Genomic DNA, 56317 nt, shown 5'->3' on the forward strand with positions numbered 1-56317 from the left:
CGACGCGTGATGTCGGCGGTGACGATGTCGTTGCTCATGGCGGCGCGATCATGGCTGGAAAAGGAAAACCGATCATATATCAGCAAGTTGTGTGATGACAGCGCGAACATGCCGCCTTTCGAGGTGTTCGCGGTCGGTGCGGCGCCCTTGAAATATACCTTGAGCCCCCCCTTCCCAACCGCCACGGCAGGCCTAGAATGGCGGCGTGGTCGCGGTCCCCAATAACGCTGTTGCCCCCCCTCCCGAGCCAACATGTCCAAAGCCAATCCCTGCCTTGAGTGCGGCGCCTGCTGCGCGCATTTCCGTGTGTCCTTCTATTGGGGCGAATGTCAGTCTGCGGGCGGCCTGGTGCCTGACGAGCAGGTCATTCAGGTCACCCACAATCGGGTGGCGATGCTCGGCACCGACGCCAAGCCCACGCGCTGCGTTGCCCTCGCCGGCGAGGTGGGCAAGGTCGGAATCGGTTGTACGATGTATGCCCAGCGCTCCAGTACCTGCCGCGAGTTCGATGCTTCCTGGGAACACGGCGAACATAACCCGGCGTGCGACAAGGCGCGTGCGGCTCATGGCTTGCCGCCGCTGCCGGAGCCGGTCATGAACCTCCTCGCCAGCTAGCCGATTCAAGCGCTGCGCTCCGAGTCGATGGCGGCCGGATGCCGTGCGCTTTTGGCCATCGACGGGATTCGGCGTTTAGCAGATAATCGGCCATCATTACGCTATCTCGCCCCATCTCTGTACCAGGAGTTCTTGCATGGCCGCGCTGAACACGCAAACCGTTGACGCTTTCAAATCCCAGCAAAATGCCATTGTCGAGCAGTGGCTCGCAGGCCTTGAAGCCAGCGGAGCGACGCGCAACATCAAGGAAGCCGACCTTCGGCAGCAGAGCAGCGAGCTGCTCAGCCAGTTGATCATCGCCCTGGAAACCAGTCAGACCCACAACATCGCCGGCAGCCAATGGGCCGATGTCCGTCAGGTACTGGAGAAACTGTCCCACAGCCGCGCGCTGCTGGGCCACGACTCGCACCAGACCGCGCACTTCATCTTTGCCCTCAAGCGCCCGCTGTTCGCCGTGCTGCAGGCAGCGTACGCCAGCCATCCGGCCGAGCTTGCCGAGCAGGTGCTGCTGGTCTCGGACCTGCTCGACGGGCTGGGCATGCACACCATCCGCACTTTCCAGAAGTCGCGCGAGATGGTCATCAAGCGTCAGCAGGAAGAACTGCTCGAACTCTCCACCCCCGTCGTCAAGCTGTGGGAAGGGGTACTGGCCCTGCCGATGATCGGCACGCTGGACTCGCAGCGTACCCAGGTGGTGATGGAATCGCTGTTGCAGCGCATCGTCGACACCGGCTCGGAAATAGCCATCATTGATATCACCGGGGTGCCGACGGTCGACACCCTGGTGGCCCAGCATCTGCTCAAGACAGTCACCGCCATTCGCCTGATGGGTGCCGATTGCATCATCAGTGGTGTTCGCCCGCAGATCGCGCAGACCATCGTCCATCTGGGCCTTGACCTGCAAGGCGTGGTCACCAAGGCCAATCTGGCAGACGCCCTGGCCCTGGCCCTGCGCCGCCTGAACCTGACCGTCAGCAAGGCGGTTTGAGCCCATGGAACGCATCCCTATATTGCAGATGGGCGCGTACCTGCTGGTGACCATCCAGGTCGACATGCACGATCAACTGGCGCTGGCGCTGCAGGATGACCTGTCGGAAAAGATCAGCAAGACTTCGGCCCGAGGTGTGTTGATCGATATCTCCGCGCTGGACATGGTCGATTCGTTCATTGGCCGGATGATCGGCACCATCTCCGGCCTGTCGCGGATCATGGACGCCGAAACCGTGCTGGTCGGCATGCAGCCCGCCGTGGCGATCACGCTGGTCGAGCTGGGCATGAACCTGCCGGGCGTGAGCACCGCGCTGAACGTGGAGCGCGGCATGCGCCTGCTGCAGGCACGGGTGAACGGCTCATGAACGTCGAGAGCAGCGGCAGTCAACCGGTGCGCCTCGAACAGGACGTGGTGCTGGCCCGCCAGACCGCGCGCAAGCTGGCCCAAGACTGCGGCATGCGCCTGATCGACCTGACCAAACTGGTGACGGCGGTCAGCGAGCTGGCGCGCAACACGGTGGTCTATGGCGGTGGCGGCGACATGGACTGGCAGATTCTCGACGACGGCGTGCGCAAAGGCGTGCGCCTGACGTTTCGCGACGAAGGCCCGGGCATTCCCGATCTGAAACTGGCGCTGACCGACGGCTGGACCTCGGGCAACGGGCTTGGCCTGGGCCTGACCGGTGCACGTCGCCTGGTCGAGGAATTCGAACTGGACACCGCGCCTGGCCAGGGCACCCGCGTGACGATCACCCGATGGACCTGACCTTGCGCAGTGTCATCACCCAAGTGATCGCACTGCAGGACCCCAGCCAGCTCGGCGAAGCCCGCCGTGCCGCGCAGAAGATGGCGCAGGCGCAGGGCCTGGACGAAACCGACTGCGGCCGCGTCGCGCTGCTGGCCACCGAGCTGGCCAGCAATATCCTCAAGCATGCCGGCCACGGCGAGCTGCACCTGCGTGCCCTGCCCCATCCAACTTCACCGGGTGTGGAGCTGCTGGCAGTGGACCGCGGCACTGGTTTCGAGCTGCACGAGTGCATGGCCGACGGCTATTCCACGCGCGGCACTCAAGGCATCGGCCTCGGCGCGCTGGCGCGGCAGTCGGAAGTGTTCGATGCGTACAGCGACGTCCGCGGTTCAGTAGTGCTGGCACGCCTGTACCGCAAGCGCGACAAGCTCGCCGACCTGCGCCTGGGCGTCACCCAGCGCTCGCTGCACGACGACCCGGCGTGTGGCGATGCCTGGCAGGTAACGTTCGCCGGCGAGGGTATCAGCGCCGTGGTGGTCGATGGTCTCGGTCATGGCGAAGAGGCCGAAAAGGCCGCACGTGCAGGCTGCCAGACGTTCGGGCAGGCACCGTTCGCACGGCCCGAACATGTGCTCGACGACATGCACCAGGCCATGAACGGCACACGCGGTGGCGCAGTGGCCGTTGCCCAGTTCGAATACCACGCCGGGCAACTGCGTTTCGCCGGCATCGGCAACATCGGCGCCACGCTGCTATCGCCGGGCAAGAGCCGCGGACTGGCGTCCCATCCGGGCATCGTCGGCGGACAGTTCCGTCGCGCGCAAGCCTTCACGTTCGACGAGGCGAACGAGCAGTTGCTCGTTCTGTACAGCGACGGGTTGCAGTCGCGCTGGAACATGGCCGACTACCCGGGTCTGGTCCACCTTCACCCCGCCATCATTGCGTCGGTGCTGTACCGCGACTTCTGTCGCGGCCGCGACGACATCACCGTATTGGTCATCGCTCTGGAGCCACCCCATGTCTGAACCCCTCGATCTGGATGCCGAGGCCAGTGCGGCATTGATCGCCCAACTGCGTGCCGAGGCCCAGGCCTTGCGTGACGAACTGGATGAAACCAACCAGGGCGTGCTGGCACTGTATGGCGAACTCGACGGCCAGGCTGAGGAACTGCGCCAGGCTTCGGACCTAAAGAGCCGCTTCCTGTCCTACATGAGCCACGAATTCCGCACCCCGCTGGGCTCGATCCTGAGCATTACCGGCCTGCTTGCCGATGAACTGGACGGCCCCTTGGCGCCGGAGCAGCAGAAGCAGGTGAGTTTCATCACTCACGCCGCCCAGGAACTCAGCGACATGGTCGACGACCTGCTCGACCTGGCCAAGATCGAGGCAGGTCGGATCAGCATATCGCCGGCATGGTTCGACATGTTCGATCTGTTCTCGGCGTTGCGCGGCATGTTTCGGCCGATCGTCAACGCCAGCGCGGTGGACCTCATCTTCGAAGAGCCTGTTGGCTTGCCACGCCTCTATACCGATGACAAGAAGCTCGCGCAGATCCTGCGCAACTTCATTTCCAATTCTTTGAAGTTCACCCTGGCAGGTGAGGTGCGGGTGTCGGCCAGGCTGGAATCGCCATCGCAGATCCGCTTCGCCGTGAGCGATACCGGTATCGGCATTCCTGCCGAGCTGCACGGTACGTTGTTCGAGGACTTTGCCCAGATCGACTCGCCGGTGCAGAAACGCCTGCGTGGCACCGGCTTGGGCCTGTCGCTGTGCAAGCGCTTCGCCGAGTTGCTGGGCGGCACGGTTGGCGTGCAAAGCAGCCCGGGGGTGGGCTCGACATTCTTTGTGATCATTCCGTTGGCCATTGCGCCGGAGCCTGGCCATGACACCTGAAGTGCGGGTACTCATCGTCGACGACAACAGCGCCACTCGCTACGCGCTGCGGCGCCGATTGGAACGCCACGGCATCGTCATTCTGGAAGCCGGCACCGGCGGCGATGGCTTGGCGCTGATCGCCAGCGAGCAACTGGACGCGTTGATTCTCGACGTCAACCTGCCGGACATGAGCGGTTTCGACATCGTCGGACTGCTGCGCGCCAAGCCGGCCACCGCCCTGCTGCCGATCATCCATGTGTCGGCGGCTTCCATTCAGACCGGCGACATCATCACGGGTCTGGAAGCCGGAGCCGATGCGTACCTCATCCATCCAGTGGACGCCGACGTGCTGTTGGCCACCCTGCGCACTCTGCTGCGCGTGCGTGACACCGAGAACGCGCTGCGCGAAAGCGAGGCACGCTTTCGCGAGATTTTCGCCAACATCGCCGCGCCCATCGCGGTGATCGACGAGCAGCTGCAGGTGATCGAGTGCAATCATGCGTTCTCGCAACTACTGCCTACCCCGGTGTCCCTCACCAGCCTGCAAGCGCAACTGGCGGCCGGGCAGGAAAGCGTGCTGGACGACCTGCAGGTGCGCTTGAGCAAAGGCGAACGCTGGCGTGGCAACCTGACCATCAGAGTCGACGATCAACTGCGTGAAACCGAATGGCAGGTCTCGCCCTATCGCGCGCCCGGGCACAGCCTGGTGTTCATCGAGGACGTGACCGAACACCGGCAGCGCGAGCGTCAGCAGCAGATCCAGTTGGCCGACGCACAGACATTGCTGGCGCAGGAAGTGGCCGAGCGCGCGCGCACCGAGACGCAACTGTTGCAAGTGCAGAAAATGGACGCCCTGGGCAAGCTCACCGGGGGTATTGCGCATGACTTCAACAACCTGCTGACCGGCATCATCACGGCGCTGGAACTGATCAAGAAGCGGGTCGAGCCCTCCGCTGTGCAAGGTGCCACCGGCAGCGTCGACAAAGCCGTGTCACGCTATGCCGATGCGGCGCTGCAGTCGGCAACCAATGCGGCCGCCCTCACCCATCGCATGCTGGCCTTCGCCCGCCAGCAGCCGCTCGATACGCGGCCGATCGCGATCAACCAGCATGTGCATTCGCTGGAAGACCTGTTGCGCCGCACCATCGGTGAACGGATCACCCTGAGCCTGGACCTGACCGACAGCGCAGCCATCGCCATGGTCGATCCGATCCAATTCGAGAATGCGGTGCTCAACCTGGTGATCAATGCCCGCGACGCGCTGCCCGAAGGCGGCAACATTCGTCTGTCGACCTTCGCGGCCTATTCGCGGGGCGACACACGCCTGGCCGATGGCGACTACGTGGTGCTGTCGGTGCGTGACGACGGTACCGGGATCGATCACAGCATCATCGACAAGGTCTTCGACCCGTTCTTCACCACCAAGGCCGTCGGCAAGGGTACGGGGTTGGGTCTGTCGACGATCTACGGATTTGCCCGGCAGTCCGGTGGCGATGTACGGATCCGCAGCCTGCTTGGCCACGGCACCGAGGTGACCCTGATGCTGCCGGCTGGCCTGGCGCTGCTGCCGCAGCCCAGCGAGCCGGTACAGCTGGAAAACCGCGGTAATGGTGAGCATCTGCTGGTGGTGGAAGACATGGCGTCGGTACGGATGTTCGTGGTCGAGGCGCTGATCGACGCAGGTTACCGCTGCACCGAGGTGGACAGTGCGCTGGATGCATTGGACCTATTGCGCGATGACCCGTCGATCCAGCTGCTGTTGACCGATGTAGGGCTACCGCAAATGAACGGCCGCGTTCTCGCCGACGCCGCCCGCGCCTTGCGTCCAGAGTTGCCTGTGCTGTTCATGACCGGCTATGCGGAAAACGCTTTGGACCTGCAGACCTTCCTTGCCGAAGGTATGGACATGGTCATCAAGCCCTTCCGCATGGGCGACCTGGTCGGCCGCATCGGCCACCTCCTCGAACGCGATCCCCTGTAGCAGCGGCGCGAGCCGCGTCGGCGGTGTCCGCGTTCCGTCTGACCCACCACACCACCCCCGGACGCGGCTTGCGCCGCTGCTACAGGGGTTCTCGGTGCCTGTAGCAGCGGCGCGGGCCGCGTCGGCGGTNGATCGCTGATCACAGCCATATCGCGTCCCACAAAGGATAATCGCCAACCTTCTGAACCAGCCCGGCGCGGACCGGGTTCATGATGATGTAGCGGGCTGCGCTTCTGAGATCCTCTTCGCGGCGCAGGGCACGGTCGTAATACCCTTTCTGCCAGAGTCGACCACAGGCGCCGTTGCGGCGATTGATGGCCAGGCTGCTGCGCGCTTTCATCCGGCAAACGATCGTAGCCAGATCACCCTTGCGCAATTGAAACAACCAGTGCAGATGATCCGGCATCACCACCCACGCCAACGACTCTACATCCCCTGCGTCATGCAAGGCGCGCAACTGAGCAACCAGCGACCGGGCGCTCTGTAAGCAGGAAAAAACCGGAGCCCGATCAGCCGTCACACAGGTGATCGAGTAAACCCGGCCTACCTCGCTGAAGCGCCCCTTGCGCAATACACAGGCTTTCCTGCACGCCGACATTCCCTGTCCACCGAAAAGCCTTCAACGTAGAAAACAGATGAGCCCAGGGCAAGCGCACAATCATTGCCGAATCTGACCAGGCTTTTAGAACCCGGAGCCGGCCTTGTCCAGGCAAGCATCGACCTCGGCATCAGTGGGATAACGCAGGATCTCCAGCGAGTCAGACGTCCAGCTCACCAGGCCCAGCTCCGCAAACTCGCCGAGCCAGCCCTCCATCGGCCATTGCGCCCAGCGCCGGTGAAAGCGCTGAGCATTGGCCACGATCGCCGAAAAATGGTTGAGCGGCGGACGCCAGGTGGGGTGGTATTGATGGAAGGCCAGGGCCGCTGCCACTCGTAGCTCCACGCCATGGTGACGTGCGCTGAACGCGAAATCGGTGTCTTCGGCGCCGTAGCCCAGGTACCCCTCGTCGAAGCCACCGATGCGTTCGAATACCTCACGGGTGCAAGCGAAATTCAGCGACCAGAACAGGTGATGCGCAAGCAGCGAACCCGGCTTCCCGCGGTATTGGCTGAGCGGATGGGCAACGCCGTCGCGCATCAACGTGGCTTGAGTCCAGTCTTCCATCCGGGCGGTACTGGGCAAGTAACGGACCTCGCCCAGGTGCAGGGCTTCAGGCCTTTCACGCAGCGCGGCCGCGTAATCGGACAGCAGGCTCTGGCTGGGGATGCAGTCCACGTCGAGGAACACCCAATGCTCGCCCCCGCATTGGCGCACGGCATTGCGCGCTTTCGCCAGCGGCAAGCCATGAGACGCATCATCGACCACGAGGCAGTGGATGGGAAAGCACTCACTGTGCAAATCACGCGCCGGCTGATTCATGAACACCACCCAGAACGCCTCGGGCATCAGGTTGCCCTGCTCCAGTCCACGGATGACATTGTCCAGCTGTCGCTCGCGGCCATGCACCAGTGTGATCACACTCACCATGTCACGTTCACCTCGTCAGAACCCACTCACCTTGCACAACCCCGGCAACCGCGCCGGCTCGCCGTAACCGCTGCCCGCCGGTGCACACCGGCTGACGCGCACCGATCCGCTCCAGGCAATGCGCCGGCCGCGGGCCTCCACCTGTTCGATCAGATGCCGCTCGTCATGACCCAAGCTCGCATTCAGCCCTCCGGCATCCGTGTAGGCCAAGGTGCTCATACCGAGATTGGCCATATGCACGTTCGAGCGCCGTTCATCCATGGTCACCGAGCGCCGCCGCCGACCCTGTACGAAGCGGCTGGCACCCGGCTCGGCATCCACCCGCCCGCACACAGCGTCGACTCCGTAGGCCAGCTGCGCGGCCAGCCAGTCATCAGGCACCCGCACATCCGCTTCCGTCCAGGCCAGCCATCGTGCGCCAGCCTGTACCAGGTGTGCGGCGCCTGCGGCTCTCGCCGCTACCTTGTTGGCGGCATTGGTGTCGATCAGCCGTACCGGATAGCGCTGGGCGATATCGCGCGACCTGTCGCTGCAGGCGTCGAGCACCACGACGATGCGTACCAGTTCGGTACACAGCGTGCCGTGCTCGGCAGCCAACATGACCGATCGCAGGCATCGGTCGAGACTGGCGTGCTCGTTTTGCACAGGAATGATGACGCCGATCATGCTGAACCTCTTGAAGAGACGAAATCGTCGAGACCATGCTGGCCATTGACCAGCAATCGACTCGAAGATGAACGAGAGGTTTCAGATAAACGATGAAACGTGCAGATTCATTCAAGACCGATCTTGAGCAATTCCCCATCATCGTCGTCGGTCAACACATACAAATAGCCATCCGGGCCTTGGCGCACGTCGCGGATCCGCTCGCCGCGGTCACCCAGCAGACGTTCCTCGTGAACCACCTTGTCACCCTCGAACTGCAGGCGAATCAGGTCTTCGGAGGCTAACGCACCGATGAACAGATTGTGGTTCCAGCGCTTGAACCTGTCGTTGTCATAGAACGCCATGCCGCTGATGGCCGGTGACTTTTCCCACACATGATACGGATCGGTGATCCCCGGCCCGGTCTTGCCGCGGGCCTCGGGAATCGGCTCTCCGGAGTAATTGATCCCGTGGGTGTAGAGCGGCCATCCGTAATTGGCGCCGCGCTCGATGATGTTCAGCTCGTCACCGCCACGGGCGCCGTGCTCATGGGTCCAGAGGGTGCCGGTCCAGGGGTTCAGCGCAGCGCCTTGCTGGTTGCGATGCCCGAATGACCAGATTTCCGGACGCACGCTCTTCTGCCCCACGAACGGGTTGTCCTTGGGCACCTTGCCGTCGGCGAAGATGCGCACGACCTTGCCCTGCAACTTGTCCAGGTCCTGAGAGGTGGCACGCTCGTTGTTCTCGCCCAGGGCGATGAACAGGTAGCCGTCGCGGTCGAAGACCAGACGGGAACCGAAGTGATTGCCGACCGACAGCTTCGGCTCCTGGCGGAAAATCGTGGTGAAGTTTTCCAGATGAGTCAGGTCTTCGGACAACCGTCCACGACCCACGGCGGTGCCGCCCTTGCCATCCTGGCCCTGTTCGGCATACGACAGGTACACCATGCGGTCGGCCTTGAAGTCGGGTGACAGCACCACGTCGAGCAACCCGCCTTGATTCTTCTCCCATACCTGCGGTACCCCGCTGATGGGTGAAGAGATTTTGCCCTCGGCGCTGACCACGCGCAGATCACCCGGTTTTTCAGTGACCAGCATGCCCTTGTTGTCCGGCAGGAAGGCCAAACCCCAAGGGTATTTGAGGCCTTCGGCCACGGTTGTCACGGTAATCTGGCCCAGTTCGCTCGGGTAAGTGGTCACCGTTGCCGCCGAAGCGGCCAGTCCGTACAGCGCAAGGCCGGCGCAAGCCGAGGCCAAAAGGGTTTTCTGCAGCATGGGCTTATCCTTCAGCAAGAATGGAGTGATCAACGCGTGCCAGGGGCGGTGCGGGGTTGTTGGGTGCCGTTGGCCGGGCGGCGCAGGTTTTCACCGTTGCCGATGCCGCGGTTTTCGAGCGTCGGCGGCCGCGGATTGTCGGTACGCGGCGTCGGCTGGCGCAGTTGCGGATTGGGCGCGGTAGTGCCCTGGCGGCTGTTCGGATTGATCCGTCGAGTGGGGCTGTTGTAGGGATTGGACGTATCGTTGGCGGCTACGGTGATTGGCTGACGCGGTTGCTCGGTGGTGATCGACACGTGGGCCATCGCCGAATGAGACAGCATCGTGCCAAACATCAGGGACGCCAGTAGGGACAACTTCATGGGTATCTCGCCCTCGATCACAGTGGATTCAGGGATTTGAGGATGAATTGTCCCTGACGTTCGCCGCGGCATGGCCCGGCGAGCTTGTCGAGGTGATTCACCATGTTTCAAATATCGACCTGCACCACTCAAGGCTGGGTCAGGCCGAGCCTCTCGTGCCACTGCGCAAGCGACTCGTCCGGGTACTGTTGAAACTGCCGGTCGTGCTTGCCGGGCTGCACCTCGACCCAGCTCGCCTTGGAATCGAGCAGCAGGTGGGTGTGTTCGGGCGGCACCGGCAACTCGCTGTCGATGGCACTGGCGAATGGATGCACCAACTCCGGCCAGGCCGGATCGAACAACCACAAGGCGCTGCCGCACAGATGGCAGAAATGCCGCTCGGCAGTACTGGGGTGAGTGCCGCTGCCGCTCTCGTCGGGCAACCTGGCATGGTAGACGGTGATATGACTGCGACCCTGCACATTGAGACTGGCCGCCTCGCCGCCCAGGTTTATGGCATAACCGCCGCCGCCCTGGGTCTTGCGGCAGATCGAACAGTAGCACCGCTGATAGGGGTAAGGATGGGCGCTGTGCAGGCTGAAAGTGACGGCACCGCAGTGACAGGATCCGTGCAGTTGCATGGCTGAACTCCGTATCGAGTGGCGATCAATGGGCGGTTGATGAACGTTCAGCGTAGACCCTGCACGGGCCGTTCAGTTTCGCAGGTAGCGCCCGCTGGCCGCGACGAACAGGAGCAGCACGATCAACACGCCCAGGGCAATCGACAGGCTGCTGGCGTGGGCCACGAAGCCGATGAAAGCCGGGCCTACCAGGATGCCCGCATACCCCAGGGACGTCATGGCAGGAATGGCGGCGCTCTGCGGCATGGTGGTCTGGCGCCCGACCGCGGTGAACAGCACCGGGACGATGTTCGAGCAGCCTGCGCCGATCAAGGCATAGCCCAGCAATGCCGCCGGCCACGCCGGAACGGCCAGCGACAAGGCCAGACCGATTGCCGCGCAGAGCCCCCCGTACAACGTGACCCGGGCGCCACCGAAACGCGAGACGATGGCATCGCCGGTCAGGCGGCCGATCGTCATGGTCGTGGCGAAGGCAGCGTAGCCAAGCCCTGCGTAGGCAGGTTGCATGTCGCGCTCGGAAACCAGGAATACAGCACTCCAGTCGAGCATGGCCCCCTCGGTGAGAAAGACGATGAAACACAGCGCCCCGAGGAACAGCACGATCCCACGTGGCACGGCGAACAGCGGGCCGTCGCTTTCATTGCCATAGGGCAGTAGATGCGGCGCCGCCTTGAATACCGCAACAAGGGTGAGCGCTACCACGCAGGCCACCGCCAGCAGCGGCGTCAGGCCGAGCGCAAGCAAAGCGGTCATGCCGCCCGCTCCGAGGATGCCACCCACACTGAACAAACCGTGGAAGCCGGACATCATCGGCCGGCCACTGGCCTTCTCGACCAGCACCGCCTGGATGTTCATGGCGCAGTCGATGGCACCCATTCCGGCGCCGAACACCAGGATTGCGGCAATCAACAGCGGCAGGGTCGCCACGCTGGCCAGCAGCGGCAATGTCAGGCAGATGAGCAAGGCTGCACCGACGATGACGCGTCGGCAGCCCCAGCGCGCGCAGAAATAACCCGCCAATGGCATGGCCAGGATGGAACCTGCGCCCAGCCCAAGCAGCAGCAGGCCCAGGCTGCCGTCGCTGAGTTGCGCCCGCGCCTTGGCCAGCGGCACCAGCGGCGCCCAGGCGGCCATGGCGAAGCCGGCGATGAAGAAAGCGATACGGGTGGAAAACTGCTCTTGCCGACCCGGCGCGGCGGTGGCGAAGGTGCTGCTCGACGACATGATCAAAGCCTTGGATAAAGAGTTTCATGCAGCCGCGCGCACCGCTCGAGCGACAGGCGACTACCTTGAATGCAAGATGAACAATCGCGACAAATGCCGTGGATCGGCGAACTTGCCGGTAAAAATTCACTCAACGACTGGTGTACCGATCAATAGAGCGACCCGCATTGTGTTCAGTTCCCCGGCGAAAATCCTCCTCCCCCTGCTGTTCCTGCTGCTGACTTCCACCCTGCAGGCCGCTGAAGCCCCGGCGGCCGATGCGCCTGTCGAAGAACCAGCACCGCTGGTGCAAGGCGGCTTGCTGGGTGCCATCAGTACCGGCATCGACGACGTGCAGAAGAAGCTCGATCTCGACGAACATCTGCTCGACACCTGGCGCCTGCGCACCGACCGCGCCGCCAGCGAGGTCGATAAGCTGATCAATCGACACGCCCACTCGGCACTCGACCTGGCAACGGATTTCATTCTGCTGTCGGTGTGTTGGATGGCAGCGTTTCTGCTCGCGCATTTTCTCGGGCGCTTCATCGTTGCCCGCAGCGGCCACCGTCGTTTCGTCCGCGAGCGTCCGCGCCTGCACAACCTGTTGGGCTACATCCTGCCGTTCACCTTGCCGGCTATCATTGCCCTGCCAGTGACGCTGTATGCCAGTCACTCGCTGGACGCATCCATCGCCAGAGCCATCGGCATGTCGCTGGCCTACGCCACCAGCAGCGGCATTTTCTCCACCTCGGTGATCATGTGCGTGATCACGTTGTTCGACAGCGGTCACAAGCGCGCTGCGGTCACGGTGCTGCGTCGCTATGCGCCGCGCCCGCTGTTCATGATCGGCTTTCTGGCGGCCCTGAGCGACGCCCTCACCAGCCCGCAGATCGCTCGCCAGCTGGGCACCAACTTCACCGCCAGCCTGGCGGTGGTCGCGGGCCTGTTCGCCACCTTGTCCTTCGCGGTGCTGGTGGTGCGCATGCGTCGGCCGGTGGCCCATCTGATCCGCAATCGGCCACTGGCGCAGCGCCTGCAGCACCGCGGAGTGCAAGAGTCGCTGCGGCTGTTTTCGGCGCTGTGGTACCTGCCCATCCTGCTGATGATTCTGGTCTCGGCGGTGCATCTGATCGGCGCCGGCGAGGAAAGCCAGAAAGCCTTGCAGAACGCCCTGCTCACCACGGTGCTGCTGATCGCTACGGTGTTCCTCAGCACTGTCATGCAACACCTGTTCAAACCCGCCGCTGCCGCCACTGCCGCACCCCGCCTGCGCCCCTATAAAGAGCTACTGCGCAACCTGGGCCACGCCGTGGTGCGCATCGTCATGGCCATCGCCTTCATCGAACTGCTCGGACGCATCTGGGGCGTGTCGATGCTCGAATTCGCCGCCAGCAACAGCATGGGCCGGGCGATCAGCGATTCGCTGAGCAGCATCGGCTTGATCCTGCTGGTCACCTGGCTGTTGTGGGTGGTCCTGGACACAGCCATTCAGGAGGCACTGAAGCCCTCGGTCGGCAAACGCGCCTCGCGCCAGCCGAGCACGCGGGTGCTGACCATCCTGCCAATGCTGCGCAACGCCATCAAGATCATCCTGCTGGTGATCTGCACCATCACCACCATGGCCAACCTGGGCATCAACGTCGCGCCGCTTCTGGCCGGTGCCGGGGTAGTCGGCCTGGCCATCGGCTTTGGTTCGCAGCAACTGGTGCAGGATGTGATCACCGGCCTGTTCATCCTCATCGAAGACACCATCGCCATCGGCGACTGGGTGGTACTCGACTCCGGCCACGCCGGCACGGTGGAGAGCCTGACCATCCGCACCCTGCGCCTGCGCGACGGCAAGGGCTTCGTGCATTCGGTGCCGTTCGGCCAGATCAAGGCAGTCACCAACCAATCCCGGCAATTCGCCTACGCGTTCTTCTCGGTGCAGTTCACCTACGACAGCGACATCGACACCGCCCTGGACCTGATCAAGCAGGCGGGGCAATCCATCGTCGAGGACGTGATGCTCAAGCACAACCTGCAGGGTCCGTTGCAGGTGTTCGGGGTGGACAAGATGGACCTCAATGGCATCGTCCTGACCTCGCAATTCCGCACTGTGTCCGGCGGTCAGTACGGCGTGGGCCGGGCATTCAACGAGCGCCTGAAGAAGCTGGTCGACCAGCATGACAACGTGCGTTTCGCCCAGTACTACCCTGCCCTCGGCCTGCCCGCCCCGACTCCGGCCTGATCTACCCGCCGCAAAAAACCTTGGCACCGGCGTTCACAGGGTGGGTGAACGCGGGTGCCGAGGTGTGCGTCGATGGTGAGGGAGCGGGCGGATCAGCTACCGGCGCCGCCGTGGGCTTCTTCGAAGAAGTAGTCTTTCCAGCTGTCTGCCTTGTTCTTCAGCACACCCAGCTCATGCAGCCGCTCGGCGTATATGAAGGTGCGTTGCGGCACCACCGTAAAGTCGATCTCCGGGTCCTGGACGATCTTTTCCACGAACGCCTCGCTCAAGGTCGATTTCTCCACGCGAATATAGGTCTTGGCTGCGGCAACCTTGTCGGCCTTGACGATCTGTGCGGCTTCCACCAATGCGTCATAGAACGCCTTGTAGGTCTTTGGGTTGTCGTCGTGGAATTTCTGCGTGGTGTACAGCACATTGAAGGTGGCCGGGCCGCCGAGGACGTCGTAGCTGCTGAGCACCTTGTGCACCTTGGGGTTTTCCAGGGCCTGGTACTGGAACGGCGGACTGGAAAAATGCGCGCTGATTTCCGAACCGCCGGCCATCAGCGCCGAGGTGGCGTCCGGGTGGGGAATGCTCACCGAAATGTTGTCGAATTTCTTGAATTCCTTGTCGCCATAGAGTTTGGCCGTCTCCAACTGCAAAGTGCGCGACTGGAAGCCAACCCCTGCGGCGGGCACCGCGATGCGGTCCTTGTCGGTGAAGTCCTGCAAGGTCTTGACGTCAGGATTGTTACTGAGCAGGTAGTTGGGCATCGAGCCCAGCGACGCGATGGCCTTGACGTTCTGCCGACCCTTGGTGCGGTCCCAGACGGTAAGCATCGGCGGCACGCCGGCCGACACCACATCCAACGCACCGGCGAGCAATGCCTCGTTCATCGCGGTGGCTCCGGAAATGCTGTTCCAGTCCACTTCGATGTCCACGCCTTGCTGCTTGCCGTGTTTCTCGATCAGCTGCTGGTCACGCACGACATCGAGGATCAGGTAGCCGATGCCGAACTGCTGGGCGATGCTGATCTTGCCTTCGGCGCTGGCGCCGCTGGCCAGCAGTGCGCCGGCCAGGCCGCAGGCCAGGGATAGCTTGCTTGCAAATACCATGATGAAGTCTCAGGACTTAAGGAAATGGACTCAGCGCTGCATGCCCCAGCGCTTGATGGTGAGGCGTTCGAACGTGTTGAACAGCAGGTTTTCCACCAGCAGGCCTATCAGAATCACCGCAGCCAGGCCGGCGAACACCTTGTCGGTGTACAGCTCGTTGCGATTTTGAAAGATGTACCAGCCCAGGCCGCCCTTGCCTGACGAGGCGCCGAACACCAGTTCAGCGGCGATCAACGTGCGCCAGGCGAACGCCCAGCCGATCTTCAAGCCTGCCAGGATCGACGGCAGTGCGGCCGGAATGAGGATGTACCAGACGAATCGCAGGCCACGCAGGCCGTAGTTGCGGCCCGCCATGCGCTGGGTTTCTGAGACGCCGAGAAAGCCGGCGTAGGTGTTCAGCGCCAGCGCCCACAGCACTGAATGCACCAGCACGAAAATCAGGCTGTTTTCGCCCAGGCCGAACCACAGCAGTGACAACGGCAGCAAGGCAATGGCCGGCAGCGGGTTGAACATTGCCGTCAAGGTGCTGAGCAGGTCGCGCCCCAGCTGGGTCGACACTGCCAGTGTGGTCAAGCCGAAGGCCAGGACGATGCCGATCAGGTAGCCCTTGATCAGTACCGTCAGTGAAATCCATACCTTGCTCAACAGTTCGCCACTGGCCACACCGTCGATGAAGGCATGGGCGGTCTGCATGAAGCTGGGCAGCAGCAAGTCGTTGTTCTGCCAACGGGCGGCCAGTTCCCAGATAACCGCCAGGGCGAGCAGGATCACGCCCTTGCGCACCCAGGCCTGTTGCCAGATCCGCTGCGCCAAGGAGATGTCGCGCACCAGTTCGGCTTGAGTGAACGGCTCCAGGACGACTTCGTACTCCTGGCGTGCGGGTGGGGGAAGGCTCATGTCGTTGCTCCGAATGCGGCGAGATCAGTAGGCGATGCGCAGGCGCTGGAAATCCACCGGACGGTCCAGCTCAGGCGCTTCGCCCTCGTCGAACAGCAGGCGATGGATGCGCTGGGCGCTGGCCTGGAAATCGACGCCGCCCAGGCTGCTCAGGTCGAACTGGTGGCTGTTGATTTCCGCCCGCACCCGGCCCGGGTGCGGCGACAGCAGCAGGATGCGGTTGCCCACCACCAATGCTTCTTCGATGGAGTGGGTGACGAAGAGCAAGGTGAAGCGCACTTCCTGCCACAGTTCCAGCAGTTCTTCCTGCATCTTGCGTCGCGTCAGTGCGTCGAGCGCCGCGAACGGTTCGTCCATCAGCAGGATCTTCGGCTGCATGGCCAGCGCGCGAGCGATGGCGACCCGCGCCTTCATGCCGCCAGACAACGTATGCGGGTAGGCATCGGCGAAAGCACTGAGGCCGACCTTCTCCAGGTAGTGACGGGCGCGCTCGTTGGCTTCGGCGCGTTTCAAGGTGCGCGACGCCAGCAGCGGGAACATTACGTTCTCGATCACGGTTTTCCAGGCGGGCAGTTGGTCAAACTCCTGGAACACCACGATACGGTCCGGGCCTGGCTCTTCTATGCGCTCACCGGCGAGGCGAATCTGCCCTTCGCTGGGCTTGATGAAGCCTGCCACGGCTTTGAGCAGCGTGGATTTACCGCACCCGGAGGGACCCAGCAGGACGAAGCGATCGGCACGGTCCACTTCGAAGCTGACCTGATGCGTTGCGCGCACCACCCGTTCGGGGGTGCGGTATTCGAGGCTGACGTTGTCCACCTGCAGCAGGGTCTCGGCAGTCGGCCGTTGCCCGGGTACACCTGCGATATCAGCGCTGGCCGTGTGGCCTGGCAGTGCAGCGTTCATGCAAGACTCCCTATCAAAACGGCGCATCGCCCTGGATGGTGGTGCGGTACAACTTGCGCCGCAGGTGGTCCGGGCAGCCGGCCGCGAGGTGTACCAACGAGCGGTTGTCCCAGAACACCATGTCGTGTGGCTGCCACTGATGACGGTACACATGCTCATCGCGCACGCTGTGGGCATAGAGCTGTTGCAACAGGTCGCGGCTTTCATCTTCGGGCAGGCCCACGATGTGCGTGGTGAAGCCTTCGCTGACGAACAAAGCCTTGCGCCCGTTCTCTGGATGGTTGCGAACCACCGGATGGGTCACGGTGACCACCTGGGCCAGCTGTTCGGCACTCAGGGTCGGCCGCCAGTTGGCGGCATTCTTGCCCTCGCTGTAGCGCGCGGTATAGGAATGCACGGCGTGCTTGCCCTCAACGGCCTGGCGCAGTGCTGCGGGAAGAGTGTCCCAAGCCCTGTGCATGTCGGCGAACAAGGTGTCACCGCCTTCGCTGGGTAATTCCTGCGCATGCAGCATGGAGCCCAGGCTCGGCAGTTCTTTATAGGACAGGTCCGAATGCCAGTATTTGCCGGCGTCACCCAGCCCGACCGGCTGGCCGTTCTCGACAATGTTGGAAACGATGAGGATCTCTGGGTGCCCTGCGAGCAGGAACTGCTTGAGCACATGGATTTGCAGCACACCGAAACGACGGCTGAAGTCGATCTGTTGCTCAGGGGTGATGCGCTGATCGCGAAACACCACGACATGATGGTCGAGATGGGCGCGGTGAATGCGGGTGAAGTCTTCGTCACTCAACGCCAGGCGCAGGTCCAGGCCGACGATTTCGGCACCGACATGGCCGGCCAGCGGGCGAACATCGAAGGCTTGACGTGAGGTTTCAGGAAGAACGGCGGCCATGTTGTGCTCCGACTCTGGCTATTGAGTACGAGGGGATGGCCAGACTGTAGAGCTATAAGAATAGAATTTTAAATATCGTTATCGCATAACGATATCGCTGTCGGGACTTTCCGATTGTGGAGTCGCGTCGGATGTCTCTGATCCGCTTGAAGTTTTTTTTAAACGCCCTGAAGAAAACAACAGGATTGGCTGTCAGAAACCCGCTATTGACCCTGCGCTATTGCGAAACGTCTTACAGTCAAATACTGTACGCACGTACAGCCAATAAGGAATTCTGTCGTGACCACTGCCACCCCTGCCGCGCCGAGCGCCTATGAGCGTCTTGGCGTGCGCGTCCAGAAGATCATCAATTCGCCCACCGCGCAGAAGTCTCGCGCCGCCCTCATATTCCGCCTCGAGCACGAAAGCGAGGACGATTGGGCACAAATGCTCGAGGAAATCGCCGAGAACGACAACGTCACCCTCGCCCACCGCGACGACGGTGGCGTGCAGATTTTCTGGGTCGTGCCGAAGGAAGATTGATTCGATGATGGTCCGCAGTTTTTTCATCAGCTTGATGTTGTTCAGCTTTACCGCGTATGCCGATGCCCCACGCACGTTCAGCGAAGCCAAGAAAGTCGCCTGGAAGCTGTACGCTCCGCAGTCCACCGAGTTTTACTGCGGCTGCAAGTACACCGGCAATCGGGTCAACCTTGCGGCGTGCGGCTATGTACCGCGCAAGAACGCCAACCGCGCTGCGCGCATCGAATGGGAGCATATCGTGCCGGCCTGGCAGATCGGCCACCAGCGCCAATGCTGGCAGAACGGCGGGCGCAAGAACTGCACCCGCAACGACAAGGTCTACCAGACCGCCGAAGCCGATCTGCACAACCTGGTACCGAGCATTGGCGAGGTGAATGGCGACCGCAGCAACTTCAGCTTCGGCTGGCTGCCCGAACAACGCGGGCAGTACGGTTCATGCCTGACCCAGGTCGACTTCAAGGCCAAGAAGGTCATGCCACGGCCTTCGATCCGCGGGATGATCGCGCGCACCTATATGTACATGAGCAAGCAGTACGGATTGCGCCTGTCGCGCCAGGACACCCAGCTGTACCAGGCCTGGGACAAGACCTACCCGGTGCAGGTCTGGGAGCGCCAGCGCAACCAGCAGGTGGCGTGCGTGATGGGCCACGGCAACGCCTTCGTCGGGCCGGTAGACCTCAAGGCCTGCGGCTGAAGCCAGAGAACCCTGGTGCAACCGCGCTTCAGGGCTTGTCGGCCTCGCTGAACGGCATCACCACCGATTCGATACCGCGCGAGCCCATGAGGCGAGCGCGCTCCTTGTCGGCTTCGGCCCGGCTGTCGAACGGGCCAAGGTAGACCAGGGTCTGGCCATCACGCTGGACGAAGCTGGCAACGAAGCCGTTTTCCACCAGACGCGCCGCCATGTCAGTCACCGAGCCCATGTTGCGACCCGAAACGATACGCACCTCCCAACGCTGCCCTGGCTGTTCGGCTACATCGACGGGCGCCAGCAGTTCCTCGGCGCTGCCGCACACTTCGCGCACGCGAGGGTCGTTGCCATCGTTGTCGATGACCACTTCGAACCGGTCGCCATGGGGGACGGCCGCGTAGCTGCGGTAGGGTCCGTACACGCCCTGGGCGTTCTTGCCCTTCACCTGGCCACAGTAGTTGCCTTGATCGGTGGTGCGAACATTGGTGAAGCGCGCCGTCTTGGGGTTCTCCAACAGCTGCGACACCGCCTCATGGGCTTTTTCGAACGCGGTACCGCAACCGGCCAACGTCAGCATTGCCATCACCATCATCAACTTGCGCACACGCCTACCTCCAGAATTCGAGGCGCCGATTTTATCACTATCCACCTGGCCGGCGCCCGTTCACGCGTCGACCGCCGCTGACGCCGCGGCAACGCCGTGGCATCATGCAAGCCTTACCTTTTCGAATAGCCAGCAGGGCCCCGACATGATCGCCAAAGAAGACCGCAACTCAGCCGCACTGGCGATATTCCTCGACGCCCACCCCGACTTGCGCGAGGAGATCCAGGTGCTGGACAGCCGCGAGCAGGCCGAACAGGTGCAGTGGGCTTTCGAGGACGAGGCACAGGCCCAGGGCCTGGAACCTTGGGAGCTGGCGCTGCAATTGATTGCGCAAAGCCCGGAAGAACTCAAGACCATGCGCCTCGAGGTTCACCAGGAAGTGGCCGACGCGCTCGGGCTGAGCTGGGAAGACTATTGCGAATTCAATGCCGTCGAACTGTGACATGACCGACGGTCTCAAGCTGAATCGAACCCTGCTCGCCCATCGTCTCTCGAAAGCATGACACCCACGTCAACTTGCGAGGCATGCCATGACTATCGATCTCGATCCCATCCCGCTTATCGGCCAGGCCGGGGAATCACCTCTCGACGATGAGGTGCACAGCGATGGCGCCGCGCTGAACGACGCCGATGCAGACGAGCCCGAAGCAGACCCGGACGATCTGGACATCGACGGTGCTGACGCGTCCACCGAACCCAGCTGAGCATTGGGCATAGGTCCTGTGATTCGCCAGGGTGACATCAAGCTTGCCTTGGCGACCCTTCACGCAAGCGATCAATAGTAGTTTTTTGCCATCACCACGGAACTGGCCAATGGCCTGCATGTCTGATGCCCGGTAACACGGGAGTAAACTATGACAAGCCGGTTCACGGACTACGAGATTCGCTACGTCCTCAACGGTGAGGCCAGGCGCTTTCAGCAGCGCGATAGCCACATGAGCGATGCCGATGCGTTGTACTACGCCGCGCTGCACTCGGGCATCGGGCTGGTCTATGGCGGCACCAACGCGGCAGAACACGCAGCGCAACTCAGAAGGCATGTCGAACGCCGCGGGCTGCGTGACGTACAGTGGCGACCATTGAACTGAATCTGCGCGATCGGGCGGGCGGCATTGATAGACTGCAGCAACCCGTAGCGAGGTGGCGGCGATGTTCGATCACGATCTATTGGCTTTGCATTTGATGCGCCTTCATCAGCATCAGCAGGCATACGCTGGTGCCTTGGCCGACGTGCGACGCTGCCTGCAGCGGCCCGGCGCAGGTGCGGAGGTTCACCAGGTGCTGGCTGACCTCGAACGGCGCGGTGCGGAACTGGCCACCCTTATCGAAAGGCTCGAGCACATCACCCAGTGAACGCAAAAAGGGCCCACCTTTCGGTGAGCCCTTCCAGACCGCCCAGCAGAGCGGATTTTGTTTGGTAGGCGCGATTGGACTCGAACCAACGACCCCCACCATGTCAAGGTGGTGCTCTAACCAACTGAGCTACGTGCCTGCTGTGAGGCGGCATTCTACGGATTCGGGGTTGCCTGTCAACTCCTTTCTGCGCGCTAACCCTATGAAATGCGGAATTATTTTTGGCGCGGGTGAATTCGGCATGCTGGTGAGGCAAGGGCAACTGCGTTAGCATCCGGGCACAGGCGAAATCCCATCGAGCCGAGGTTGCCGGATGTCCAGCATGCAATACCCCCCGTCCTTCTACGCCGCATCTGCCAATGCAGCGCCGTCTCGCCCTGCCCTCCAGGATGATATCGAAACGGACGTGTGCATCATTGGCGCAGGCTATACCGGGCTGTCCAGTGCGCTGTTCCTGCTCGAACGCGGTTTCAGCGTTTGCGTACTGGAGGCGGCCAAGGTCGGCTTCGGTGCTTCGGGGCGCAACGGTGGGCAGATCGTCAACAGCTACAGCCGGGATCTGGATGTGATCGAACGCAGCGTCGGTGCCGAACAGGCGCGGTTGCTCGGCGACATGGCTTTCGAGGGCGCGCGGATCATTCGCGACCGGGTCACTCGCTACGGCATCAATTGCGACTTGAAGAACGGTGGCGTATTCGCTGCGCTGACGGTCAAACAGATGAAGCACCTGGAGGGTCAACAGCGCCTGTGGGAACGTTATGGGCACACCCAGCTGGAGCTGATGGACCAGACGCGCATCCGCCAGGTCGTCGATTGCGATCAATACATGGGTGGTCTGCTGGATGTCAGTGGCGGGCATATCCACCCTCTAAACCTGGCGCTGGGCGAAGCGGCAGCGGTCGAATCGCTGGGCGGGCGCATCCATGAACAGTCCCCGGCCCTGCGTATCGAGCGTGGCGCCAATCCTGTCGTGCACACAGCTCAGGGCCGGGTGCGGGCAAAATTCGTGATCGTTGCCGGCAATGCCTACCTTGGCGAGTTGGTGCCGGAACTGGCGGCCAAGTCCATGCCCTGCGGCACTCAGGTGATCGCCACGGAGCCCTTGGGCGAGGCGCTGGCGCGCAGCCTGCTGCCGCAGGACTACTGTGTGGAAGACTGCAACTATCTGCTCGATTACTACCGCCTGACGGCCGACAAGCGCCTGATTTTCGGCGGTGGCGTGGTGTATGGCGCGCGGGATCCCGCCAATATCGAGGCGATCATCCGACCGAAGATGCTCAAGGCGTTCCCGCAGCTGGCGCAGGTAAAGATCGACTACGCCTGGACAGGCAATTTCCTGCTGACCTTGTCGAGGCTGCCGCAGATGGGCCGCCTGGGCGACAACATCTATTATTCCCAGGGTTGCAGCGGGCATGGGGTGACCTACACCCACCTGGCGGGCAAGGTGCTCGCCGAGGCGCTCAGCGGCCAGGCCGAGCGTTTCGACGCTTTCGCCGACCTGCCCCATTACCCTTTCCCTGGTGGCCGCACCTTCGGCGCGCCGCTGACCCAACTGGGCGCCTGGTATTACAGCCTGCGCGATCGCCTGGGGTTTTGATCGGAGCGCGAGCAGCCTGAAACCCTGCGGCGTCCCTGGACGCGGCTCGCGCCGCTGCTACAGGCACCGCAATCCCCTGTAGCAGCGGCGCAAGCCGCGTCGGCGGTATAGGCGCTTTACCTGATACACCTCGACAACCCCTTTCGCGGCCGATGACCGCTCCTACGGCGGAAGCGTTCAGGAGCCGAGCGCTTTGCGGGCGCGGGCTGCGGCGGGCTCCTGGCCGGCTGCGGCGGTTTCGCCAGCGGCGTCCAGCCAGCGCTGGCGGTCGACCTTGGCCGGCAACTGGTTGGGTTGCTGAACCAGAATGGCCCAGGCACCGGCACTCTTCCACGCCGAATCGAAGCTGTCGAAATCCATCGTCAGACGTCGGTTCATCCCCGAGCGCAGCAAAACGTGCCGTTTGAATCGGTCATAGCCCACCAACAAGGCATACCGCGGTTGCGACCAGAACGCCGAGCCCTCGCTGTAGCGCAGCAACACCGGGTTACCCGCCGCCACCTGAGTCAGCAACGCATTGAGCTGCGGATCGAGCGCATACACCAGCAAGCCATACTCGCGGGCTACCTGCGTGATGTTCTGCTGCAGGCGATCGGTTTCACCGGGCAGTTTCAGCGCCGGATCCAGCAACCCAGGTGTAATGGTAATGCCTTGCTGCGAGAGCATGCTGGCCAGCACCATCGAGCCGCTTTGATTGGCGTTGCCCCGATAGAACGGTACGCCGTTGAGCTCCACTCGGTCCGCCAGGCCAGGCAGTGCCGGGCCGTTGTTGCTTGCGCAACCGGCCAAGCCTGCTACCAGGCTGCACATCAGCAGTAGACCGGCCACGACGTTAGATCTGGGCTGCATCGTATTCCCTTGCTCCGTGGCGACACACACTGTGACGCCGGAACGGCCATCATAGATTTCCCGCAGCCAGCGGTATAGCGGCTGAACAATGGACGGCTGCACAGGCCCGGCCGATGCACGCAAATGACCTTTCGTCAATAGGTTGAAACGCCCGCAAACCCTCAAGGTCATCTATTACGTGACCTAGAAGACGCGAAAGCAATGGAGGTAGTGATGAGCCTTGCAATGATAATCTTCAGCCTGATTGCCGGCTGGATGGCCGTAGCGGCCGCCATGCTCTGGGGGGTGCTGCGAATCGCTCGCCGCCACCAGCACGCGCATCCGCAGCCTCGAGCAGCCAAGCGCTCTGCGCCGGCCGCACCCCGTCGCACCGGGACGCCTCAGCACGTCTGACCCGTCCGTCCGGAACGTCAAGCCAGCGAAAAATCCAAGGCGAACAAAAGGGGGCATCCATGCCCCCTCGCTTTGTCTGCCGCCTTTACGCTTCGCGATTGGCCGCCAGCTTGCGCTGCTTGGACCTTCGCGACCACATGTTCAAGCCCTCGATCGTCGCCGAGAAAGCCATCGCTGCGTAGATATAGCCTTTGGGCACGTGTGCACCGAAGCCTTCGGCGATCAGCGTCATGCCGATCATGATCAAGAAGCCCAGGGCCAGCATGACCACCGTAGGGTTGTCGTTGATGAACTTGGCCAGAGGCTCTGCGGCCACCAGCATCACGATGACGGCGCTGACCACGGCGATGATCATGATCGGCAAGTGCTCGGTCATGCCCACGGCGGTGATGATGCTGTCGATGGAGAACACCAGGTCCAGCACCAGGATCTGACCGATCGCCGAGGCGAAGCTCATGCTTACCTTGTCGCCGATCTTCGCCTCTTCCTGATCGACCGGATCCACGGTGTGGTGGATCTCCTTGGTCGCTTTCCACAGCAGGAACAAGCCACCGGCGATCAGGATGACGTCCTTCCACGAGAACCAGTGATCCAGCACGGAGAAAACCGGCTCGGTCAGTTGCACGATGTACGCCACGGTACTCAGCAGGCCCAGACGCAGGATCAGCGCCATGCTGATACCGATACGGCGTGCCTTGGCCTGAATTTCCCTGGGCAGCTTGTTGGTCAGAATCGAGATGAATATCAGGTTGTCGATGCCCAGCACGACTTCCATGATCACCAAAGTCACCAATGCCACCCAGGCGGTGGGGCTTGAAGCCAGTTCCAGTAGGTATTCCATGTATCGTTCCTGCCCTTATCACGGTTCGCTGAATGTCTGGAGAGGCTCGGCTGGTGCCGCGCACGCTAGCAAGCCCCAACTACTGGCTCTTTGCTAGCGAGGCATTCTAGAGACACGGACACCTCTGGAAAATTCGTATTTTTACCAGTTACACTTCGGTTTTTACGAAGTGTAGGTCGCCGTGCTCAATTATCGTCAGCTTCACTATTTCTGGGTCGTTGCGCGCACCGGGAGCATCGTGCGTGCCAGTGAGCAACTCAACCTCACCGCACAAACCATTAGCGGTCAGATCAGCCTGCTTGAAGAAACGTTCTGTGTGAAATTGTTTCGGCGTGTTGGCAGGCATCTTGAGCTCACCGAGGCGGGTCGCCAGGCCCTGCCCTACGCCGAACGCATGTTCCAGATTGGCGGAGAACTGGAGGCGGTGCTGCGGACCCAACCCGATGAGGAACAGATTCCTTTTCGGGTAGGCGTGGCCGACGTGGTGCCCAAGTCGATCGTCTATCGGCTGATTGCACCGACCATGGAACTGAGCGAACCCCTGCGCATCACCTGCCGGGAAGACAAGCTGGAGCGGCTGCTGGCCGATCTGGCGATCCAGCGTCTGGACATGGTCATCTCCGACAGTCCGATGCCATCACACCTGGACATCAAGGGCTACAGCCAGAAGCTGGGCGAATGCGGCATCAGCTTCTTCGCTACCGAGCAGCTGGCCGCACGCCATGGCGGCGATTTTCCGCAGTGCCTGCACGGTGCACCGCTGCTGATTCCCGGCCAGGAGAGCGTGCTGCGCAGCCGGCTGATGCGCTGGTTCGGCGATCAAGGGCTGCTGCCGCGGGTGGTCGGCGAGTTCGACGACAGTGCACTGATGCAGGCCTTCGGACAGTCGGGCAGCGGCATCTTCATCGCGCCCAGTGTGATTGCCGATGAAATCATGACCCAGTACCAAGTGCGGCTGATCGGGCAGACCGAAGCCGTCACCGAGTCTTTCTACGTGATTTCGGTAGAGCGCAAGGTCAAGCACCCTGGCATCGTGGCCATCACCGAAGGTGCACGCCGCGAGCTGTTCACCGCGCCGGCCTGACCCGCGGCCGCACATTGCCCCGAGGTTTTTCCGGGGGCTTGCGGACAACTATGGCAACATTGGTCATCGGCTTTTACACAAAGGGTGCCCCCATGAAGATCATCAACGCCAGGTTGCGCAAGACCGAAGGCCTGCACACCGTCACCTGCAGCGGTGCCCGCATAGCGGCGGTCCAGGCACAAATCGACAGGGTCCAGGCTCATGGGGATGACATCGACGCACAGGGGCAATTGTTGATAGCGCCGCTGGTCGAGCCGCACATTCACCTGGATGCCACCCTCACGGCCGGTGATCCGCAATGGAACATGAGCGGCACCCTGTTCGAAGGCATCGAACGCTGGGGCCAACGCAAGGCGAGCATCACCCACGAAGACACCAAGCAGCGCGCTCTGACCACCATCGGCATGCTCGCCGAACACGGCATCCAGCACGTACGCACGCACATCGATGTAACCGACCCGACCCTGGGCGCGCTCAAGGCCATGCTCGAAGTGCGCGAAGAAGCGCGCCACCTGATCGATCTGCAGATCGTGGCGTTTCCCCAGGAAGGTATCGAGTCCTACCCCGATGGCCGCCAGCTGATGGAGCGCGCAGTTGCCATGGGCGCCGACGTAGTGGGCGGAATTCCGCACTTCGAGAATACTCGAGAGCAGGGTGTCAGCTCGATCAGCTTCCTCATGGACCTGGCCGAGCGCACCGGTTGCCTGGTGGACGTGCATTGCGACGAGACCGATGATCCGCATTCACGGTTTCTCGAAGTACTCGCCGAACAAGCTCGCGTGCGTGGCATGGGCAGCCGGGTCACGGCCAGCCACACCACGGCGATGGGCTCGTACGACAACGCCTATTGCTCGAAACTGTTCCGCCTGCTCAAACAGTCGGGGATCAGCTTCGTGTCCTGCCCGACCGAAAGCATTCACCTGCAGGGGCGTTTCGATACCTTTCCCAAGCGCCGCGGCGTGACCCGCGTAGCCGAGCTGGATCGGGCGGGCATGAATGTCTGCTTCGGCCAGGACTCCATCAAGGACCCGTGGTACCCGCTGGGCAACGGCAATATCCTGCGGGTCCTGGATGCGGGCCTGCACATCTGTCACATGATGGGCTTCGAAGACCTGCAGCGCTCGCTCGACCTGGTCACCGACAACAGCGCCCGCGCGCTGAACCTGGGCGAACGCTATGGCATCGCCGTGGGCCGCCCGGCCAACATGGTGATCCTGGGCGCCGAGAGCGACTATGAAGCGGTGCGCCAACAGGCCAAGGCGCGGGTGTCGATTCGCGGCGGCCGGGTATTGATGAATCGGGTACCGGAGCGGGTGGAGTTCAATCTCGGCTGACGGGCTGGACCCTGCTCGGTGCCGGTCCCGAGCCAACTGGCACCGTCGGCCGCTGACGTTGTATCTGACAGACACGTCCTACAGCACAAGGATCCTTCCTGCACTCATTACCGGACCCCCTCCTCTCTAGAGTGGCCGACGGCGGATTCTTCCCGCCGCTTGCCCATGTTTCCCAGCCCCCGAGAGGAGCATCCACGTGCAACCAGCAGCCTGCAGCACCCCTTCCTTGACCCGACACACGCTCGGCATGGCCATCTCCATGGCCCTGCTGACGGCCCTCGAACCTGCCATGGCCACCGGATTGGTGGCAATCGATGGCCCGATGGGCACCGCCTTGGTCGACAGCCAAACGCCCGCACCGGTGATTGCCATCGTTGCACCCAATGCCCAGGGTCTTTCCCACAACCGTTGGCAGGACTACAACGTTGGCGCCGCCGGTGTGGTATTGAACAACAGCCTGGCCGCAGGACAAGCCAGTGTTGGCGGGCTCGATATCACGGTTGCAGCCAACCCGCAGTTGGTCGATGTCGCCGCTCGCACCATTCTCAACGAAGTGGTGGGCACGCGTGGCTCCCGTATCGACGGCGAGCAAGTCATCTTCGGCCAGGCCGCCGACTACGTGTTGAGCAACCCCAATGGCATCGAGCTCAATGGCGCCCACCTGGCCTTGGGTCAACACGACACGGCGACTTACGTGGTGGGCACAGCGGTGCTGGCAGACGGCGCGATCGCGCGCTATGACACGCGTGATTCGCAGCAGCGCCTGGTGGTCGGCCAAGCTGGCGTGAACGTTGGCGCCGGCTCCGTACAATTGATCGCACCCAGCGTGATGGTCAGCGGCGACATGACGGCGGGTGGCGATTTGAGCTTGCTGATGGGTCGCCAGCAGGTCGATGCGCGAACGCTGGCCAGCACCGACACTGCACCGACGCAGACGGCGGTCGACGCCAACCTGCTGGGCGCCATGCACGCCCGGCGCATCAAGGTCATCAGCACCCAGGCCGGTGCCGGCGTGAACATGGGCATCACTGGCATGCACGCCGCCCAAGGTATCCAGATCGCGTCGGCCGGGGCGCTGGCGATCAGTTCCACCGCCCGCCAGAACGGCGAGCCCGCCCAGGCCACGCTCGACGCGGGTGACGAGGACGTGAGCCTCTCAGCCGCAAGTGACTTGACGCTGACGTCGCTGGCAGTCACGGGTCGACACATCGACGCGCGTTCAGGTGCGCGCCTGAAACTGGACGCCCTCGCTCACCAGACCGAAACACAGCGACCGGCGCATGCCGAGGATCACTGGTTCACCTTGGCGCAGGGGGAATCCGACGCTCACGTCACCGAACGCACGCTGCGCCATGTGGGCAATAGCCTGATCGCTCAGGGGCGGGTGCGCCTGGACGGGGTCAACGGCATCGAAATCGCGGCCAGCCGTATCGCTGGACCGGAGCACGTCGGGATCTACACGGTGCGCGGAGGCGTCGAGGTCGGGGCGAAGCTGGACACACACGCGCGCAGCGTTCGGCTCGCTTCGTCCGATAGCCCTGAAGACAACGCCTCTACCTACGTCGAGCGAGCCAACGCCAGCCATATCAGCGGCGGCTCGGTCACACTCCCCAGCGCCAGGCTGGTGGGTGCAAGAATCGATGCGAGCCATTCGCTGCACATCGGCGGGTCGGGGGCCACGCACATCGCTGGACTGGAGCTGCGCAGCGCGTCGAGCCAAGGTGCCGATGTACGGCGCGTGACCTTGACCGAGACCCGCGCCCATGAGGCCGCGCGCACCCATGCGTATCAGTTGCCAACGCAGCTGAATGCCCTCGACGGCGAGCTGTCGATCCGGGGCACGGACATCTCCATCAGCGGCAGCAGGCTGTCGGCAGCAAGTGTGGGTCTGCACAGCCAGGGCAACATCGCCATCGAGGGTTCCGGCGCGCGCATGCATCTCGAAGGTGCGCGTCCGAGCGCCGCACAGGCAGCGCGCGGCTTCGATCGCACGTCTACAGCTATCAGCCCCAGCGTGCTGGCAGCCAGCGGCACAGTCGCACTGCGCGCGCGTCGGTCGACCTTTAGAGACGGTGACATTTCCATCGCGGGCTCCCACCTGTTGGCAGGCACTGCCCTGACCCTCGACGCCCAGGACAACGTCTGGATAAGCGGCATCGGCGAAACGGAAGGCTTCACCCTCAGCGGGTCGCATTGGAGCCCAATGGCCAGTGAATCGCAACGCCCCTGGAACCGTACGGGCTTCAAGGAATCCCAGGCGCGCAGCACGCTGGCCGGTGGCACCGTGCAGGTCACTGCGGGCACGATGCTCGACGTGGCTGGCTCGGAGCTGGACAGCAAGGGCGACATCAAGCTGCAGGCCAGCGATATCCAGCTTACCGCCAGCCTGGAGCCTGCGGGACCGCGCAACCGGGCGATATGGTTGGACAACGATCTGCCTGAGTATCATTTCGTGTCAACCAACGGTAATGCTCGTACGCACGTGACGGACCGCGTGCATAACGGCCTCGCCATGAAAGCGGGCGGCAATATAGACATCGCGGCGGTGCGATTGGCCACCCATGCCGCTTCGGTCAACGCAGCGGGTCGCTTGACGATTGCCGGCAGCCTGGCATCGTTCAAAGACACGCCGGTGTTGGACAGCGATGCGATACGCAGCCATTACCATGGCTACATTCCGCCGCGACGGTCGAGCTGGCAAGCCCCGACGGGTTTGCCACTGTCAGCCCTGGACGTGCAAGCGGCCAGTAAAAACGGCACGACCCGCGAGTCGGCGTTCGTGGCCGGCACGGTCGATGCCGATACCACCCAGCGCATCAGCGATCTGAACATCCCGCTGAGCTTGCGCTGACCCAAGCAGGCGAATCCAGAACCCGACCCTGTATCCGTGTGAACGGTCAGTGACTGCGAAGCGTGCATCGCAGATCAGGGCCGGGTGGTTTGTACCAGCAGCATGATGGCGTCGCGCTTTTCCAGCAAATGCTGGCGCAGGATCGCGCTCAGGCGCTTGCCGTCGCGGGCCTGAAGGGCTTCGATCATCTGTTCATGGTCGTGCAGGGCGCGATCCCACTTGGGTGCCTGCTGGTTGGACAGGAACCGCAGCGCCTGCAGGCGGCGGTTCACCGTGAGGTACATCTGGCGCAGCGCCGAGTTGCGTGACGCCAGGTTGATCAGGTCGTGGATGGCGCGGTTGCGCTGGTAGTAACCCACCAGGTCATGCTGGCTCTTGCTCACCACCATGGCATTGTGCAAAGCCTTGATCTGCTCCAGCTCCGCTTCGGTGATGCGCTCGCACGCCAGCTCTCCGGCAAAGGCTTCCAGGCCACTCATCAGCTCGAATGCCTCGCGAATTTCCAGTTCGCTCATGCGCGCGACGCTGGCTCCGCGGTTCGGATTGATTTCGATCAGGCCTTCCCCGGCCAGCACCTTCAGCGCCTCGCGCAGAGGCGTGCGTGAAATACCCAACGTCTCACACAACTCGCGCTCGTTCAGCTTGGTACCGGGCAGCAGCACCCCCTCGGTGATGAACCCACGCAAATGCTCTACCACGGTGTCGTGCAGACGCTGCCGTTCGAGACGTGGCAATTGCAGCGCGGGCGTGGCCGGGGCGGCCATTGACGAAGACTGCATGCAAACTCCTTGTAGCGATGGGTTAACGCGAGCTTTTCTTATTCTAAAAAGCGCAAATCTAGGCGGATATTAGCGCAATTAAGTGGTTTGACACAGCGCCCCCAACTGCTAATGTAATTTTGCATTCAAAATACAACAACAAAGGGTTGACCCATGCTCAAGCTCGACTTCCATCCTGCCGGCCGCCATTTTCTGCAGATCCCGGGCCCCAGCCCAGTACCCGATCGTATTCTGCGCGCCATGAGCTACCCGACCATCGATCACCGCGGCCCCGAGTTCGGTGAACTGGGCCTCAAGGTGCTCGAAGGCATTCAGCAGATCTTCAAGACCCGCCACCCGGTGATCATCTACCCCGCTTCAGGCACCGGTGCATGGGAAGCGGCACTGTGCAACACGTTGAGCGCAGGCGACGAGGTGCTGATGTTCGAAACAGGCCATTTCGCCAGCCTGTGGCAGAAGATGGCCATCAGCCTGGGGCTCAAGCCCGAATTCATCGGCCTGCCAGGCATCGAAGGCTGGCGCGGCGGCGTGCGTGCAGACATGATCCAGGCGCGCCTGGAACAGGACAGCGAGCACCGGATCAAGGCGGTGTGCGTGGTGCACAACGAAACCAGCACCGGAGTGACTTCCGACATTCCTGCCGTACGACGGGCCATCGATGCCGCCGGGCACCCTGCCCTGTTGCTGGTGGACACCATCTCCGGGCTCGCCTCGGCTGATTATCGCCATGACGAATGGGGCGTGGACGTGACCATCTCCGGCTCGCAGAAAGGCCTCATGCTGCCTCCCGGCATCAGCTTCAACGCGCTGTCGCCCAAGGCCATCGAAGCCAGCCAGCGCGGTGGCCTGCCGCGCAGCTTCTGGGCCTGGGATGACATCATCGAGATGAACAAGACCGGCTACTGGCCCTACACGCCCAATACCAACCTGCTCTATGGGCTTTCCGAGGCACTGGACATGATTCTCGGCGAAGGCCTGGACAACGTCTTCGCCCGCCACCAACGCCTGGCCCAGGCCTGCCGTACCGCCGTGCAGGCCTGGGGCCTGCCCATCCAGTGCGCCGATCCCAGTGTGTACAGCCCGGTACTCACGGGTGTGATGACGCCCGAAGGCGTCGACGCCGACCAGGTGCGCAAGACCATCTACGAGCGCTTCGACATGTCGCTGGGCACCGGCCTGGGCAAGCTCAAGGGGCGCATGTTCCGCATCGGCCACTTGGGCGACTGCAACGACCTGACCTTGATGGCCACCCTGAGTGGTTGCGAAATGGGCTTGAAGATGGCCGGGGTCAAACTGGACGCCAGCGGCGTGCTGGCCGCCATGGATTACCTGGGCGGGCAGCACGTGCCCCTGCGCCGCGAGTGAACCACCGGCGCTGCCCCTGGCTGCGCCCGATGCGACTGACTATCCCGAATCAACGCCTGCGGGCGTAAACAATAAGAAACTGGAGATAGAACATGAAGCGGTTATATCTGCGCCCCACTACCATGGTGCTGGTCATGCTGTGCGCCATGTATTTCATCACGTACCTGGACCGGGTCAACGTCAGTACCGCTGCGGTCGGTTTTGGCAAGGAATTCAACCTCACCAAGACCGAGATCGGCATCGTCTTCTCGGCCTTCGCCTACCCCTACCTGGTGTTCCAGATCATCGGCGGCTGGGTCAGCGACCGTTTCGGCGCCAAGCGCACCCTGGTGGTGTGCGGGCTGATCTGGGCCAGCGCCACGGTGCTCACCGGCATGGCCGGCGGCTTCGTTTCCCTGATCGTGGCGCGGGTGTTGCTGGGGTTGGGTGAAGGCGCCACCTTCCCCGCTGCCACTGCGGCCATGTCGCGCTGGGTCGGCAAGGAGAACCGCGGCTTCGCCCAAGGCATCACCCACGCCTTCGCCCGCCTGGGCAACGCGCTGGCGCCGGCTGCGATGGTCGCGGTAATGGCAGCCTACGGCTGGCGCGAGTCGTTCTATGTCTGCGCCGGTATCAGTTTCGTCTGGGTCGCGCTGTGGGCGCTGGTGTTCACCGAACAACCCAAGGATCACCCGCGCATCACCCAGCAGGAGCTGGACGCCCTGCCTGCGCCCAAGCCCAAGAACACCATCAAGCTGCCTTGGGGACGACTGTTCCGGCGCATGGCCCCGGTCACCATCGTCTACTTCTGCTATGGCTGGACTCTGTGGCTGCTGCTGAGCTGGGTCCCCATGTACTTCATGAACATGGGCCTGGACCTGAAAGGCACCGCTATATTCGCCTCGACCGTGTTCTTCGGCGGCGTGGTCGGCGACACCCTGGGCGGCATCGTCAGCGACCGCATCTACAAACGCACCGGCAACCTCAACCGGGCGCGCAGCCTGATGGTTGCGATCTGTCTGTCGTTGACCCTGGTAGCCTTGCTGCCACTGATGTTCACCCACGACATGTACGTCTCGCTGGCCTGCCTGGCCATCGCGTTCTTCTTCTCGGAGATGACCATCGGGCCGATGTGGGCGATTCCCATGGACATCGCCCCGGACCATTGCGGTACCGCCAGTGGCATGATGAACACCGGATCGGCCATGGCCGCGATCATCAGCCCGGTGGCCGCCGGACTGCTGATCGACAAGTTCGGCAACTGGCAGCTGCCGTTCATGGTCAGCATCGTGCTGCTGGCTATTGGCGTGGTGCTGTCGTTCCGCATGCGCCCACAGAACCGCTTCGTCTACGAGCTTCCCGCAGCCGCCACGCCGGTGGCTGTCGCGGTGCCCAAGTGACTGTTGGCGCATTGACATCAGGCGCGAAACAATCCTGAGCAAGGAGTACGATAACCTGGACCGGTGAGGCGGCGGGCCGGCCTGTGTCACGCGCCCGTCGCCACGCCTCCTGCCTGGAGAAGCCTGCCATGCCTCGTTTGTGTGCCAACCTTTCGATGCTGTTCACCGAACATCAATTCCTGCAACGCTTCGCCCACGCCGCCAAGGCCGGGTTCAGGGGTGTGGAATTCCTCTTTCCCTACGACTTCGACAGCGCCGAGATCAAGGCGCGACTGCAGCAGCACGGCCTGACCCAAGTGTTGTTCAACCTGCCACCCGGCGATTGGGATAGCGGTGAGCGCGGGATCGCCTGCCTGCCGGACCGGCGCGAGGAGTTTCGCGCCGGCGTGGCCACGGCCATCGAGTATGCCAAGGTGCTGGGCAATACCCGGATCAACTGCCTGGCCGGTATCACCCCGCCCGGCGACGACCCGCAACTGGCGCAACGGACCCTCGTCGACAATCTGCGCTACGCCAGCGAAGCGCTGGCGAGTCATGGCATTCGCCTGGTGATGGAGATGATCAACACCCGCGACATGCCCGGCTTCTACCTGAACGGCACACAGCAAGCATTGGCGATTCGCGAACAGGTGGGCCACGACAATCTGTTTCTGCAGTACGACATCTATCATATGCAGGTAATGGAGGGAGATCTGGCGCGCACGCTGCAGGCACACCTGCATGCTATCGGCCATGTGCAACTGGCGGACAACCCCGGCCGCCATGAACCCGGCACCGGGGAAATCAATTTCGGTTTTCTTTTCCAGCATCTGGACCGGATCGGCTACCAGGGGTGGGTGGGTTGCGAATACAAACCGTTGAATGGAACCGAGGCCGGGCTGGGCTGGATGAAGAGCCACAACCTGGCCTGAGCTCCGGCCCGTTACAGAGGCTGACGTTCGTAGGTGCGGTATTCCGGTTTCCAGAAATGCACGTCGATTGCCTCGCGCAACGCGGCCTCATCCATCGGCGCGGCCACACCGTCCTTCTGTGCCGCCAGGCCTACCGCCAGGGCGATGCGTTTGCTGACCGCCTGCACGTCACGCAAGGGCGGCAACATCTGTCCCGCTGCCGCGCTGTCGGCCAGCGCTTGTGCCGAAGCCATGAGCATGCCGTCGGTAACGCGCGTGGCCCGGCTGGCAATGGCACCCAGTCCCACACCGGGGAAGATGTAGGAGTTGTTGCACTGCGCGATGGGGAAAGTACGGCCCAACACTTCGATCGGCAGGAATGGACTGCCGGTGGCCACCAGCGCGTTGCCTTCGGTCCACTGCAGGATGTCCTTGGGGTGGGCTTCGATCTGCGAGGTGGGGTTGGACAACGGCATGACGATCGGCGCCGGGCAATGCTGGTACAGGGTTTTCACCACTTCCTCGGTGAACAGACCGGCTTTGCCGGAAACGCCGATCAGCACGCTTGGCCTGGCGTTGGCCACGACTTCCAATAGGGTCGGCCACTGCCCGGCGAACGACCAGGAGGCCAGCGTCTGGCTGTCGTGGGCCAGGCGTTGCTGGAAATCGTACAGGTCGGGCTGGCGGTCGGTCAGCAGGCCCTTGCTGTTGAGCAGATAGACACGGCTGCGCGCCTCCTTGTCGCTCAACCCTTCCAGTTGCATGGCAGTGATGATCTGCTCGGCGATGCCGCACCCGGCGGAACCGGCGCCGACGAATGCCACGGTCTGCTCGGAAAGCTTCTGGCCCTTGACCTTGCACGCGGCCAGCAAAGTGCCCACGGTGACGGCGGCGGTACCCTGGATATCGTCGTTGAAGCAGCATAGCTGGTCGCGGAAGCGTTCGAGCAGTGGCATGGCATTGCTCAGGGCGAAATCCTCGAACTGCAGGATCGCCTCCGGCCAGCGCCGCTGCACGCCCTCGACGAACGCCTGCACGAAGGCTTCGTAGCGTTCACCGCGCACGCGCTCTTCGCGGCGCCCGAAATACAGCGGGTCGGCGAGTCGCTCGGGGTTGTTGGTGCCCACGTCGAGCACCACCGGCAGGGTGTAGGCTGGGCTGATGCCACCGCACGCGGTGTACAGCGACAGCTTGCCGATGGGGATGCCCATGCCGCCCACGCCCTGGTCGCCCAGGCCGAGGATTCGCTCGCAGTCACTGACGACGATGACCTTGACGTTGTCCTTGGTCACGTTGTTGAGGATTTCGTCCATGCGCTCGACATCGTCGATGCTGATGAACAAGCCGCGATGGCTGCGGTAGATGCGCGAGAATTCCTGGCAGGCCTTGCCGACCGTGGGGGTATAGATGATCGGCAGCATCTCGTCGATGTGGTCGTCGACCAGGCGGTAGAACAGGGTTTCGTTGGAGTCCTGGATCGAGCGCAGCAGCACGTGGCGCTCGAGGTCGGTCGAGCATGCCTGGAACTGGTGATAGGCCCGCGCGCATTGCTGGTCGATGGTCTCGATCTGCTGGGGCAGCAAGCCTTGCAAATGCAAGGTGTCGCGCTCTTGCGCGGTGAAAGCGGTGCCCTTGTTCAGCAACGGCGTGGCAAGCAGTGCCGGGCCGGTGAACGGGACCTTGATCGGGCGTTTGGCGGAGCTGGTCATGCTGTCTCTCCCTTGCTTTTTGTATTTTGCATTCAAAATAGACGCCTTTGCCAAAGGGTGCCATCGGTTTTAGCGCAATCGCCGCTGTGGCGCCAGCGCTGACCGAGGGGCCGTGCCGGATGAAGTGCGCGAGAACAGCCTGCAGGCAGCGCCGCGTAAAGCTCTTCGAACCTTTGCCGATTACGGGCCGTCGTAAATGCAGGCCTCATGCACCGAGGCATCCGCATCCGAGGATCCAGACCATGCAGATCATTCACCCCAAAGCGCGCTATCAACCCTACACCTCTTCTTCCGGAGGCTGGGGATCGGCGTTTTCGGTGATGAATATCCTTTGGCGCCAGCAAGCCCTGGGCAAGGGCCCTGCCGCGCTGTTGCGGCAAAACAAGCCCGACGGGTTCGCCTGCGTCAGCTGTGCCTGGGCAAAGCCAGGCAATCCTCACGCCCTGGAATTCTGCGAGAACGGCGCCAAAGCGACCGCCTGGGAGCTGACCGCGCTGCGCACCGGTCCCGAGCTGTTTGCCAAGCATAGCCTCAGCGAGCTGCGCACCTGGAGCGACTACGAGCTCGAGCGCAACGGGCGCCTGACTCATCCGATGCGCTACGACGCGCCCAGTGATCGTTATGTGACCACCACGTGGGAGGAAGCCTACCAGGGCATCGGCCAGCAACTGCGCGGGCTGGAACCGGACAGTGTGGTGTTCTACGCCTCGGGACGTGCCTCGCTGGAAACTTCGTTCATGTACCAATTGCTGGCTCGCGCCTATGGCACCAACAACCTGCCGGACAGCTCGAACATGTGCCACGAAAGCACGTCGGTGGGCCTGCAGGAAAGCATCGGGGTGCCCGTGGGTACGGTGAACCTGAAGGATTTCGAGCTGACCGACTGCATCTTTTTCTTCGGTCAGAACGTGGGCAGCAACAGCCCGCGCATGCTTCATCCACTGCAGGAGGCGCGCAAGCGCCAGGTGCCGATCATCAGCTTCAACCCGCTGCGCGAGCGCGGTCTGGAACGTTTCGTCAATCCGCAATCGCCGGTGGAAATGCTGGGCCCGGACTCCACGGTGATCAGTACGCAATACCACCAGGTAGCTATCGGTGGTGACACGGCAGCGGTAATGGGCATCGCCAAGGCCCTTCTGGCGATGGACCGCGCAGCGCATGCCGACGGCCGGCCGGCGGTGATCGACCATGATTTCATCGCCGAGCACACCGAGGGCGTCGATGAATTCCTGGCCCAGGTAGACCAGCACGAATGGGCCGCGCTGGAACAGCGCAGCGGCCTGGATCGCGCGGCTCTGGAGGCCGCTGCCACCGTGTATGCCCGCAGCAACCGGGTGATGATCATCTATGGCATGGGGCTGACCCAGCATCGCCATGGCGTGCAGAACGTGCAGATGCTGGTCAACCTGCTGCTGTTGCGCGGCAACATCGGCAAGCCGGGCGCTGGCATCTGCCCCGTGCGCGGGCACTCCAACGTGCAGGGGCAACGCACGGTGGGCATCACCGAGGATCCGGCCAAGGTGCCGGTGGACAAGATCGAAGCATTGTTCGGCATTCAGGTGCCGAAGAAGATGGGCATGGCCACGGTGGATGCCTGCGAGGGCATCGTGGCCGGCAAGGTGAAGGGCTTCATCGGCCTGGGCGGCAATTTCCTGCGCGCAGTGCCGGACACCGATCGGATGGAGCCGGCATGGTCGGGCCTGGCCCTCAATGTGCAGATCGCAACCAAGCTTAATCGCACCCACCTGTTCCCCGGCCAGCACGGCTGGCTGCTGCCGTGCCTGGGACGCATCGAGCGCGATGTGCAGGACGGCCGCCGCCAGGTGTACACCACCGAAGACAGCACCGGCTGCATCCGCGCCTGGGAAGGTCGCGCCGAGCCTGCCAGCGAGCACTTGCGCGCGGAGTTGGCGATCATCGCCGGCCTGGCCCAGGCGACGCTGAGCGGCAACGAGCAGATTCCGTGGGAGCTGTGGCGCCAGGATTATGCCCGCGTGCGGGAGGCCATCGCCCAGACCTATCCGGAGATCTTCCATGACATGGAGACGCGAATGTGGGAGCCCGGTGGTTTCCATCGGCCGCTGGGCGCTTGCGAGCGCCACTGGACCACACCCACGGGCAAGGCGCAGTTCGTCACCGCCAAGACGCTTGACGAGGACGACGACGTCTCGCAGAACGCCGGACAGCGCGATGTGCTGCAACTGATGACGCTGCGCAGCAACGATCAGTTCAACACCACGGTGTATGGCTACGAGGACCGTTTTCGCGGGGTCAAGGGCACGCGCAGCGTGATCTTCCTGAACCACAACGACATCGTCCGGCTGGGTTTCAATCCGGGCGACTGGGTCACGATTCGTACCGCCATCGAGCCGCAGGTGCGCCGCGAGGTGGGGCCGATGCAGATCATCGCCTACGATATCCCGATCAATTGCGCGGGCGCCTACTACCCCGAGTGCAATGCATTGGTGCCCTTGTGGCATTACGCGAGCAAGAGCAAGGTGCCCGCCGCCAAGTCGATCCCGGTCACCCTGCACAAGGCCCAGGCCCGCGCCGAAGACATGGCCCACGCCGTTCCACTGGCCGACCAGGTGATCTAGCACCCTGTAGGAGCGGTCATCGGCCGCGAAAGGCACACCGCGGAGTGCCTGACACACCGCGGCGCCCGATTCGCGGGCAGAGCCCGCTCCCACAGATAACCGCGGACCTGCAGGTGGGCTACGGGGATTTGGTCAGATGCTGGTAATGGGCTTTGAGGGTGTCGATGAAATCCTCGGCCAACAGGGTGCGGTTCTGCGCATGGGGCCAGATCACGTAAGTCGGCAAGGGAATATCCGGGCGGAAGGGTCGAACCACGATCTGGCGGTGCAGGTAATCCCTGGCCACCAGCGGATGAGCCAGGGTTATGCCCATGCCGTGCGCAACCATTTCGCAATTGATCGCGCTGTATTGCGCTTCCAGGGCCATGATTCGCTCCACACCGGCCTGTTCGAACAGCCCGTCGACCAGCGCCCGCGTGCCGTCTCCGTGGCACAGCGACACGAACGGCTGCCCCTGCAGGTCCGCGAAGGTAATGCTCTGGTGCTCAGCCAGGGGATGCGCCGCCGGCAACACGCAGACTGCGGCCATCTCGGCCAGCAACTCGACCTGATGGTTCGCCACATCGCCCGGATGCACCACGATGCCAATGTCGCAGAACTGCGATTTCACCCACTGTTCAACGGTGGGCGACGAGTTGACGTGCAGCGATACGGTCAGCTCCGGACGGGTCGACGTGAACGTCTTGAGCACCTCGGGAATCACGCTCATGCCCGTCGACGGCACGGCCGCAACACGCAGGCGCCCGGTGCCTAGGTTGCGAATGTTCTTCGCCGAATGCTTGAGGCTGTCGAGCCCGACGAATGCGCGCTCCACCTCTTGAAAGAACGCGCGACCCTCCTGCGTCGGGATCAGCCGAACCCCGGCGCGCTTGAACAAGGTCAGCCCGGTGCTCAGCTCGAGTTGGGCGATCAGCCGACTGACATTGGGTTGCGAGGTGTACAGGACGTCGGCCGCCGCGGTCATCGAGCCCATGCGCATCACACTGCGGAACGCTTCGATCTGCCTCAGGTTCACTGACGCCTCCATATCAAATATGCATGACTAGGCCCGATATCCGTATTTGACCATATACCGTCACGCTCGCAATACTCAAGTCCAGCAGCACATACACATAGCGCACACCAAGATGCGTTACCCGGCGCCGCCCATGGCCGGGAGCATGCACAGCGCATGCGTGGCCCCGGTTCGCCGGAGCGACCGACGCATTGTTCGATCTGCCCCCTGCACTTCGGAGATAGTCTGTGAATAGCCAACAACCGTCCTTTCGCCTCACTTCCCTGCGCGTTGCCCTCGCTTTCGCCGCTCTGAGCGGCGCCTGCGCCCATGCCGCCCCAACCCTCTACGTTGCCGGTGTCGGCGGCTCTACCGAGCAGATGTACAAGAGCAAGATCATTCCCGCCTTCGAGAAGCTGCACGACGTCAAAGTGGTCTACGTAGCCGGCAACTCCACTGAAACTCTGGCCAAGCTGCAGGCGCAGAAGGGCCGCCAGCAGATCAACGTCGCCATGATGGACGACGGGCCCATGTACCAGGCACTTCAGCAGGGCCTGTGCGGCGACCTCAGCGATGCGCCGGTGTACAAGGACCTTTACCCGCTGGCTCGCCTCAGCCCACAGGCCACTGGTATCGGCATGGTCGCTACCGGAATCGGCTACAACGAAGAAGCCTTCAAGAAGCGTGGCTGGGACGCCCCCGACTCCTGGGAAGACCTGGCCGACCCACGCTACAAGCAACTGCTCGGCATGCCCCCGGTGACCAACACCTACGGCCTGCACACACTGGTGGAGATGGCTCGCCTGCGCGGCGGCAGCGAAAAGAACATCGACCCCGGCTTCAAGGCGCTCAAGGATGAGATCGGTCCGAACGTGCTGGCCTGGGTGTCGGCGCCCGGTGAAATGGACGGCATGATGCAGAACGGCGATGTGGTCATGGCGGTCTACGGCAGCGGTCGCGCCGTGGCCTTGCAGGGCACCGGTTTCCCGCTCAAGTTCATCTACCCGAAGGAAGGTGGTGTGGCCTTGCAACTGGCCGCCTGCGGGGTGACACCCAATGCCCAGCCGGAACTGGCGCAGACGTTCATCCAGTACGTGCTGTCGCCCGAAGTGCAAACCATCCAGGCCCACGAAAACGGTTTTGCGCCGGTCAACAAGACCGTCGAGCTGAGCCCCGAGATCGCCGCGCGCATGCCCTATGGCCCGGACAAAGTCAGTGCCCTGATCAAAGTCGACTGGGAGACCATCAACCAGCAGCGCAGTGAGTGGACCACACGCTGGAACCGTACCGTCGAGCGCTGATCCGCGCGCCCGTCCGAACTTTCCCGACCTTTTCCTGGAGCCGCAGGCGCATGCCTGCGTGGCAAAGCCATGGCATTTTTGACACTGGAAGGCCTCGTCAAGAACTACGGTACGTTCAAGGCCATCGACGGTCTGAGCCTGGAGGTACAGCACGGCGAGTTCGTCGCCCTGCTCGGCCCTTCCGGGTGCGGCAAGACCACCACCTTGCAGTCGATCGCCGGGTTCGTGCAACCCACCGAAGGCCGGATCGTGCTCGACGGTCGCGACATCACTCACGTACGCCCGGAAGATCGCGGCCTTGGCATCGTTTTTCAGAGCTACGCGCTGTTCCCGCACATGACGGTGGCGCAGAACATCAGCTTCGGCCTGGAGATGCGCGGCGTGGCCAAGGCCGAACGTGCCAAGCGCGTGGTCGAGGCGCTGGACCTGGTCCGTCTTGGCGGGCTTGGCGAGCGTTATCCCAAGGCGCTTTCCGGCGGGCAGCGCCAGCGGGTGGCGATTGCCCGCGCCCTGGCCATCCGCCCCAACCTGTTGCTGCTCGACGAACCCATGTCGAACCTGGATGCCAAGCTGCGCGAGGAAATGCACATCGAGCTGCGCGCCATCCAGCGCGAACTGGGTATCACGACCATCCTGGTCACCCACGATCAGGTCGAAGCGATGACCATGAGCGACCGCATCGCAGTCATGCAGCGCGGGCGCATCGTGCAGATCGATACACCATTCGAAGCCTACGAACGACCCCATTCGCCCTTCGCCTCGGCGTTTCTGGGCAAGACCAACGCCTTCGCCGGAGCCGTGCAGCTGCGCAACGAGCGCTGCTGCCACGTGCAGGTGCGCGACACCTTGCTGCATGTGCCCCACGAGGACCGCTCCCTGGGTCAGGACGTCAACGTGTACATCCGCCCCGAGAAAATCCGCCTGACCGAACCTGGCCTGGGCCGCATCAACGGTCGGATCGCCCTGCGGGTGTTCCTCGGCAACCTGTGGTTGCTTGCCGTGGACAGCCACTTTGGCCTGGTCCACCTGACCCAGCCGAATCTGGGGCATGTACCGCCCGCCGAGGGCAACGAAGTCGGCCTGGACTGGTCGGACGACGACCTGCGCCTGCTCGACCGGGAGGCTGCCCATGGCCAGGTATGACGCCGAACACGTAGGCGCGGCGCCCTGGCTGCTCAGCGGCCCTGCCTTGCTGGTATTCATCGCCCTGCTGCTGGCACCGTTGCTGCTGACCGCGCTGTTGTCGCTCAACCTGTTCAGCGACACCGAAGGCGTGCTGCCGGTGTACAGCCTGGGCAACTACATCGAGGTGTTCAAGGACGACTATTTCCACGAGATTTTCCTGCGAACCGGCTCGATGGCCCTGGCAGTGACGGTGCTGTGCGTACTGCTCGGCATCCCGGAAACCATCATCATTGCGCGCATGGCGCCACGCTGGCGCTCGACCTTCCTGCTGGTGGTGCTTGGCCCGCTGTTGATTTCAGTAGTGGTGCGAACCCTCGGCTGGGCGATTCTGTTGGGCAACAACGGCTTGATCAACGATGCCCTCCAAGCCCTGGGCATCACCGACGAACCGGTGAAAATCCTGTTCACCCAAGTGGGCGTGATCATTGCCCTGACCCATGTGCTGGTGCCCTTCATGGTGATCGCGGTGTGGGCCACCCTGCAGCGACTGGACCTGCAGGTGGAGTGGGCCGGCCTGTCCCTGGGCGCGTCGCGGCTGACGGTGTTCCGGCGCATCATCGTGCCGCAGATCATGCCGGGCATTCTTTCCGGCTCGATCATCGTCTTCGCCCTCGCCGCCTCGGCCTTCGCCACCCCGGCAATCATCGGCGGACGCCGGCTTAAGGTGGTCGCCACTGCGGCCTACGACGAATTCCTCGGCACCCTCAACTGGCCCCTGGGCGCGGCGATCGCCATGCTCCTGCTGGTGGCCAATCTGATCATCATTCTGGGTTGCAGCAAGCTGGCCGAGCGCCGCTTCAAGCAAGTCTTCGAGTAGGCCGCCATGCACAAGAACGGTTTTTTCTCGCTGCTGTTCCATACCCTGTTCATCGGCTTCATCGTCGCGCCGCTGCTGGTGGTGATGGCGATGGCGTTCACCGACAAGGGGTATCTGTCACTGCCCACCAATGGCTTGTCGCTGCGCTGGTTCAGGGCCCTGCTGGACAATCAGGAAATGCTCGACGCGTTCATGCTGTCGATCAAGCTGGGCCTGGCGTCGGCCACCATCGCCACGCTGCTGGCCATCCCGGCGGCCTTGGCCATCAGCCGCTACGACTTCCCCGGCCGCGGCACATTGACCGGCTTTCTGCTCTCGCCGCTGATGATTCCTTCCGTGGTGCTGGGGATCGCCTTCCTGCGTTTCTTCTCCATCGCGCAGATTGGCGGCTCGTTCTGGGCGCTGTGCCTGACTCACGTGATCGTTGTGCTGCCCTATGCATTGCGCCTGACCCTGGCCTCCGCCATCGGCCTGGAGAAAGACATCGAGCAGGCCGCGCTGTCGCTGGGCGCCAAACGCTGGACGGCGTTCCACCGGGTCATCCTGCCGCGCATCCGCACTGGCGTGGTCGGCGGCTGGATGCTGGCTTTCATCCAGAGTTTCGATGAGCTGACCATGACCGTGTTCGTGGCCACGCCCGGCACCACGACCTTGCCGGTGGCCATGTACAACCAGATTTCCCAGACCATCGACCCGTTGATCACGGCGGTTTCGACGGTGCTGATCGTTGGCACGTTGATCTTGATGCTGGTGCTGGATCGCCTGGTAGGCCTGGACCGCGTGCTCATAGGAGAAGGCAAATGAAGCGCTCGACGGCAGCGATCAAGGCCGACGTGATCGTCGTCGGTGGCGGGCTGGTAGGTACGGCGGTGGCCTACGGCCTGGCGCGCAACGGCGCCGACACCGTGGTGCTCGACCAGGGCGACGATGCGTTCCGCGCCTCGCGTGGCAATTTCGGCCTGGTCTGGGTTCAGGGCAAAGGCTACAACCTGCCCGACTATGCGCGTTGGACACGTTCTTCGGCGCAACGCTGGGCCGACCTGCGCGATACGCTGCTGGCCGACAGTGGCGTGGATGTCAGCCTCAAGCAGCCGGGTGGCTTTCACATGTGCTTCAGCGACGAGGAACTGCTAGAGCGCGAGGCGCGCCTGCGCCAATTGCAGGCGGCGGTCGGTGACTACCCCTTCGAGATGCTCGATGCCGGCGAACTCAAGGCGCGCCTGCCGCTGATCGGCAAGGCCGTGATCGGCGCCAGTTATACCCCCCAGGACGGCCATGTGAACCCGCTGAAGCTACTGCGCGCCCTGCATGCGTCCGCGCAACGCCATGGCGCGCGTTTCGCAGGCGGCCAGCACATCCAGCGCATCGAGGGCAGTGCCGGCGACTTCCGCATCTGGGCCGGGGAGCAGGCCTACTGTGCGCCGCGCGTGGTACTCGCAGCCGGCCTGGGCAACCCCGGGCTGGCCGCGCAGATCGGGCTGCATGCACCGGTCGCACCCAACCGCGGGCAGGTACTGGTCAGCGAGCGGGTCCAGCCGTTTCTCGACTATCCCACCATCAATGTCCGCCAGACCGACGAAGGCACGGTGCAACTGGGCGATTCGATGGAAGAAGTCGGCTTCGACGACAGTACCTCCACCGGTGTGCTCTCGGCGATCGCCCAGCGTGGCGTAGCGACCTTTCCGCTGCTGCGCGATGTGCGCCTGATCCGTGCCTGGGGTGCCTTGCGGGTAATGAGCCCGGACGGTTTCCCGATCTACCAGCAGTCGTCGACCCACCCCGGGGCCTTCGTCATCACCTGCCACAGCGGTGTAACCCTGGCCGCCGCCCACGCCCTGCGCATCGCGCCCTGGGTGATGGGGGCGGCGCAGCCCGACGAATTGGCCGTGTTCAACGGCGAACGTTTTCTCAGCGACAAGGTGCTTGCCCATGCCCATTGAAGCCCCCAGCCGCGCCCCGCTGTTCCAGTCGGTGGCCGGCGAAACCCGCAGCAGCCGCAGTGTGACCTTCAGCTTCAACGGCGAGGCGTTGAGCGTACCGCCAGGCATCAGCGTGGCGGCGGCGTTGTTGATGTCCGGAATCGAGCGCTTCCGGGCCACGCCGGTGAGCGAATCGCCGCGCGCGCCCTACTGCATGATGGGCGTGTGTTTCGAATGCCTGGTCAGCATTGATGGCGTGCCCAATCGGCAGAGTTGCCTGATCGATGTGGTCGACGGCATGCAGGTGCGCTCCCAGGAAGGCGCTCGCGACTTGCAGTTCGAGGTTCCCTCGGTCAGCGTCCTGGAGGTGCAGCCATGAACCCCGAATCCGTCGACGTCGTCGTCGTGGGCGCCGGCCCGGCAGGCATGGCCGGTGCCACCGAGCTGGCCGGGCTGGGCCTCGCCGTGGTCTTGCTGGACGAGCAAGGCAGCCCTGGCGGGCAGATCTATCGCGGTATCACCCTGGCGCCGCTGAGCCGGCGCGACCTGCTGGGACCGGACTATGCCCACGGCAACGTGCTCGCCAGAGCCCTGGAGGACACTCCGGTGCGGCACATCAAGGAAGCTGCAGTGTGGCAGGTGGGTCGTGATCATCAGGTCAGCTATCTGCAGGGTGGGCGCATGCACACTTTGCAGGCCCGCGCGGTCCTGCTGGCCACCGGCGCCATGGAGCGGCCCTTCCCCATCCGTGGCTGGACCCTTCCGGGAGTGATGACTGCGGGCGCGGCGCAGATCCTGCTCAAGAGCGCTGGCGCAGTACCCACCGAGCCGGTGGTGCTGGCCGGTTGCGGACCTTTGCTGTACCTGCTGGGCTGGCAGTATTTGCGTGCCGGAGTGCCGATCAAGGCCTTGGTCGATACCACGCACCGCGACGACTACTGGCGCGCGCGGCGTCATCTGGTCTCGGCCCTGCGTGCCTGGCCTTACCTGCGCAAGGGCCTGGAGCTGATGCGCAGTCTGCGCCAGGCGCGCATCGCCCATTTCACCGGCGCCTCGCAGCTGGCGATCGAGGGTACCGATTCGGCCCAGGCGCTGAGCTTCACCGCCAACGGCAAGGCGCAGCGCATCGCCAGTCGCTGCGTGCTGCTGCACCAGGGGGTGGTACCCAATATTCAATTCAGCCAGTCGCTGCGTGCGACCCACGCCTGGGATCCGCAGCAGCTGTGCTTCAGCCCGCTCAGGGACAGCTGGGGCGAACTGGACGTGCCAGGGGTGTTTGTCGCCGGTGACGGAGGCGGTATCGGCGGTGCACAGGCGGCGGCACTGCAGGGCCGGCTGGCCGGCCTGGGCATCGCCGCTCGGCTGGGCGCGCTGGGCGCTCCGCAGCGCGATCGGCGTGGCGTCGAGCTGCGCCGGGCGTTGACCGACAATTTGCGCATCAGACCGTTTCTCGACGCGCTGTACCGGCCCCGCGACGAGCATCGGATCCCGGCTGACGACGTCATTGTCTGCCGCTGCGAGGAAGTCACCGCCGGCCAGTTGCGCCAGTTCGTCGCCATGGGCTGCGCCGGTCCGAACCAGGCGAAGTCGTTCGGCCGGTGCGGCATGGGGCCCTGCCAGGGACGCCTGTGCGGCCTGACCGTCACCGAAGTGATCGCCGATGCGCGCCAGGTGCCCGCAGGTGACGTCGGTTACTACCGGATTCGTCCGCCGATCAAGCCCATCACACTCGGGGAGCTGGCCGGTGACTGAGCGCCAGCGCTCGGGCGCTGATGTATTGGTGATCGGCGGCGGCATCCACGGCCTCAGCACCGCCCTGCACCTGGCTAGCGCCGGCGTCCGGGTGACCGTGCTGGAGGCGGAGTATTGCGGTCGCCATGCTTCCGGGGTGAACGCCGGTGGCGTGCGCACCCTGGGCCGCCATGTGGCGGAAATCCCCTTGGCCCTCGCTTCGCGAACGCTTTGGCATGGCCTGCAGGACGTGCTCGGCGAGGACGGTGGCTTCGTCGCCAGCGGCCAGCTGAAACTGGCCGAGAACGACGTTGAACTGCAGGAATGCCAGCGCCGTGTGGAGCAGTTGCATGCCTTGGGCTTCACCCATGAAGTTTTGATCGATCGGCAGCAGGTGCTCGAATTGGTACCTACGGTGGCACCCCATGTGGTGGGTGGTATCTGGGTCGGCGGCGACGGCTATGCCGTGCCGTACCACACCGTTACCGCGTTTCGCCTGGCTGCGCAGCGGCTGGGAGTACGGGTCCTGGAGCAGACGCCGGCACTGCGCATCGAGCGCAGCGCCATTCATTGGCGGGTCGAGACGCGGTCGGGCGTGCATCAAGCGGAGCACCTGGTGGTCACCGCAGGGGCCTGGGCGGCGCAACTGGCGGCACAGGTCGGCGAGCCGGTGCCGGTGCATCCGCAGGGCTTGATGCTGATGGTCACTCACCGGGTCGCCCCATTCTGTGCGCCGGTACTGGGCGCTACGGGGCGGGCGCTGTCATTCAAACAGTTCGCCAACGGTACCGTAGTGATCGGCGGCAAGCTGGTAGGCTCGGTGGAGTTCGCCGCGCGCCATGGCGAGGTTCAAATGGACCGGTTGAGCACCAGCGCGCGTACGGTAACCGACCTGTTTCCCCATTTGCGCAACCTGGGTGTGAATCGGGTCTGGGCCGGTGTCGAGGCGTTTACCGCCGATGACATTCCAGTGATCGGCGCCAGCTGCAAGGCCGACAAGCTGAGCTATTCCTTCGGTTTCTGCGGCAGTGGTTTCCAGATGGGTCCCGGGACCGGTCAGCGCCTGGCCCAGCAGATCCTTGGCGAGCCCTCGCCGATCAGTCTCGACCCGTTTTCCATAGGGCGTTTCGCGCAATCGGCGACGACGCTCGAACAACCTGCAACATCCCTTATCCACTCGTGAGGAAATACACCATGCTGGACATCAAGCGCATCGAAACCAACCAACGCATGAGCCGTGTCGTGCAGTGCAACGGCTTCACGTTCCTCGGCGGGCAGACCGCCACCGACCGTAGCCTGGACATCAAGGGCCAGACTGCCCAGGTGCTGGCCAAGATCGACAGCTTCCTGGAGCAGGCTGGCCTGGACAAGACCCGTATCGTCACCGCGCAAGTGTGGCTGTCGGACATCCAGGCCAATTTCGCCGGAATGAACGAAGTGTGGGACGCCTGGGCACCCGAAGGCCACGCCCCGGCGCGCGCTACCGTGGAATCCCGCCTGGCCGCGCCCGATCTGCTGGTGGAAATCACCGTCGTCGCCGCTGGCTGACCCGCGTCGCCTGATTCGCGGGCAGAGCCCGCTCCCACAGGAGTAGCCCGATCCCCTGTGGGAGCGGGCTCTGCCCGCGAAGGTCGCGCCGCGGTTCCAGACTAGAAAATGCACCCCCCTCATGCCCAGATCGTCTGCGCGAATATCCACCTTCGCCAGTTGACGGCCACTTCGATTTGGTGTTTCCTGAAACCGGTTTCAATCCACTGATCGCCTGCCCATAACATCCATAAAAGGACTCAGGCCGTGACCCGTCTTTCCGTTCCTGTGCGCCCTCGCGTGACCATGCTCGACGTAGCCGAGCGCGCAGGTGTATCCAAGGCCAGTGTCTCGCGCTTCATCGGTGAGGATCGCGGTCTGCTGTCCGACGTCATCGCCACACGCATCGCCCGCGCCATCGACGACCTCGACTATCGCCCCAATCAAATGGCCCGCGGCCTCAAGCGCGGCCGTACGCGCCTGATCGGCATGCTCATGGCCGATATCCGCAACCCCTATTCGGTGGCCGTCATGCATGGCGTGGAAACCGCCTGCCGCCGCCATGGCTACAGCCTGGTGGTCTGCAACACCGACCGCGACCCGGAACAGGAACGCCAGCAGTTGCAGGCCATGCGTGCCTACAACGTCGAAGGCGTGATCGTGAACACCCTCGGCCACCACCTGGATGAGCTGCGCGAACTGCAACGGGAACTGCCCCTGGTGCTGGTCGACCGCAAGGTGGCCGACCTGCCCAGCGACCTTGTCGGGCTGGACAACCGGATGGCCGTCGACATGGCCGTCGACCACCTCCACGAGCGCGGCTATCGCCAGCTTGCGCTGGTCAGTGAGGCGGTTGATGGCACCAGTTCTCGTACCGAACGCATCGAGGCCTTCGCGCAACGCACCGGCGGCACGGTGTTCTACACAGGTGCCGGCCTCGGCGAGCAACTACGCACGTTCCTTGCCAGCACCGACGTCGGGCCCAAGGCCTTGTTCTGCGCCAATGGCGTGGCGGCACTGGCCTGCACGCTGGCCCTGCGGGAGTTGGGCAACCAGGCATGCGAAAACGTGGGGCTGATCGCGCTCGACGACCTCGACTGGTACCCCCTGGTAGGCAACGGTATTACCGCCCTTGCCCAACCCACCCATGCCATCGGCGTGCAAGCCTTGGAATGCCTGTTGCGGCGGCTGCAGGGTGCGCAAGGTCCAGCCCAGACGTTCCACTTCACCCCTGACCTGATCGTTCGAGGTTCCACCCCGCTCCGCTGAAAAAGCGCTGCGGCGTGCGCTGTACCCATGCTTAAAACTGAAACCGGTTTCAGAGGACAATAACAATGCATCCCTATCCCGTCTCCATCAGCCTTTCCAGCTTCGGCGCGGACCATGTTCGTACACAGGGTCAGGCCAGCCTGGCACCGCTGGTTGCCCAGACCGGCGCCAGCCATATCGAACTCCGCGAGGAGCTGTTCGATGACTTCGATGCGCCCTCCCTGCGCAGTGCGATCGCCGCGCAAGAACTTACCTGCGTCTATTCCTCGCCGCTCGAACTGTGGCAGCCCGGCCAGGCCGCGCCCAATCCGCAGCTGCAACTGGCGCTCGCTCGCGCGTCTGCGTGCAGCGCGATCTGGCTCAAGGTCTCGCTGGGTTTTCACTCCACTGCCAGCGACTTGCACCTGCTGCATGACCAGTTGCGCGATCAACCCGTGCGCCTGCTGATCGAGAACGACCAGACTGCCCACGGTGGGCGGATCGAGCCGCTGGTCGACTTCTTCACTGCGATAGCCAGGCAAGGCGTGCCGGTGGGCATGACCTTCGACATCGGCAACTGGCAATGGCAGCAACAGTCGGTTTCGAGCGCTGCGCAGCAGTTGGGCCGTTTCGTCGAATACATTCACTGCAAGGCCGTACAACGCACCACGACCGGCAAGCTGGTCGCCACGCCGCCCGAGCTGACCGACCTGCATCAGTGGGCGCGCCTGCTCGGCCACATGGCCCCAGGCCTGGTGCGGGCCATCGAGTACCCGTTGCAGGGCAGCGACCTGCTGGCTGTCGCCAAGGCACAGGTGGCCACCCTCACCCGCCTCGGCCAGGCCGCGCAGGAGGTGGCCCATGGCTGAGTTCGATGTGCTGAGCTTCGGCGAAACCATGGCCATGTTCGTCGCCGAGCAGACCGGCGAACTGGCCGAAGTCGAGCGCTTCCGCAAACGCATTGCCGGTGCCGACAACAATGTCGCCATCGGCCTGTCGCGGCTGGGCTTCAACGTCGCCTGGCTGAGCCGAGTGGGCAACGACTCGCTCGGTCGCTTCATCGTCGCCGCGTTGCAACGCGAAGGGCTGGATTGCAGCCATGTCGGCGTGGATTCACAGCACCCCACCGGGTTCCAGTTCAAGTCGCTGCAGGACGATGGCCGCGACCCCACGGTCGAATACTTTCGCCGCGGATCGGCGGCCAGCCATATGGGCACTGGCGATGTGCCTGAACGCCTGCTCGATGCCCGTCACCTGCACGCCACCGGCATCGCCCCGGCGCTGTCGCCGAGCATGAATGCGTTGACCCGTGGCTTGATGGCCGCCATGCGTTCGGCAGGCCGGAGCGTCTCGTTCGACCCCAACCTGCGCCCGTCGCTGTGGCCCAGCCAGGCGCACATGATCGAGCAGATCAACAGCTTCGCTGCGCTGGCCGACTGGGTGTTGCCGGGCCTGGCCGAAGGGCAGTTGCTGACTGGACACCAACGCTGCGAAGACATTGCCCGTTTCTATCTTGACCTGGGTGTGCAAGCGGTGGTGATCAAGCTGGGCGCGGACGGCGCGTTCTATTGCAGCGCCGAGCAACAAGGCTACGTAGCCAGCCGCCCCGTGGCCAAGGTGGTGGATACGGTCGGCGCGGGTGACGGCTTCGCCGTGGGCGTCATCAGTGCCCTGCTCGAAGGCCGCGACCTGGCCCAGGCCGCCGCCCGCGGCAACTGGATCGGCAGCCTGGCGGTACAGAGCCCGGGCGACATGGAAGGCCTGCCGATGCGCGCCGCGCTGATCGAGGACGAAAGCCACTGACGCACGCAAAAAAGACACCCGCAAAACGTTGCGCCCTGGACCCATGAATCAAAACGCCCTACCTGTTGCGACAATTACAAAATGCTCAGGAGTCAGACCATGCACAGCCACACCGTGAAACTCGCCAGCCGTCGCTGGTGGTTCATCATGCCGATCGTCTTCATCACCTACAGCCTGGCCTACCTGGACCGGGCCAACTACGGTTTTGCCGCAGCCTCGGGCATGGCCGCCGACCTGAACATAACGCCGGGGCTGTCCTCGCTGCTCGGCGCCCTGTTCTTCCTGGGTTACTTCTTCTTCCAGGTCCCCGGCGCGATCTATGCGCAGAAGCACAGCGTCAAGCAGTTGATCTTCGTCAGCCTGATCCTCTGGGGCAGCCTGGCGACCTTGACCGGTGTCGTCTCCAGCGCCTACTGGCTGATCGTGATCCGCTTCATGCTCGGCGTCGTCGAAGCCGTGGTCATGCCCGCGATGCTGGTGTACCTGTGCCATTGGTTCACCCGCGCGGAACGCTCGCGGGCCAACACTTTCCTGATACTGGGCAACCCGGTGACGATGCTGTGGATGTCGGTGGTGTCCGGCTACCTGATCCAGCATTACAGCTGGCGCTGGATGTTCATCATCGAAGGGTTGCCCGCCGTCATCTGGGCATTCATCTGGTGGCGCCTGGCCGATGATCGACCCGCCCAGGCGAAGTGGCTCAGCCAGCAGGAAAAAGACGATCTGCAACAGGCACTGGCCGCCGAACAGGTGGGCATGAAGCCGGTGAAGAACTACGCCGAAGCCTTCCGTTCGGGCAAGGTCATCACTCTGTCGTTGCAGTTCTTCCTGTGGAGCGTGGGCGTGTACGGCTTCGTGCTGTGGCTGCCGTCGATTCTCAAGCAGGGCGCGCAGATGGACATGATCGAGGCTGGCTGGCTGTCTTCCCTGCCCTACCTGGCGGCGGTGATCGGCATGCTGGTGGTGAGCTGGTTTTCCGACCGTATGCAACGGCGCAAGCGCTTCGTCTGGCCACCGCTGCTGCTGGCGGCACTGGCGTTCTACGGTTCGTACGCGCTGGGCAGCGAGCACTTCTGGTGGTCCTATGCACTGCTGGTGATCGCCGGAGCGTGCATGTACGCGCCCTATGGTCCGTTCTTTGCCATCGTGCCGGAGATCCTTCCCGCCAACGTGGCCGGAGGTGCCATGGCGCTGATCAACAGCATGGGCGCCCTGGGCTCATTTGCCGGGTCCTACCTGGTTGGCTATCTCAACGCCAGCACCGGCAACCCGGGCGCTTCCTACCTGTTGATGAGCGGGGCGCTGCTGCTCTCGGCGCTGCTGACCATCATGCTCAAGCCCGGAGGCTGCGATGCGGTGGTCGGCAAAGCGGACGCCACGGGGCTTGCGTCCTGCAAAAACTGACGCAGATCATGAAACTTCATGAAATCGCCCGGTATTCGTGGCAAAGCGCACAGCTGTCATCCAGGTGGTGCTACTTTTAATACTCCACAGGCTATCCATTCCGATGGCCTGCCCTGCCACGTGCGGCTGCAACAGGTGGGCGCGATGAACAAGATGACATTTCCGAACGCTTGCCAGGTCATGCGCTGGCACTTTCACCCCATGGGCTTCGAGGGCAATATGGATGCGCCCAGCAGCATGGTGGCCAGGCTGTTCGACCGCAGCAGCGGCGAAACCCTGCTGGCCATCGCCGGGCTGCCTTGTGCAACGGTCATGAATGCCGCGGACGTCGAGCGCATCATCGAGGCGGTGGAAGCCGAGCTCGAGGCGTTCATTCCGCCGCTGGCGCTCAAGGCAGGCTGAGCGCGCCAGCCCTCCATCAGCTCGATCCAAAATGACCGTGCAGCGTATCCACAACGATCCGAGCGGCGTCGGCTGCGGCATTGTCGTTGAGCAATGCCTGCCAGCCGCGGCGACCAGGCAAGTGCCGAGCCCTCTGCAGTAGAGCCGGCCACTGATCTGCAGCCGGCACACCGAGCACACCCAGTGCCACGCCCAACCTTTCAAGCTGCAACGCCTGCAGGCGTTGCTCATCGAACGGGCGCTGCTCGGCAATGGCGATCAAACGCCCGCCCAGATGCGCGACCTCGGCGACCACATTGTCCCCGGCACTGCCTACCACGATCTCGGCACGCAGCAGTTCCGGCAAGGGGTCGGCCAGGTGCCCCAGCAGCGTCAGGTTTCCCGGCAGCGGCAGGTCACTGGCGGGCAGCGGTCCGGCTACACGAAATTGATCTTCGGGGCAGCGTCTGGCAATGGCGATCAGTGAATCGACGGTGAAGGCCGTGCCACCCTGCCCGGTGATCACCAGCACCGCGCCATGCTCAGGCGCCACGTGAGCGCTGCTTTGCTGGCTGTAGCGGGACACCCAACCGCAGTGGTCGGTCTTGGCCAGCACCCAGTCGGGCATCTGGCTGCACTCCATCGAGGCCGGGTATGGCGCAAGCAAGCGTGAGGCCGATGCATAGGCCTGCAGATGGGCCGGGTCGGTACGTTCGCCGTGCTGGCGCATGTACACGCACGGTACGCCGAACAGGCGCGCCAGCATCGCCACTTCCACGGATACATCGACCACCAGCAGACACGGCCAGGCGCTACGCATCCAGTCGGCCAGAAGCCCCATGCGTTCGCGCAGCCCGTCCACGGCCAAGGGCGCGTAATGCAGCGCGGGAAAGCTCTCCACATGCATGCCGGGCGCAGTGTCGCCGGGCAACTGCAGGGCCTTGATCGTCGAGGAGTAGTCGGCGTCGGGCAACCGCGAGCCGATCAACGTGACGTCGCAGTCCATGTGCCGGGCGATGGCCAGGGCGCGCATGCCATGGCCGGAGCCGTGGTGATGCACGTAGTAGCCGACCTGTGCGCGCTCAGGCACCGGCGTCGGCCACTTGCCGCAACAGCGCGTCGTAGCGGTCGAGCATGACCTCGTGGCTCCATTGGCTCTCGGCGTGCAGGCGGCAGGCCAGGCGTGACTTGCGCCGGGCCAGGCGCAAAGCGTGTGCCAGGCCTTCAACGTCGCCGCCTGCGGCCAGCGCACCGGTTGCGTCGGTCAGCAGATCGCCCACCGCGCCGCGGGCGAAGGCCGCTACCGGTGTGCCGCAGGCCAGGGCTTCTGCCACGACCAGGCCGAAGGGCTCTTCCCAGCACGGGGTGACCAAGGCGGCGGACGCGCTGGCCAGCTCGATGGCCAGTTCGTCACGGCCCAAGTGGCCAAGGTACTGGCACTGGTCATTCAAGCGCGGCTGGATCTGCTCCTTGAAGTAACGCGGGTCGACCGCCTGACCGGCCAGGCGCAGCGGTACGCCGGCCAGTTTCGCGGCGTCCATGGCCAGGTGCGCGCCCTTGTCCGGCACCAGCCGCCCGAACCAGATGGCATGCTCGAGCGGTGCCGCGCGCGGCGACCACAGCTGCAGGTCGATGCCGTTGGGGATGACACGGCACTCGGGAACGACCTCTTTCCACTGCCGTGCGTTGGCCTCGGAGATGGTCGCGAAGTGCCCGGCGCGGCGCTCGCCGCTGTAGGCGTTGATCAATTCGAAGAAAGGTGGGGTGTGCAGCACCGTCAGCATCGGCGTGCGAATCATCGAGGCCATGGTCGCAGGCACATAGTGCAGGCTGTTGTTGAAGATGACGTCGAAGCGGCGGTCGTCGATGTTCTGCATCGCTTTGAGGTAGGCGTGATGCTCCTCGATGTACTCGGAGCTCAGGCAGGCCCGTCGACCGTCCTTGTAGGTGGTGTCATCCCACACCGGGACAATGTTGAGCGCCGGATCGCTGGACGAGCTGGCGAACAGCGTGACGTCATGGCCGCGTTGCATCAGCCCGGATGTCACATCGTGGGTGAACGCTTCCAGGCCGCCGGCGAACGGTTGGCGAATGGGGTGTTTGATGTGCGTCAGCACACCGATGCGCAACGGGCGGGCGGAAGATGAAGACATCGGGGATGTTCCTGGCACGGATTGCAGCTTTGAGGCTGGCGCGCAGGAATGGTTGCATAAAGTAGCAGCGCGATACCGCAGCGCCCGGTTCGCGGCATCAGGCCGCTCCTACAGGTGACCTCGTATCCGTAGGAGCGGTCAGCGGCCGCGAAAAGCACACCGCGGATTGACTGACACGCCGCAGCGCCCGGTTCGCGGCCTCAGGCCGCTCCTACAGGTGACCTCGTATCCGTAGGAGCGGTCAGCGGCCGCGAAAAGCACACCGCGGATTGACCGACACACCGCAGCGCCCGGTTCGCGGCCATGGACCGCTCCTACAGGTAACCGCGTACCCGTAGGAGCGGTCAGCGGCCGCGAAAAGCACACCGCGGATTGACTGACACACCGCAGCGCCCGGTTCGCGGCATCAGGCCGCTCCTGCACAGGTTATACCCTGCCGCATCAGGCCTTGAGGGTGGCCATGTCGATCACGAAGCGGTACTTCACGTCACCGGCGTGCATGCGCTCGAACGCCTCGTTAATGTTCTTGATGTCCAGCATCTCGATATCGCAGGTGATGTCGTGCTCGGCGCAGAAATCCAGGACTTCCTGGGTTTCCTTGATACCACCGATCAACGAACCGGCCAGAACGCGGCGCTTGAGCACCAGGTTGGCCGCATGCAGGGCAGGATCTACCGGCTGGATCAGCCCGACCAGAATGTGCACACCGTCGAAGCGCAGGGTTTCCAGGTAGGGGTTCAGGTCGTGCGGCACCGGAATGGTGTCGAGCAGGAAGTCGAAGGTCTCGGCGGCGGCCTTCATCTGCTCGGCATCGGTCGATACGATCACATGGTCCGCACCTTGGCGACGGCCCTCGGCAGCCTTGCTCGCCGAACGGGTGAACAGGGTCACTTCGGCGCCCAGCGCCTTGGCGAACTTGATGCCCATGTGGCCCAGGCCACCCATGCCCAGAATGCCGACCTTGTCACCCGGCTTGACGCCGTAATGCTTGAGCGGCGAATAGGTGGTGATCCCGGCGCACAGGATCGGCGCGGCGTTGGCCGGGTCGAGGCCGTCGGGAATGCGCACCACGAAATTCTCGCTGACCACGATACTGTCGGAATAACCGCCCATGGTGTTGCTGCCGTCCACGCGATCAGGCGTGGCGTAGGTC

Annotated in this window: 58 protein-coding genes and 1 tRNA gene (2 of these 59 only partly in view); 37 read left to right on the forward strand and 22 right to left on the reverse strand. The window is 63.5% G+C overall.

The annotated features are described in order from the left end of the window. Positions 1–38: the beginning of a FadR/GntR family transcriptional regulator gene (locus IFT75_RS18385; RefSeq protein ID WP_122478282.1), read on the reverse strand. Its footprint begins 703 nt before the window's first position; the window shows 38 of its 741 coding nt (coding positions 1–38); the start codon lies at positions 36–38; the stop codon falls past the left edge of the window. Between the two features lie 214 nt (positions 39–252). On the opposite strand from IFT75_RS18385, the gene IFT75_RS18390 reads away from it, so the two are divergent. From IFT75_RS18390 to IFT75_RS18420, 7 genes are all read left to right on the forward strand, one after another. Continuing rightward, positions 253–615, forward strand: a complete 363-nt coding sequence (locus IFT75_RS18390) for a YkgJ family cysteine cluster protein (RefSeq protein ID WP_192056087.1) — start codon at positions 253–255, stop codon at positions 613–615. 136 nt (positions 616–751) lie between these two features. Beyond that, positions 752–1603: an STAS domain-containing protein gene (locus IFT75_RS18395; protein ID WP_192056088.1), complete on the forward strand. Its 852-nt coding sequence runs from the start codon at positions 752–754 to the stop codon at positions 1601–1603. A 4-nt stretch (positions 1604–1607) separates the two neighbouring features. Further along, the gene (locus IFT75_RS18400; RefSeq protein WP_122478154.1) at positions 1608–1970 is read left to right on the forward strand and encodes an STAS domain-containing protein; all 363 of its coding nucleotides are present in this window, start codon (positions 1608–1610) and stop codon (positions 1968–1970) included. Then, positions 1967–2371 (forward strand): anti-sigma regulatory factor, encoded by a 405-nt coding sequence (locus tag IFT75_RS18405; protein ID WP_185793369.1) that lies wholly within the window; start codon positions 1967–1969, stop codon positions 2369–2371. The genes IFT75_RS18400 and IFT75_RS18405 overlap by 4 nt, the downstream gene beginning before the upstream one ends. Then, positions 2362–3378: an ATP-binding protein gene (locus IFT75_RS18410; RefSeq protein ID WP_192056089.1), complete on the forward strand. Its 1017-nt coding sequence runs from the start codon at positions 2362–2364 to the stop codon at positions 3376–3378. The genes IFT75_RS18405 and IFT75_RS18410 overlap by 10 nt, the downstream gene beginning before the upstream one ends. Continuing rightward, positions 3371–4246 carry a sensor histidine kinase gene (locus IFT75_RS18415; protein ID WP_122478158.1) on the forward strand — a complete coding sequence of 292 codons (876 nt, stop codon included), beginning with the start codon at positions 3371–3373 and terminating at the stop codon, positions 4244–4246. Before IFT75_RS18410 ends, IFT75_RS18415 begins: the two co-directional genes overlap by 8 nt. Further along, a complete protein-coding gene (locus IFT75_RS18420; protein WP_192056090.1) occupies positions 4236–6209 on the forward strand; it encodes a response regulator in 1974 nt (657 codons plus the stop codon). The genes IFT75_RS18415 and IFT75_RS18420 overlap by 11 nt, the downstream gene beginning before the upstream one ends. Before the next feature lie 139 nt (positions 6210–6348). Here the strand turns inward: IFT75_RS18420 and IFT75_RS18425 are convergent, their stop codons facing one another. From IFT75_RS18425 to IFT75_RS18455, 7 genes are all read right to left on the reverse strand, one after another. Further along, entirely contained in the window at positions 6349–6807 is a 459-nt protein-coding gene (locus IFT75_RS18425; protein ID WP_192056092.1) for an REP-associated tyrosine transposase, read from the reverse strand. A gap of 84 nt (positions 6808–6891) precedes the next feature. Then, the gene (locus IFT75_RS18430; RefSeq protein ID WP_199864151.1) at positions 6892–7737 is read right to left on the reverse strand and encodes a glycosyltransferase family 2 protein; all 846 of its coding nucleotides are present in this window, start codon (positions 7735–7737) and stop codon (positions 6892–6894) included. Positions 7738–7752: 15 nt separating this feature from the next. Further along, positions 7753–8403, reverse strand: a complete 651-nt coding sequence (locus tag IFT75_RS18435; protein WP_192056094.1) for a glycosyltransferase — start codon at positions 8401–8403, stop codon at positions 7753–7755. Positions 8404–8510: 107 nt separating this feature from the next. After that, the gene (locus tag IFT75_RS18440; protein WP_192056096.1) at positions 8511–9656 is read right to left on the reverse strand and encodes a PQQ-dependent sugar dehydrogenase; all 1146 of its coding nucleotides are present in this window, start codon (positions 9654–9656) and stop codon (positions 8511–8513) included. Between the two features lie 29 nt (positions 9657–9685). Beyond that, the gene (locus tag IFT75_RS18445) at positions 9686–10018 is read right to left on the reverse strand and encodes a hypothetical protein (protein ID WP_446731083.1); all 333 of its coding nucleotides are present in this window, start codon (positions 10016–10018) and stop codon (positions 9686–9688) included. 128 nt (positions 10019–10146) lie between these two features. Beyond that, positions 10147–10638 carry a GFA family protein gene (locus tag IFT75_RS18450; protein WP_192056098.1) on the reverse strand — a complete coding sequence of 164 codons (492 nt, stop codon included), beginning with the start codon at positions 10636–10638 and terminating at the stop codon, positions 10147–10149. Positions 10639–10710: 72 nt separating this feature from the next. Then, positions 10711–11862, reverse strand: coding sequence for an MFS transporter (locus tag IFT75_RS18455; RefSeq protein WP_192056100.1), 1152 nt, complete (start codon positions 11860–11862; stop codon positions 10711–10713). 169 nt (positions 11863–12031) lie between these two features. Between IFT75_RS18455 and IFT75_RS18460 the strand changes: the two genes are divergently transcribed. After that, complete coding sequence (locus IFT75_RS18460) at positions 12032–14071, forward strand: mechanosensitive ion channel family protein (RefSeq protein WP_446731084.1); 2040 nt, start codon at positions 12032–12034, stop codon at positions 14069–14071. A 92-nt stretch (positions 14072–14163) separates the two neighbouring features. On the opposite strand, the gene IFT75_RS18465 is transcribed toward IFT75_RS18460, so the two are convergent. From IFT75_RS18465 to IFT75_RS18480, 4 genes are read right to left on the reverse strand one after another with little or no spacing between them, the layout of a single operon-like run. Next, the gene (locus IFT75_RS18465; protein WP_192056104.1) at positions 14164–15165 is read right to left on the reverse strand and encodes an ABC transporter substrate-binding protein; all 1002 of its coding nucleotides are present in this window, start codon (positions 15163–15165) and stop codon (positions 14164–14166) included. 30 nt (positions 15166–15195) lie between these two features. Further along, positions 15196–16062: an ABC transporter permease gene (locus IFT75_RS18470; RefSeq protein ID WP_192056105.1), complete on the reverse strand. Its 867-nt coding sequence runs from the start codon at positions 16060–16062 to the stop codon at positions 15196–15198. A 24-nt stretch (positions 16063–16086) separates the two neighbouring features. Then, a complete protein-coding gene (locus IFT75_RS18475) occupies positions 16087–16968 on the reverse strand; it encodes an ABC transporter ATP-binding protein (protein ID WP_192056107.1) in 882 nt (293 codons plus the stop codon). Between the two features lie 13 nt (positions 16969–16981). Then, on the reverse strand, positions 16982–17863 hold the full coding sequence (locus IFT75_RS18480; protein WP_192056109.1) for a TauD/TfdA dioxygenase family protein: 882 nt from the start codon (positions 17861–17863) through the stop codon (positions 16982–16984). Positions 17864–18142: 279 nt separating this feature from the next. Between IFT75_RS18480 and IFT75_RS18485 the strand changes: the two genes are divergently transcribed. Continuing rightward, positions 18143–18385, forward strand: a complete 243-nt coding sequence (locus IFT75_RS18485; protein WP_122478175.1) for a DUF1654 domain-containing protein — start codon at positions 18143–18145, stop codon at positions 18383–18385. 4 nt (positions 18386–18389) lie between these two features. After that, positions 18390–19079 carry an endonuclease gene (locus IFT75_RS18490; RefSeq protein WP_122478176.1) on the forward strand — a complete coding sequence of 230 codons (690 nt, stop codon included), beginning with the start codon at positions 18390–18392 and terminating at the stop codon, positions 19077–19079. Between the two features lie 28 nt (positions 19080–19107). Here IFT75_RS18490 and IFT75_RS18495 read toward each other — a convergent pair whose 3' ends face one another. Beyond that, positions 19108–19680, reverse strand: coding sequence for an SPOR domain-containing protein (locus IFT75_RS18495; RefSeq protein WP_185793380.1), 573 nt, complete (start codon positions 19678–19680; stop codon positions 19108–19110). Between the two features lie 145 nt (positions 19681–19825). On the opposite strand from IFT75_RS18495, the gene IFT75_RS18500 reads away from it, so the two are divergent. The 4 genes from IFT75_RS18500 (at position 19826) to IFT75_RS18515 (ending at position 21033) form a co-directional block, all read left to right on the forward strand. Continuing rightward, on the forward strand, positions 19826–20122 hold the full coding sequence (locus tag IFT75_RS18500; protein ID WP_192056111.1) for a DUF6388 family protein: 297 nt from the start codon (positions 19826–19828) through the stop codon (positions 20120–20122). An 88-nt stretch (positions 20123–20210) separates the two neighbouring features. After that, complete coding sequence (locus IFT75_RS18505) at positions 20211–20384, forward strand: hypothetical protein (protein ID WP_192056113.1); 174 nt, start codon at positions 20211–20213, stop codon at positions 20382–20384. A 150-nt stretch (positions 20385–20534) separates the two neighbouring features. After that, a complete protein-coding gene (locus IFT75_RS18510) occupies positions 20535–20768 on the forward strand; it encodes a DUF6555 family protein (RefSeq protein ID WP_192056115.1) in 234 nt (77 codons plus the stop codon). A 61-nt stretch (positions 20769–20829) separates the two neighbouring features. Next, positions 20830–21033, forward strand: coding sequence for a hypothetical protein (locus IFT75_RS18515; RefSeq protein WP_192056117.1), 204 nt, complete (start codon positions 20830–20832; stop codon positions 21031–21033). Between the two features lie 62 nt (positions 21034–21095). Here the strand turns inward: IFT75_RS18515 and IFT75_RS18520 are convergent. Then, a tRNA-Val gene (locus IFT75_RS18520) sits at positions 21096–21172 on the reverse strand. 174 nt (positions 21173–21346) lie between these two features. Here IFT75_RS18520 and IFT75_RS18525 point away from each other — a divergent pair. Then, positions 21347–22630, forward strand: coding sequence for an NAD(P)/FAD-dependent oxidoreductase (locus tag IFT75_RS18525; protein WP_192056119.1), 1284 nt, complete (start codon positions 21347–21349; stop codon positions 22628–22630). Between the two features lie 177 nt (positions 22631–22807). Here the strand turns inward: IFT75_RS18525 and IFT75_RS18530 are convergent, their stop codons facing one another. After that, positions 22808–23479: a peptidase C39 family protein gene (locus tag IFT75_RS18530; RefSeq protein ID WP_192056121.1), complete on the reverse strand. Its 672-nt coding sequence runs from the start codon at positions 23477–23479 to the stop codon at positions 22808–22810. Positions 23480–23692: 213 nt separating this feature from the next. On the opposite strand from IFT75_RS18530, the gene IFT75_RS18535 reads away from it, so the two are divergent. Next, complete coding sequence (locus IFT75_RS18535; RefSeq protein ID WP_192056123.1) at positions 23693–23872, forward strand: hypothetical protein; 180 nt, start codon at positions 23693–23695, stop codon at positions 23870–23872. Positions 23873–23957: 85 nt separating this feature from the next. Here IFT75_RS18535 and IFT75_RS18540 read toward each other — a convergent pair whose 3' ends face one another. Then, positions 23958–24713 carry a TerC family protein gene (locus tag IFT75_RS18540; protein ID WP_192056125.1) on the reverse strand — a complete coding sequence of 252 codons (756 nt, stop codon included), beginning with the start codon at positions 24711–24713 and terminating at the stop codon, positions 23958–23960. Positions 24714–24894: 181 nt separating this feature from the next. On the opposite strand from IFT75_RS18540, the gene nhaR reads away from it, so the two are divergent. The 3 genes from nhaR to IFT75_RS18555 all read left to right on the forward strand — a co-directional run bounded on the left by nhaR (position 24895) and on the right by IFT75_RS18555 (position 29982). Beyond that, positions 24895–25797 (forward strand): transcriptional activator NhaR, encoded by a 903-nt coding sequence (gene nhaR / locus IFT75_RS18545; protein ID WP_122478191.1) that lies wholly within the window; start codon positions 24895–24897, stop codon positions 25795–25797. Between the two features lie 92 nt (positions 25798–25889). After that, positions 25890–27131 carry a cytosine deaminase gene (gene codA, locus IFT75_RS18550; protein ID WP_192056128.1) on the forward strand — a complete coding sequence of 414 codons (1242 nt, stop codon included), beginning with the start codon at positions 25890–25892 and terminating at the stop codon, positions 27129–27131. A 196-nt stretch (positions 27132–27327) separates the two neighbouring features. Beyond that, positions 27328–29982: a two-partner secretion domain-containing protein gene (locus tag IFT75_RS18555; protein WP_192056130.1), complete on the forward strand. Its 2655-nt coding sequence runs from the start codon at positions 27328–27330 to the stop codon at positions 29980–29982. Between the two features lie 74 nt (positions 29983–30056). On the opposite strand, the gene IFT75_RS18560 is transcribed toward IFT75_RS18555, so the two are convergent. Next, complete coding sequence (locus IFT75_RS18560) at positions 30057–30761, reverse strand: GntR family transcriptional regulator (protein WP_192056132.1); 705 nt, start codon at positions 30759–30761, stop codon at positions 30057–30059. 153 nt (positions 30762–30914) lie between these two features. On the opposite strand from IFT75_RS18560, the gene IFT75_RS18565 reads away from it, so the two are divergent. The 3 genes from IFT75_RS18565 (at position 30915) to hyi (ending at position 34416) form a co-directional block, all read left to right on the forward strand. Next, positions 30915–32126, forward strand: coding sequence for a pyridoxal-phosphate-dependent aminotransferase family protein (locus IFT75_RS18565; RefSeq protein ID WP_192056134.1), 1212 nt, complete (start codon positions 30915–30917; stop codon positions 32124–32126). Positions 32127–32218: 92 nt separating this feature from the next. Beyond that, positions 32219–33505 (forward strand): MFS transporter, encoded by a 1287-nt coding sequence (locus IFT75_RS18570; RefSeq protein WP_185793390.1) that lies wholly within the window; start codon positions 32219–32221, stop codon positions 33503–33505. A gap of 128 nt (positions 33506–33633) precedes the next feature. Beyond that, positions 33634–34416 carry a hydroxypyruvate isomerase gene (gene hyi, locus IFT75_RS18575; RefSeq protein ID WP_192056136.1) on the forward strand — a complete coding sequence of 261 codons (783 nt, stop codon included), beginning with the start codon at positions 33634–33636 and terminating at the stop codon, positions 34414–34416. 11 nt (positions 34417–34427) lie between these two features. On the opposite strand, the gene IFT75_RS18580 is transcribed toward hyi, so the two are convergent. Continuing rightward, positions 34428–36104 carry an NAD-dependent malic enzyme gene (locus tag IFT75_RS18580; protein WP_192056138.1) on the reverse strand — a complete coding sequence of 559 codons (1677 nt, stop codon included), beginning with the start codon at positions 36102–36104 and terminating at the stop codon, positions 34428–34430. A 242-nt stretch (positions 36105–36346) separates the two neighbouring features. Here IFT75_RS18580 and IFT75_RS18585 point away from each other — a divergent pair, with 242 nt between their 5' ends. Then, complete coding sequence (locus IFT75_RS18585; protein WP_192056140.1) at positions 36347–38701, forward strand: FdhF/YdeP family oxidoreductase; 2355 nt, start codon at positions 36347–36349, stop codon at positions 38699–38701. 118 nt (positions 38702–38819) lie between these two features. Here the strand turns inward: IFT75_RS18585 and IFT75_RS18590 are convergent, their stop codons facing one another. After that, positions 38820–39716 carry a LysR substrate-binding domain-containing protein gene (locus IFT75_RS18590; protein WP_122478207.1) on the reverse strand — a complete coding sequence of 299 codons (897 nt, stop codon included), beginning with the start codon at positions 39714–39716 and terminating at the stop codon, positions 38820–38822. A 227-nt stretch (positions 39717–39943) separates the two neighbouring features. Between IFT75_RS18590 and IFT75_RS18595 the strand changes: the two genes are divergently transcribed. The 14 genes from IFT75_RS18595 to IFT75_RS18660 all read left to right on the forward strand — a co-directional run bounded on the left by IFT75_RS18595 (position 39944) and on the right by IFT75_RS18660 (position 53032). Continuing rightward, positions 39944–40996: an extracellular solute-binding protein gene (locus tag IFT75_RS18595; protein WP_192056142.1), complete on the forward strand. Its 1053-nt coding sequence runs from the start codon at positions 39944–39946 to the stop codon at positions 40994–40996. A 69-nt stretch (positions 40997–41065) separates the two neighbouring features. Further along, complete coding sequence (locus IFT75_RS18600; RefSeq protein WP_122478211.1) at positions 41066–42139, forward strand: ABC transporter ATP-binding protein; 1074 nt, start codon at positions 41066–41068, stop codon at positions 42137–42139. Then, on the forward strand, positions 42126–42998 hold the full coding sequence (locus IFT75_RS18605; RefSeq protein WP_192056144.1) for an ABC transporter permease: 873 nt from the start codon (positions 42126–42128) through the stop codon (positions 42996–42998). The genes IFT75_RS18600 and IFT75_RS18605 overlap by 14 nt, the downstream gene beginning before the upstream one ends. 6 nt (positions 42999–43004) lie before the next feature. Further along, entirely contained in the window at positions 43005–43802 is a 798-nt protein-coding gene (locus IFT75_RS18610; protein ID WP_192056146.1) for an ABC transporter permease, read from the forward strand. Then, positions 43799–44938: an NAD(P)/FAD-dependent oxidoreductase gene (locus IFT75_RS18615; RefSeq protein ID WP_192056148.1), complete on the forward strand. Its 1140-nt coding sequence runs from the start codon at positions 43799–43801 to the stop codon at positions 44936–44938. The genes IFT75_RS18610 and IFT75_RS18615 overlap by 4 nt, the downstream gene beginning before the upstream one ends. Beyond that, complete coding sequence (locus IFT75_RS18620; protein WP_122478217.1) at positions 44928–45296, forward strand: (2Fe-2S)-binding protein; 369 nt, start codon at positions 44928–44930, stop codon at positions 45294–45296. Before IFT75_RS18615 ends, IFT75_RS18620 begins: the two co-directional genes overlap by 11 nt. Beyond that, positions 45293–46669, forward strand: a complete 1377-nt coding sequence (locus IFT75_RS18625; protein ID WP_192056150.1) for an FAD/NAD(P)-dependent oxidoreductase — start codon at positions 45293–45295, stop codon at positions 46667–46669. Before IFT75_RS18620 ends, IFT75_RS18625 begins: the two co-directional genes overlap by 4 nt. Beyond that, positions 46662–47831 carry an NAD(P)/FAD-dependent oxidoreductase gene (locus tag IFT75_RS18630; RefSeq protein WP_342214389.1) on the forward strand — a complete coding sequence of 390 codons (1170 nt, stop codon included), beginning with the start codon at positions 46662–46664 and terminating at the stop codon, positions 47829–47831. Before IFT75_RS18625 ends, IFT75_RS18630 begins: the two co-directional genes overlap by 8 nt. A gap of 11 nt (positions 47832–47842) precedes the next feature. Further along, complete coding sequence (locus tag IFT75_RS18635; protein ID WP_049859546.1) at positions 47843–48196, forward strand: RidA family protein; 354 nt, start codon at positions 47843–47845, stop codon at positions 48194–48196. Between the two features lie 285 nt (positions 48197–48481). After that, positions 48482–49444 carry a LacI family DNA-binding transcriptional regulator gene (locus tag IFT75_RS18640; RefSeq protein WP_192056173.1) on the forward strand — a complete coding sequence of 321 codons (963 nt, stop codon included), beginning with the start codon at positions 48482–48484 and terminating at the stop codon, positions 49442–49444. 65 nt (positions 49445–49509) lie between these two features. Continuing rightward, positions 49510–50292 carry a sugar phosphate isomerase/epimerase family protein gene (locus IFT75_RS18645; RefSeq protein WP_192056154.1) on the forward strand — a complete coding sequence of 261 codons (783 nt, stop codon included), beginning with the start codon at positions 49510–49512 and terminating at the stop codon, positions 50290–50292. Then, positions 50285–51226 (forward strand): sugar kinase, encoded by a 942-nt coding sequence (locus IFT75_RS18650; RefSeq protein WP_192056155.1) that lies wholly within the window; start codon positions 50285–50287, stop codon positions 51224–51226. The genes IFT75_RS18645 and IFT75_RS18650 overlap by 8 nt, the downstream gene beginning before the upstream one ends. Positions 51227–51325: 99 nt before the next feature. Further along, positions 51326–52630, forward strand: a complete 1305-nt coding sequence (locus IFT75_RS18655) for an MFS transporter (protein ID WP_192056157.1) — start codon at positions 51326–51328, stop codon at positions 52628–52630. A 126-nt stretch (positions 52631–52756) separates the two neighbouring features. Next, entirely contained in the window at positions 52757–53032 is a 276-nt protein-coding gene (locus tag IFT75_RS18660; RefSeq protein WP_122478290.1) for a DUF1652 domain-containing protein, read from the forward strand. Positions 53033–53048: 16 nt separating this feature from the next. Here IFT75_RS18660 and IFT75_RS18665 read toward each other — a convergent pair whose 3' ends face one another. The 3 genes from IFT75_RS18665 to IFT75_RS18675 form a co-directional block, all read right to left on the reverse strand. Next, positions 53049–54101: a hypothetical protein gene (locus tag IFT75_RS18665; protein WP_192056159.1), complete on the reverse strand. Its 1053-nt coding sequence runs from the start codon at positions 54099–54101 to the stop codon at positions 53049–53051. After that, positions 54094–55164, reverse strand: coding sequence for a glycosyltransferase family 4 protein (locus IFT75_RS18670; RefSeq protein ID WP_244646828.1), 1071 nt, complete (start codon positions 55162–55164; stop codon positions 54094–54096). Before IFT75_RS18670 ends, IFT75_RS18665 begins: the two co-directional genes overlap by 8 nt. A gap of 441 nt (positions 55165–55605) precedes the next feature. Continuing rightward, positions 55606–56317: the 3' portion of an NAD(P)-dependent alcohol dehydrogenase gene (locus IFT75_RS18675; protein WP_185793405.1), read on the reverse strand. The gene runs 341 nt beyond the window's last position; only the last 712 of its 1053 coding nucleotides appear in the window; its start codon lies off the right edge, out of view — the gene reads right to left on this strand; its stop codon occupies positions 55606–55608.

The organism is Pseudomonas sp. CFBP 8758, from assembly GCF_014841725.1.
Taxonomy (GTDB): domain Bacteria; phylum Pseudomonadota; class Gammaproteobacteria; order Pseudomonadales; family Pseudomonadaceae; genus Aquipseudomonas; species Aquipseudomonas baltica.

Bases quoted from the DNA above. Each gene is read 5' to 3' on its own strand.
- IFT75_RS18405 (WP_185793369.1), top strand. From the start codon at position 1,967: ATGAACGTCGAGAGCAGCGGCAGTCAACCGGTGCGCCTCGAACAGGAC.
- IFT75_RS18455 (WP_192056100.1), bottom strand. From the start codon at position 11,862: ATGTCGTCGAGCAGCACCTTCGCCACCGCCGCGCCGGGTCGGCAAGAG.
- IFT75_RS18425 (WP_192056092.1), bottom strand. From the start codon at position 6,807: ATGTCGGCGTGCAGGAAAGCCTGTGTATTGCGCAAGGGGCGCTTCAGC.
- IFT75_RS18500 (WP_192056111.1), top strand. From the start codon at position 19,826: ATGATCGCCAAAGAAGACCGCAACTCAGCCGCACTGGCGATATTCCTC.
- IFT75_RS18600 (WP_122478211.1), top strand. From the start codon at position 41,066: ATGGCATTTTTGACACTGGAAGGCCTCGTCAAGAACTACGGTACGTTC.
- IFT75_RS18490 (WP_122478176.1), top strand. From the start codon at position 18,390: ATGATGGTCCGCAGTTTTTTCATCAGCTTGATGTTGTTCAGCTTTACC.
- IFT75_RS18465 (WP_192056104.1), bottom strand. From the start codon at position 15,165: ATGGTATTTGCAAGCAAGCTATCCCTGGCCTGCGGCCTGGCCGGCGCA.
- IFT75_RS18390 (WP_192056087.1), top strand. From the start codon at position 253: ATGTCCAAAGCCAATCCCTGCCTTGAGTGCGGCGCCTGCTGCGCGCAT.
- IFT75_RS18625 (WP_192056150.1), top strand. From the start codon at position 45,293: ATGAACCCCGAATCCGTCGACGTCGTCGTCGTGGGCGCCGGCCCGGCA.
- IFT75_RS18410 (WP_192056089.1), top strand. From the start codon at position 2,362: ATGGACCTGACCTTGCGCAGTGTCATCACCCAAGTGATCGCACTGCAG.
- IFT75_RS18585 (WP_192056140.1), top strand. From the start codon at position 36,347: ATGCAGATCATTCACCCCAAAGCGCGCTATCAACCCTACACCTCTTCT.
- IFT75_RS18570 (WP_185793390.1), top strand. From the start codon at position 32,219: ATGAAGCGGTTATATCTGCGCCCCACTACCATGGTGCTGGTCATGCTG.
- IFT75_RS18420 (WP_192056090.1), top strand. From the start codon at position 4,236: ATGACACCTGAAGTGCGGGTACTCATCGTCGACGACAACAGCGCCACT.
- IFT75_RS18615 (WP_192056148.1), top strand. From the start codon at position 43,799: ATGAAGCGCTCGACGGCAGCGATCAAGGCCGACGTGATCGTCGTCGGT.
- IFT75_RS18450 (WP_192056098.1), bottom strand. From the start codon at position 10,638: ATGCAACTGCACGGATCCTGTCACTGCGGTGCCGTCACTTTCAGCCTG.
- IFT75_RS18440 (WP_192056096.1), bottom strand. From the start codon at position 9,656: ATGCTGCAGAAAACCCTTTTGGCCTCGGCTTGCGCCGGCCTTGCGCTG.
- IFT75_RS18610 (WP_192056146.1), top strand. From the start codon at position 43,005: ATGCACAAGAACGGTTTTTTCTCGCTGCTGTTCCATACCCTGTTCATC.
- IFT75_RS18525 (WP_192056119.1), top strand. From the start codon at position 21,347: ATGTCCAGCATGCAATACCCCCCGTCCTTCTACGCCGCATCTGCCAAT.
- IFT75_RS18515 (WP_192056117.1), top strand. From the start codon at position 20,830: ATGTTCGATCACGATCTATTGGCTTTGCATTTGATGCGCCTTCATCAG.
- IFT75_RS18535 (WP_192056123.1), top strand. From the start codon at position 23,693: ATGAGCCTTGCAATGATAATCTTCAGCCTGATTGCCGGCTGGATGGCC.
- IFT75_RS18580 (WP_192056138.1), bottom strand. From the start codon at position 36,104: ATGACCAGCTCCGCCAAACGCCCGATCAAGGTCCCGTTCACCGGCCCG.
- IFT75_RS18505 (WP_192056113.1), top strand. From the start codon at position 20,211: ATGACTATCGATCTCGATCCCATCCCGCTTATCGGCCAGGCCGGGGAA.
- codA (WP_192056128.1), top strand. From the start codon at position 25,890: ATGAAGATCATCAACGCCAGGTTGCGCAAGACCGAAGGCCTGCACACC.
- IFT75_RS18475 (WP_192056107.1), bottom strand. From the start codon at position 16,968: ATGAACGCTGCACTGCCAGGCCACACGGCCAGCGCTGATATCGCAGGT.
- IFT75_RS18540 (WP_192056125.1), bottom strand. From the start codon at position 24,713: ATGGAATACCTACTGGAACTGGCTTCAAGCCCCACCGCCTGGGTGGCA.
- IFT75_RS18435 (WP_192056094.1), bottom strand. From the start codon at position 8,403: ATGATCGGCGTCATCATTCCTGTGCAAAACGAGCACGCCAGTCTCGAC.
- IFT75_RS18470 (WP_192056105.1), bottom strand. From the start codon at position 16,062: ATGAGCCTTCCCCCACCCGCACGCCAGGAGTACGAAGTCGTCCTGGAG.
- IFT75_RS18605 (WP_192056144.1), top strand. From the start codon at position 42,126: ATGGCCAGGTATGACGCCGAACACGTAGGCGCGGCGCCCTGGCTGCTC.
- IFT75_RS18530 (WP_192056121.1), bottom strand. From the start codon at position 23,479: ATGCAGCCCAGATCTAACGTCGTGGCCGGTCTACTGCTGATGTGCAGC.
- IFT75_RS18650 (WP_192056155.1), top strand. From the start codon at position 50,285: ATGGCTGAGTTCGATGTGCTGAGCTTCGGCGAAACCATGGCCATGTTC.
- IFT75_RS18655 (WP_192056157.1), top strand. From the start codon at position 51,326: ATGCACAGCCACACCGTGAAACTCGCCAGCCGTCGCTGGTGGTTCATC.
- IFT75_RS18620 (WP_122478217.1), top strand. From the start codon at position 44,928: ATGCCCATTGAAGCCCCCAGCCGCGCCCCGCTGTTCCAGTCGGTGGCC.
- IFT75_RS18670 (WP_244646828.1), bottom strand. From the start codon at position 55,164: ATGTCTTCATCTTCCGCCCGCCCGTTGCGCATCGGTGTGCTGACGCAC.
- IFT75_RS18480 (WP_192056109.1), bottom strand. From the start codon at position 17,863: ATGGCCGCCGTTCTTCCTGAAACCTCACGTCAAGCCTTCGATGTTCGC.
- IFT75_RS18445 (WP_446731083.1), bottom strand. From the start codon at position 10,018: ATGAAGTTGTCCCTACTGGCGTCCCTGATGTTTGGCACGATGCTGTCT.
- IFT75_RS18565 (WP_192056134.1), top strand. From the start codon at position 30,915: ATGCTCAAGCTCGACTTCCATCCTGCCGGCCGCCATTTTCTGCAGATC.
- IFT75_RS18640 (WP_192056173.1), top strand. From the start codon at position 48,482: ATGCTCGACGTAGCCGAGCGCGCAGGTGTATCCAAGGCCAGTGTCTCG.
- IFT75_RS18635 (WP_049859546.1), top strand. From the start codon at position 47,843: ATGCTGGACATCAAGCGCATCGAAACCAACCAACGCATGAGCCGTGTC.
- IFT75_RS18560 (WP_192056132.1), bottom strand. From the start codon at position 30,761: ATGCAGTCTTCGTCAATGGCCGCCCCGGCCACGCCCGCGCTGCAATTG.
- hyi (WP_192056136.1), top strand. From the start codon at position 33,634: ATGCCTCGTTTGTGTGCCAACCTTTCGATGCTGTTCACCGAACATCAA.
- IFT75_RS18510 (WP_192056115.1), top strand. From the start codon at position 20,535: ATGACAAGCCGGTTCACGGACTACGAGATTCGCTACGTCCTCAACGGT.
- IFT75_RS18645 (WP_192056154.1), top strand. From the start codon at position 49,510: ATGCATCCCTATCCCGTCTCCATCAGCCTTTCCAGCTTCGGCGCGGAC.
- IFT75_RS18400 (WP_122478154.1), top strand. From the start codon at position 1,608: ATGGAACGCATCCCTATATTGCAGATGGGCGCGTACCTGCTGGTGACC.
- IFT75_RS18395 (WP_192056088.1), top strand. From the start codon at position 752: ATGGCCGCGCTGAACACGCAAACCGTTGACGCTTTCAAATCCCAGCAA.
- IFT75_RS18415 (WP_122478158.1), top strand. From the start codon at position 3,371: ATGTCTGAACCCCTCGATCTGGATGCCGAGGCCAGTGCGGCATTGATC.
- IFT75_RS18430 (WP_199864151.1), bottom strand. From the start codon at position 7,737: ATGGTGAGTGTGATCACACTGGTGCATGGCCGCGAGCGACAGCTGGAC.